This is a genomic window from Flavobacterium gyeonganense, from assembly GCF_029625295.1.
GTDB classification, from domain to species: Bacteria; Bacteroidota; Bacteroidia; order Flavobacteriales; family Flavobacteriaceae; genus Flavobacterium; species Flavobacterium gyeonganense.
In genome coordinates this window covers 1,787,813-1,845,483 of sequence record NZ_CP121112.1, presented here as the reverse complement: position 1 = coordinate 1,845,483, position 57,671 = coordinate 1,787,813, and the positions used below count along the sequence as shown (strand labels likewise).

Annotated in this window: 40 protein-coding genes and 5 pseudogenes (2 of these 45 running past the window's edge); 36 read left to right on the top strand and 9 right to left on the bottom strand. The window is 35.2% G+C overall.

Translation table 11 applies throughout. The features are described from left to right. Window positions 1–272 carry the beginning of a T9SS type B sorting domain-containing protein gene (locus P5P89_RS08020; protein WP_278011466.1) on the bottom strand. The gene continues 3,784 nt to the left of window position 1, outside the view, so the window shows 272 of its 4,056 coding nt (coding positions 1–272); the start codon lies at window positions 270–272; the stop codon falls past the left edge of the window. A gap of 175 nt (window positions 273–447) precedes the next feature. On the opposite strand from P5P89_RS08020, the gene P5P89_RS08015 reads away from it, so the two are divergent. The 3 genes from P5P89_RS08015 to P5P89_RS08005 all read left to right on the top strand — a co-directional run bounded on the left by P5P89_RS08015 (window position 448) and on the right by P5P89_RS08005 (window position 2,507). Further along, the gene (locus P5P89_RS08015) at window positions 448–1,380 is read left to right on the top strand and encodes a 1-phosphofructokinase family hexose kinase (protein ID WP_278011465.1); all 933 of its coding nucleotides are present in this window, start codon (window positions 448–450) and stop codon (window positions 1,378–1,380) included. A 97-nt stretch (window positions 1,381–1,477) separates the two neighbouring features. Then, window positions 1,478–1,957 (top strand): DinB family protein, encoded by a 480-nt coding sequence (locus P5P89_RS08010; RefSeq protein WP_278011464.1) that lies wholly within the window; start codon window positions 1,478–1,480, stop codon window positions 1,955–1,957. A 49-nt stretch (window positions 1,958–2,006) separates the two neighbouring features. Further along, window positions 2,007–2,507, top strand: a complete 501-nt coding sequence (locus tag P5P89_RS08005) for a DinB family protein (RefSeq protein WP_278011463.1) — start codon at window positions 2,007–2,009, stop codon at window positions 2,505–2,507. A gap of 46 nt (window positions 2,508–2,553) precedes the next feature. Here P5P89_RS08005 and P5P89_RS08000 read toward each other — a convergent pair. After that, window positions 2,554–3,509, bottom strand: a pseudogene (locus tag P5P89_RS08000) (helix-turn-helix transcriptional regulator). A 113-nt stretch (window positions 3,510–3,622) separates the two neighbouring features. Between P5P89_RS08000 and P5P89_RS07995 the strand changes: the two are divergent. Genes P5P89_RS07995 through P5P89_RS07985 form a run of 3 tightly spaced genes read left to right on the top strand, consistent with a single transcriptional unit; the run spans window position 3,623 to window position 5,945 of the window. Then, a complete protein-coding gene (locus P5P89_RS07995; protein ID WP_278011462.1) occupies window positions 3,623–4,366 on the top strand; it encodes a prolipoprotein diacylglyceryl transferase in 744 nt (247 codons plus the stop codon). Beyond that, window positions 4,356–5,747, top strand: coding sequence for a radical SAM protein (locus tag P5P89_RS07990; RefSeq protein WP_278011461.1), 1,392 nt, complete (start codon window positions 4,356–4,358; stop codon window positions 5,745–5,747). The genes P5P89_RS07995 and P5P89_RS07990 overlap by 11 nt, the downstream gene beginning before the upstream one ends. Window positions 5,748–5,750: 3 nt before the next feature. Further along, window positions 5,751–5,945 (top strand): hypothetical protein, encoded by a 195-nt coding sequence (locus tag P5P89_RS07985; RefSeq protein WP_278011460.1) that lies wholly within the window; start codon window positions 5,751–5,753, stop codon window positions 5,943–5,945. 79 nt (window positions 5,946–6,024) lie between these two features. Here the strand turns inward: P5P89_RS07985 and lepA are convergent, their stop codons facing one another. From lepA to P5P89_RS07970, 3 genes are all read right to left on the bottom strand, one after another. Next, the gene (gene lepA, locus P5P89_RS07980; RefSeq protein ID WP_278011459.1) at window positions 6,025–7,821 is read right to left on the bottom strand and encodes a translation elongation factor 4; all 1,797 of its coding nucleotides are present in this window, start codon (window positions 7,819–7,821) and stop codon (window positions 6,025–6,027) included. 162 nt (window positions 7,822–7,983) lie between these two features. Beyond that, window positions 7,984–8,721, bottom strand: coding sequence for an NUDIX hydrolase (locus tag P5P89_RS07975; protein ID WP_278011458.1), 738 nt, complete (start codon window positions 8,719–8,721; stop codon window positions 7,984–7,986). A gap of 21 nt (window positions 8,722–8,742) precedes the next feature. Continuing rightward, window positions 8,743–9,459, bottom strand: a complete 717-nt coding sequence (locus P5P89_RS07970; protein WP_278011457.1) for an NUDIX hydrolase — start codon at window positions 9,457–9,459, stop codon at window positions 8,743–8,745. Between the two features lie 565 nt (window positions 9,460–10,024). Between P5P89_RS07970 and P5P89_RS07965 the strand changes: the two genes are divergently transcribed. The 13 genes and pseudogenes from P5P89_RS07965 (at window position 10,025) to P5P89_RS07905 (ending at window position 34,652) form a co-directional block, all read left to right on the top strand. Further along, window positions 10,025–13,156 (top strand): SusC/RagA family TonB-linked outer membrane protein, encoded by a 3,132-nt coding sequence (locus P5P89_RS07965; RefSeq protein ID WP_278011456.1) that lies wholly within the window; start codon window positions 10,025–10,027, stop codon window positions 13,154–13,156. An 11-nt stretch (window positions 13,157–13,167) separates the two neighbouring features. Next, on the top strand, window positions 13,168–14,742 hold the full coding sequence (locus tag P5P89_RS07960) for a RagB/SusD family nutrient uptake outer membrane protein (protein WP_278011455.1): 1,575 nt from the start codon (window positions 13,168–13,170) through the stop codon (window positions 14,740–14,742). Window positions 14,743–14,763: 21 nt separating this feature from the next. After that, complete coding sequence (locus tag P5P89_RS07955) at window positions 14,764–16,173, top strand: hypothetical protein (protein ID WP_278011454.1); 1,410 nt, start codon at window positions 14,764–14,766, stop codon at window positions 16,171–16,173. 225 nt (window positions 16,174–16,398) lie between these two features. Beyond that, window positions 16,399–18,874, top strand: a pseudogene (locus tag P5P89_RS07950) (glycoside hydrolase family 2 TIM barrel-domain containing protein). A 133-nt stretch (window positions 18,875–19,007) separates the two neighbouring features. Then, entirely contained in the window at window positions 19,008–21,407 is a 2,400-nt protein-coding gene (locus P5P89_RS07945; RefSeq protein ID WP_278011453.1) for a glycoside hydrolase family 31 protein, read from the top strand. 298 nt (window positions 21,408–21,705) lie between these two features. Further along, on the top strand, window positions 21,706–23,712 hold the full coding sequence (locus tag P5P89_RS07940) for a glycoside hydrolase family 97 protein (RefSeq protein WP_278011452.1): 2,007 nt from the start codon (window positions 21,706–21,708) through the stop codon (window positions 23,710–23,712). Window positions 23,713–23,851: 139 nt separating this feature from the next. Further along, window positions 23,852–25,423, top strand: a complete 1,572-nt coding sequence (locus P5P89_RS07935) for a GH39 family glycosyl hydrolase (protein ID WP_278011451.1) — start codon at window positions 23,852–23,854, stop codon at window positions 25,421–25,423. A 90-nt stretch (window positions 25,424–25,513) separates the two neighbouring features. Then, window positions 25,514–27,751, top strand: a complete 2,238-nt coding sequence (locus P5P89_RS07930; protein WP_278011450.1) for a glycoside hydrolase family 3 C-terminal domain-containing protein — start codon at window positions 25,514–25,516, stop codon at window positions 27,749–27,751. 10 nt (window positions 27,752–27,761) lie between these two features. After that, complete coding sequence (locus P5P89_RS07925) at window positions 27,762–28,982, top strand: glycoside hydrolase family 5 protein (RefSeq protein WP_278011449.1); 1,221 nt, start codon at window positions 27,762–27,764, stop codon at window positions 28,980–28,982. Between the two features lie 114 nt (window positions 28,983–29,096). Then, a complete protein-coding gene (locus tag P5P89_RS07920) occupies window positions 29,097–31,043 on the top strand; it encodes a sialate O-acetylesterase (protein WP_278011448.1) in 1,947 nt (648 codons plus the stop codon). Window positions 31,044–31,322: 279 nt separating this feature from the next. Beyond that, entirely contained in the window at window positions 31,323–33,695 is a 2,373-nt protein-coding gene (locus P5P89_RS07915; RefSeq protein ID WP_278011447.1) for a glycoside hydrolase family 95 protein, read from the top strand. Between the two features lie 131 nt (window positions 33,696–33,826). Beyond that, window positions 33,827–34,288, top strand: a complete 462-nt coding sequence (locus P5P89_RS07910; protein ID WP_278011446.1) for a Panacea domain-containing protein — start codon at window positions 33,827–33,829, stop codon at window positions 34,286–34,288. A gap of 1 nt (window position 34,289) precedes the next feature. Continuing rightward, the gene (locus tag P5P89_RS07905; RefSeq protein ID WP_278011445.1) at window positions 34,290–34,652 is read left to right on the top strand and encodes a hypothetical protein; all 363 of its coding nucleotides are present in this window, start codon (window positions 34,290–34,292) and stop codon (window positions 34,650–34,652) included. A 5-nt stretch (window positions 34,653–34,657) separates the two neighbouring features. On the opposite strand, the gene P5P89_RS07900 is transcribed toward P5P89_RS07905, so the two are convergent. Then, window positions 34,658–35,188: a CvpA family protein gene (locus tag P5P89_RS07900; protein WP_278011444.1), complete on the bottom strand. Its 531-nt coding sequence runs from the start codon at window positions 35,186–35,188 to the stop codon at window positions 34,658–34,660. Window positions 35,189–35,351: 163 nt separating this feature from the next. On the opposite strand from P5P89_RS07900, the gene P5P89_RS07895 reads away from it, so the two are divergent. The 3 genes from P5P89_RS07895 (at window position 35,352) to P5P89_RS07885 (ending at window position 37,352) form a co-directional block, all read left to right on the top strand. Beyond that, window positions 35,352–35,708: a hypothetical protein gene (locus tag P5P89_RS07895; protein WP_278011443.1), complete on the top strand. Its 357-nt coding sequence runs from the start codon at window positions 35,352–35,354 to the stop codon at window positions 35,706–35,708. Window positions 35,709–35,839: 131 nt separating this feature from the next. Then, on the top strand, window positions 35,840–36,859 hold the full coding sequence (locus P5P89_RS07890) for a phenylalanine--tRNA ligase subunit alpha (protein WP_278011442.1): 1,020 nt from the start codon (window positions 35,840–35,842) through the stop codon (window positions 36,857–36,859). 85 nt (window positions 36,860–36,944) lie between these two features. Further along, a complete protein-coding gene (locus tag P5P89_RS07885) occupies window positions 36,945–37,352 on the top strand; it encodes a hypothetical protein (RefSeq protein ID WP_278011441.1) in 408 nt (135 codons plus the stop codon). Between the two features lie 196 nt (window positions 37,353–37,548). Here the strand turns inward: P5P89_RS07885 and P5P89_RS07880 are convergent. Further along, a pseudogene (locus tag P5P89_RS07880) lies at window positions 37,549–38,117 on the bottom strand (5-formyltetrahydrofolate cyclo-ligase). Further along, complete coding sequence (locus P5P89_RS07875) at window positions 38,104–39,084, bottom strand: succinylglutamate desuccinylase/aspartoacylase family protein (RefSeq protein WP_278011440.1); 981 nt, start codon at window positions 39,082–39,084, stop codon at window positions 38,104–38,106. The pseudogene P5P89_RS07880 and the gene P5P89_RS07875 overlap by 14 nt, the downstream one beginning before the upstream one ends. Before the next feature lie 143 nt (window positions 39,085–39,227). Between P5P89_RS07875 and uvrC the strand changes: the two are divergent. The 12 genes and pseudogenes from uvrC to P5P89_RS07815 all read left to right on the top strand — a co-directional run bounded on the left by uvrC (window position 39,228) and on the right by P5P89_RS07815 (window position 56,413). Beyond that, window positions 39,228–41,020, top strand: a pseudogene (uvrC, locus tag P5P89_RS07870) (excinuclease ABC subunit UvrC). Window positions 41,021–41,102: 82 nt separating this feature from the next. Then, complete coding sequence (locus P5P89_RS07865; protein ID WP_278011439.1) at window positions 41,103–43,379, top strand: patatin-like phospholipase family protein; 2,277 nt, start codon at window positions 41,103–41,105, stop codon at window positions 43,377–43,379. Between the two features lie 214 nt (window positions 43,380–43,593). Further along, on the top strand, window positions 43,594–44,751 hold the full coding sequence (locus P5P89_RS07860) for a homogentisate 1,2-dioxygenase (protein ID WP_278011438.1): 1,158 nt from the start codon (window positions 43,594–43,596) through the stop codon (window positions 44,749–44,751). 194 nt (window positions 44,752–44,945) lie between these two features. Continuing rightward, window positions 44,946–46,106, top strand: coding sequence for a 4-hydroxyphenylpyruvate dioxygenase (hppD, locus tag P5P89_RS07855; protein WP_278011437.1), 1,161 nt, complete (start codon window positions 44,946–44,948; stop codon window positions 46,104–46,106). A 296-nt stretch (window positions 46,107–46,402) separates the two neighbouring features. Further along, window positions 46,403–47,172 (top strand): annotated as a pseudogene (locus tag P5P89_RS07850) (DUF3108 domain-containing protein). Then, window positions 47,172–48,113, top strand: a complete 942-nt coding sequence (locus P5P89_RS07845) for a tryptophan 2,3-dioxygenase family protein (RefSeq protein WP_278011436.1) — start codon at window positions 47,172–47,174, stop codon at window positions 48,111–48,113. Before P5P89_RS07850 ends, P5P89_RS07845 begins: the two are co-directional and overlap by 1 nt. Before the next feature lie 22 nt (window positions 48,114–48,135). Then, window positions 48,136–49,356, top strand: coding sequence for a peptidoglycan DD-metalloendopeptidase family protein (locus tag P5P89_RS07840; protein ID WP_278011435.1), 1,221 nt, complete (start codon window positions 48,136–48,138; stop codon window positions 49,354–49,356). A 13-nt stretch (window positions 49,357–49,369) separates the two neighbouring features. After that, a complete protein-coding gene (locus tag P5P89_RS07835) occupies window positions 49,370–49,990 on the top strand; it encodes a hypothetical protein (protein ID WP_278011434.1) in 621 nt (206 codons plus the stop codon). Window positions 49,991–50,112: 122 nt separating this feature from the next. After that, window positions 50,113–51,756, top strand: a complete 1,644-nt coding sequence (pgi, locus tag P5P89_RS07830) for a glucose-6-phosphate isomerase (RefSeq protein ID WP_278011433.1) — start codon at window positions 50,113–50,115, stop codon at window positions 51,754–51,756. A gap of 308 nt (window positions 51,757–52,064) precedes the next feature. Next, window positions 52,065–55,313, top strand: a complete 3,249-nt coding sequence (locus P5P89_RS07825) for a TonB-dependent receptor (RefSeq protein WP_479724215.1) — start codon at window positions 52,065–52,067, stop codon at window positions 55,311–55,313. 102 nt (window positions 55,314–55,415) lie between these two features. Continuing rightward, complete coding sequence (locus P5P89_RS07820; RefSeq protein WP_278011431.1) at window positions 55,416–55,838, top strand: hypothetical protein; 423 nt, start codon at window positions 55,416–55,418, stop codon at window positions 55,836–55,838. A gap of 89 nt (window positions 55,839–55,927) precedes the next feature. Further along, window positions 55,928–56,413, top strand: a complete 486-nt coding sequence (locus tag P5P89_RS07815) for a septal ring lytic transglycosylase RlpA family protein (RefSeq protein WP_278011430.1) — start codon at window positions 55,928–55,930, stop codon at window positions 56,411–56,413. Window positions 56,414–56,427: 14 nt separating this feature from the next. Here the strand turns inward: P5P89_RS07815 and P5P89_RS07810 are convergent, their stop codons facing one another. Then, entirely contained in the window at window positions 56,428–56,883 is a 456-nt protein-coding gene (locus P5P89_RS07810; protein ID WP_278011429.1) for a DinB family protein, read from the bottom strand. Window positions 56,884–56,958: 75 nt separating this feature from the next. Between P5P89_RS07810 and P5P89_RS07805 the strand changes: the two genes are divergently transcribed. Both P5P89_RS07805 and P5P89_RS07800 read left to right on the top strand, forming a co-directional pair. Continuing rightward, a complete protein-coding gene (locus P5P89_RS07805; RefSeq protein WP_278011428.1) occupies window positions 56,959–57,315 on the top strand; it encodes an arsenate reductase family protein in 357 nt (118 codons plus the stop codon). A 228-nt stretch (window positions 57,316–57,543) separates the two neighbouring features. Further along, on the top strand, window positions 57,544–57,671 hold the 5' end (the start) of the coding sequence (locus P5P89_RS07800; RefSeq protein WP_278011427.1) for a YicC/YloC family endoribonuclease. Its footprint extends 733 nt past the window's final position; the window shows 128 of its 861 coding nt (coding positions 1–128); it begins with the start codon at window positions 57,544–57,546; the stop codon falls past the right edge of the window.

Genomic DNA, 57,671 nt, shown 5'->3' with positions numbered 1-57,671 from the left:
TTCAAGCCCGTATAAGATCCTTCAGTATGTTTGGCAATCCCATTCCGAATAATAATTCCATGTGTAATGGGAAAATTAGGATTGGTATTGGTGAATTTTCCAATCCCCACCCGAGATGAAAATTTGAAGTTGCTTTCACTGGCACAGGCATTCTGCATTAACTCTTGTCTAACCAGTTCCGGTATAGCCAAGGTTGTAGTGTCGACTATAATTCCTTGTGATGAAGATATAGCCGAATAAAATAATAAAAATAGAAGTAGAGTAAATCTCATGATTCATAATTTTATTAGTTGTGCTACTTAAAGTTACGAAATTATTTCTTTTTAAACATATGACTGTCAGTATTTTATGATTTATTTTTGTATTTTACGGAAAATGTTTTCCACTTTTAATTTTGCTAAATTCCAAAGAAGTTTTAATTTATACTCTTATTCTAATATTGTAAACATGAAATCATTTGATATAGTTACCCTTACAGTAAATCCTTCAGTAGATAAAAGCACCCATTTTTCAGGTTTGGTTGCTGAGCAGAAAATAAGGTGCAAAGAGCCTCAGTTTGATGCTGGAGGCGGCGGAATAAATGTTTCTAAAGCAATTTCCCGTCTTCGCGGAAGTTCACTGGCAGTTTTTACATCAGGCGGACCGGTTGGAGAGATGCTGAAAGATTTAGTAGCTAAAGAAAAAGTTGATTTTGAAACAATTGAAACTGAAACAGCAACAAGAGAAAACTTCATTGCAGTTGATGATAATACCAATTCACAATATCGTTTTGGGTTTACAGGAGATGTTCTGTCCGATTCAGAAGTTGAAAAGCTTTTAGGAACGATTTCGAAGATGAAACCAAAATACCTTGTAGTAAGCGGTAGCCTGAATGAAGGTCTGTCTTCGGATTTTTATCAGAAAGTAGCCGAAATTGCGAAGGAAACAAACTCAAAATTAATTGTTGATACTTCCGGTGAAGCATTGAAAAAAGTATTAGAAACCGGTGTTTATTTAATTAAGCCTAATGTTGGTGAATTAGCAAAACTGGTTGGCGTTGAACGTTTGGAAACCGAACAAGTTGACGAAGCAGCCAAAGAAATCATTGCTAAAGGAGGTGCTGAAATTATTGTGGTTTCACTTGGTCCGCAAGGTGCGATATTGGTAACTAAAGATCAATGCGAATTTGTGCCGGCACCTAATGTTGCCAAAAAAAGTACTGTTGGGGCAGGAGATAGCATGGTAGGCGGAATAGTTTGGGCATTGTCGCTGAATAAAAGCCTGAAAGAAGTTATTCGTTGGGGAGTAGCCTGCGGATCTGCCGCAACCATGAACGAAGGAACACAATTATTTAAATTTGAAGATGCCAATCGTTTGTTTGAATGGCTGAAAAACAAATGATTCAAAAATAAATAAAATTTATTTTTTTCCTGCTGACAAACTGTTGTCACCGGCCCTCAATAATTTTGAAGTATCAACAAATTAAAACTTTAAAATCATGAAAACATTAGAAGCACAAGTAATTACTTCAGAAGATTTATTGAAACACTGGCAGGGACACAGAGCATTAACACGTCGTTTAATTGAGATTTTCCCTGAAAAGGATTTTTTCGAATTCTCAATTGGCGGAATGCGTCCGTTTGCAAAATTAGCCGATGAACTTTTGGCAATTGCTGCTCCGGGACTTAAAGCAATTGTAAACCGTGATAGCCAGCCTTATACTGAAGGAGAGGAGAAACTGATTTTCAAAGCGCAATATCTTGAAAAATGGGATGAAGCTACAGCAGAAATCAATAAATACTGGGAGCAATTATCTGTAGAAGATTTCAACGAGACTTTTAAACTTTTCGGGCAGTATGAATTTCCGATTATTCAGAATATCTTGTACTTTATAGATAATGAGATTCATCACCGCGGCCAGGCTTATGTTTATTTAAGAGCTTTAAATATCGAACCGCCATTTTTTTGGGAAAGATAATTGTAGAAAAATTCTGTAACTTTATTGAATAAATCTAAAATTAATGGCTATGAGTTTAAAGAAAATAATGTCCAATTATGCAGATTATAATTTATGGGTAAACCACCAATTCGTAAACTGGCTTTCGCCGAAATCTGATGAATTGCTGTATGCAGAAGTATCTTCAAGTTTTTCAACAATTATAAAAACACTTGATCATATCTGGTCTACAGAAGAATATTGGTTTTCTGTTATTTCTGAAACTGATTTATCAGAAAAGAAACCCGAAAGCGAATTGTCAAAAGAAGAAATCTTTGAAGGCTTATTAAATTCATCTCTAAAATTGAAACATTTAATCAATTCATTGCCGGAAGAAGATTTAATGAAAGAAGTTAAAATCGTTAATCCATGGTTTGAATGTGAACTGCCCGTTTCGGATTATTTGCTCCAGGTTATCAATCACGGCACTTATCACAGAGGCCAGATTGTAACGATGGGGCGAAATCTTGGAATTACAGATGCTTCAAACACCGATTATAATTTTTATAATGTCGTAAAACAGCAGTATTAAAAATTAAAAACCCCTAATGCAACTTTGTTTCTTTAGGGGTTTTTTGTTATGACAGGGTTTTGGTAATGGTGTTTAATAGTTTAATAATATTCGTTTTAAGCTGTTCTGGCTCTAATATAGACGCATAATCACCAAACATAATAAAAAACCTCGGAAAAGCATTTTCTATATCACGTGACATAAATGTCATTTCGATTTTTCCGTCAACTTCTTTTTCCGAGACAAAACCGTGATACTTTCGTTCTGTTTCCAGATAGCGGGCAATTTTTTTATCAATTAAAATTCGGACTTTGGTTGTCGGAATGGTTTCGTTTTTATTCAGATAAGTATCCAGAGAATCGTGTTCGATGGTAAAATCTAAGTCGGTTTTTTTATCGCCTGAATTCGATCTGTACGGAATTGCCTGTAATCCTTTCTAAGATGGCAGTAGCCTAGGAAATACCAGTTATTGTGATCGTGAAAAACGCCAACAGGTTCAAGATTTCGTTCCGTTTTTTCATCTTTATCAAAAGTTTTATACGAAAGCAAAATCTGTTTTTTCTCTGCAATTCCTTCAAAAAGAACCGCTAAAGTATTGGGAGAATTATCGTTAAACAAAGGTTCCGCGTTTTGCATCACCACCCGGGATTCAATATTCGAAAGATAGTCTTTGTCGTTGCTTCGCAAAACCGATTTCAGTTTATACATCGCCGATGCATAATGTGTTCCCAAAGACGGATCGGTAAATTTCTGCATCAGTTTTTCGGCAGCAATAAAACTGCTTACTTCTTCACGCGTAAACATTACCGGAGGCAATCTGTAACCGTCCATTAAAGCATAACCCACCCCGGCTTCACTATAAATAGGAACTCCCGAAGCTTCAAGGGTTCTAATATCCCGGTAAATGGTTCTTAGGCTACATTCAAAACGATCTGCCAGTTCCTGTGCCTTTACAATTTTCTTGGATTGCAATTGAATGAGGATGGCGACAATTCGGTCAAATCGTTTTGGGGTTTCGTCCATTATTTAAATCTTTTTTTCAAAGATAGTATTTATCACAAAGAGTTAAAAACAATAAATTTTCGCATCTTTACAGAATTGTATTATTAAATCAAAACCCCGAATAATAATTGTAAATGAAGATTCCGTTTGAGCCCGTATGGTTTGGTTATGAAATTAATATTCATTTAGTTTTAGAATATTTAGCCTTTTTTATCGGGTATCGGTATTATGCTTTTTTAAGGAAAAGAAATGTCGACAGGATCATCACAATCAATCGGTTATCGATTATTTTAGGAGCAGCTATTGGGGCTTTTTTGGGTTCCCGAATAGTGGGGTTTTTAGAAAATCCTGTTTTTATTTCAGATTTTAAATCGATTATAGATCTGTTTAATACAAAAACAATTATGGGAGGTCTCTTTGGCGGACTTTTAGGCGTAGAAATCGCTAAAAAAATTATTGGTGAAAAAGAATCTTCCGGAGATCTGTTTACGTTTCCAATTTTACTGGGAATTTTTATCGGGAGAATTGGATGCTTTTTATCCGGAACAAATGAATTCACATATGGAGAAGCTACTTCTTTTTTCCTGGGAATGAATCTTGGGGATAACATAAAGCGGCATCCAATTGCTTTGTATGAATTGGTTTTTTTAGCTGTTCTGTTTTGTTTTCTGAAGAAACTCCAAAGCAAAAATCTACCAAACGGCTTGTTATTTCAGTATTTTATGATTTCTTATTTTGCATTCCGGTTTTGTATAGAATTTATAAAACCCAATCATTTTTTCGTTGCAGGAATAAGCTCCATTCAGATTTTATGTTTAATTTGTCTATTATATTATCACAAAACAATTTTAAATCTATTCGTAAAAAATGCCAGTTAGAAAGTATACTTATTATGATTTTACCTTAAGCCTTTGTCCCGAATGCTTAAAGCGTATTGATGCAAAAATTGTTTTTGAGAATGAGCATGTTTACATGCTTAAAAGATGTCCGGAACACGGAAGTTCAAAGGTATTAATTGCGGATGATATTCAATATTATAAAAATATCCGAAACTACAATAAGCCATCAGAGATGCCTTATACCTTTAATACCAAAACCCATTATGGCTGTCCGTATGATTGCGGTTTATGCCCGGATCACGAACAGCATTCCTGTCTGACTGTTGTTGAGGTTACAGACCGATGTAATCTGACATGTCCGACTTGTTATGCAGGCTCGTCACCTTCATACGGAAGACACAGAACCCTGGAAGAAATAAAAAGAATGCTGGATACGGTTGTTAAAAATGAAAAGGAACCTGATGTTGTGCAGATTAGTGGCGGCGAACCTACAATTCACCCTCAGTTTTTTGAGATTTTAGATTATGCAAAATCCCTTCCGATAAAACATTTAATGTTGAATACCAATGGAATTAAAATTGCCAAAGACAAGCAATTTACCAGACAGCTGAAAACCTATTCACCTGATTTTGAAATTTATTTACAGTTTGATTCTTTTGAAGACAGTGTATTGCAGGAGTTACGCGGTGCCGATTTAAGCGAGATAAGAAAACAAGCTTTAGAGAATCTGAACGAAGTAAATTTATCAACAACATTGGTGGTTACGCTTCAGAAAGGGCTAAATGATAATGAAATTGGAAAAATAATTGAATTTGCATTAAAACAAAAATGCATCAGAGGGGTTACTTTTCAGCCAACACAAATCGCCGGAAGACTTGAAAATTTTGATCCGGAAAAAGACAGGATGACATTAACCGAGGTCAGAAGGAAAATTTTGGAACAAACTTCCATTTTTAATTCAGATGATTTGCTGCCCGTGCCCTGCAATCCTGATGCTTTGGTAATGGGATATGCCTTAAAATTAGAGGATGAGGTATTTCCGCTTACACGTTACATCAATCCAAATGACTTGTTAGACAATAGTAAAAATACCATCATTTACGAACAGGATGAAGTGCTTCGCGGAAAAATGATAGAATTATTCAGTACAGGAAATTCAGTAGAAGTCGCAGAAGAAAACCTGAAATCAATTCTCTGCTGTCTGCCCAATATTGATGCACCCAATTTGGGTTATGATAACTTGTTTCGCATCATCATTATGCAATTTATAGATGCTTATAATTTTGATGTCAGAGCGATTAAAAAATCATGTGTGCATATTGTAAATAAGGATAATAAAATAATCCCTTTTGAAACCATGAATTTGTTTTACAGAGACGAAAAAATAGAAAGATTAGAAGAACTTAGAAGTACTATATAAATTATGATAGCATTAGAAGTAGGCAATTTAGACGGATTGATTATATTTTTCGTTGCCATTATGTTTGGGCCGCCGGTTGTATTTACAATTATTGGGTTCCTTGTAAAAAGAAACAATCCAAAAACCGCAAAAGTGTTGTTTATCTTGGGTGCGGTTTATTTATTGATCGGATTAGGAATTTGTGGCGGGTTTCTTTAGTGAAAAAGGAAAACCCAATAACTTTTAGGTCATTGGGTTATATATAATTACTAAGGACTAGTTACTAAGAACTTAATATTTAATCATTCAATTTCAAAACAGCCATAAACGCCTCTTGCGGAATCTCAACGTTTCCAACCTGTCTCATACGTTTTTTACCTTTTTTCTGTTTTTCAAGCAGTTTACGCTTACGCGAAATATCTCCACCGTAACATTTTGCGGTAACGTCTTTACGAAGTGCTTTAATCGTTTCACGAGCGATAATTTTTGCTCCAATCGCAGCCTGAATCGGAATGTCGAATTGCTGTCTTGGGATAAGCTCACGCAATTTCTCGGTCATTTTTTTACCGATGTTATATGCGTTGTCTTCGTGAATCAGGGCTGAAAGTGCATCCACCGTTTGAGCATTCAAAAGAACATCCAGTTTTACCAATTTCGAAGTTCGCATTCCGATAGGAGAGTAATCGAAAGAAGCATACCCTTTAGAAACTGTTTTCAAACGATCGTAAAAATCGAATACAATTTCTGCCAAAGGCATATCAAAATTCAACTCAACTCTTTCAGTTGTTAAATACGTTTGATTCGTGATTAAACCACGTTTTTCGATACACAAACTCATTACGTTTCCTACGAAATCAGCTTTTGTAATGATGGTAGCTTTAATATAAGGTTCTTCAACTCTGTCCAGTTTTGAAGGTTCCGGTAAATCTGAAGGATTGTTTACTACTAATGCCGTCTCCGGATGTTTTTTGGTGTAAGCCAAATACGAAACGTTAGGAACGGTAGTAATAACCGTCATATCGAATTCGCGCTCTAAACGTTCCTGAATGATTTCCATGTGAAGCATTCCTAAGAATCCGCAACGGAAACCAAATCCTAAAGCCGCAGAGCTTTCAGGAGCAAATACCAGCGAAGCATCGTTAAGCTGTAATTTTTCCATTGAAGAGCGTAAATCTTCGTAATCTTCTGTATCAACAGGATAAATTCCGGCAAATACCATTGGTTTTACGTCTTCAAAACCGGTAATCATATTGGTTGTCGGCACTTTTGCATCCGTAATCGTATCACCCACTTTTACTTCGCGTGCTTCTTTAATTCCAGAAATCAAATAACCAACATCTCCTGCAGAAACTACATTTTTAGGAACCTGATTTAATTTTAAAGTTCCAATTTCGTCAGCAAAATATTCATTGTCCGTAGCCATGAATTTAATTTTCTGCCCTTTTTTGATTTCACCGTTTACAACTCTGAAGATCACCTCGATTCCACGAAACGGATTATAAACCGAGTCAAAAATTAAAGCCTGTAATGGCTCTTCCGGATTTCCTTTTGGAGCAGGGATTTTTTCAATAATCGCAGCCAGGATATTTTCAACACCAAAACCTGTTTTTCCGGAAGCGTGAATAATATCTTCTAATTTACAACCAAGTAAATCGATAATATCATCACTAACTTCTTCAGGATTAGCACTTGGTAAATCTACTTTATTTAAAACCGGAATAATTTCCAGGTCATTTTCTAAAGCCAGATATAAGTTTGAAATCGTTTGTGCCTGAATACTTTGTGCAGCATCCACAATCAAAAGTGCCCCTTCACAAGCCGCAATAGATCGTGAAACTTCGTATGAAAAGTCAACGTGACCCGGAGTATCAATTAAGTTTAAGATATATTCTTCTCCCTTGTATTTATATTCCATTTGAATGGCATGACTTTTTATGGTGATGCCACGTTCACGTTCCAGATCCATGTTGTCAAGCAATTGTGCTTTTTCTTCACGGGCTGTAACGGTTTGTGTAGCGCCCAGTAATCGGTCTGCCAGTGTACTTTTACCGTGGTCAATATGTGCAATAATGCAAAAGTTACGTATCTTCTTCATTTTATATTCAGTTCTCTAAACGAGTTTTTAGTAATTTTTGGGTATGAATCTGCCCTGCTGTAAATACTTTAGAGCGTGTTATTAAGGCGCAAATATAGCGCAAAGTTTTGGATTCTGGAATGTAGTTGCCCGATAGTTAGTTTTTGAAAATCATTTTAAGTCTTAAAACTCAAAATTGAACCCTTTTTCGGTCAGTTTTTTGTAGATTTCCGGATCAAATTTGTACAGTTTTGCGGCTCTATGGGACACATCCTGCTGTTTTTCATCTAAGGCGACGAGCAATTTCATGTGCAGAATTTTTCTTCGGAAATTGGATTTGTCAAGTTCGATTCCCAATATTTCTTCATAGAGATGCATTAGTTGTAATAAAGTAAATTTTTCGGGTAGAAGATTGAACCCGATTGGGGCCTGACGCACTCTGTTACGAAGTTGCATTAAGCTGAATTGCAGGATTTCATTGTGGTCAAAAATCAGGTCAGGCAGTTCGTTAATCTTGTACCACGTAGCTTCCATCAGGGTAAGTCCAGCCTTTACATTATAATCTTCACGGTTCACAAGTGTATAATAACCAATGGTTACAACCCTTCTTCCCGGCACACGATTTGGATCTGTAAACGCTTTTAACTGCTCCAGATAAATATTGTCAAGACTTGTTAGTTCATACAAAATTCTTTGTGCTGCATCGTCAGAGCTCTCTTCTTTTTTGAGCCAGCCTCCAAGAAGTCCCCATTTTCCCATACTTTCTCCTTCAGCATGATGTGCCAAAAGTACTTCGAGGTTCCCCTTGTTGAATCCAAATATCACGCAGTCAATCGTTACTCCGTCGATTACGGGATTTTGAATATCGGAAGGTTCCCCTACATAAGTTTTAGAAGCTTTCTTTGAGTGTAAAAATGCCATTTGTTGCTTTTATAAGGCTGTTTAAAATTCAAAATTAAATCCTTTTTCAGTAAGTTTTGTATAAATCTCCGAATCAAATTTGTATAGTTTGGCTGCCCTGTGCGAAACATCCTGTTGTTTTTCATCCAATGCAACAAGTAATTTCATATGAAGAATTTTTCGTCTGAAATTTGATTTGTCCATTTCGATTCCCAATATTTCTTCATACAAATGCATCAATTGCAACAATGTAAATTTTTCCGGTAAAAGATTAAATCCAATTGGTGCCTGACGAACCCTTTCGCGCAGCTGTTTTAGACTATAAGTCAGTATTTCACTATGATCATAAATCAGATCGGGAATTTGGTTAATCTTATACCACTTTGCATCCGATGCCGTAAAACCGGGCTGAATATTATAATTTTCTCTTTTGATTAAGGCATAATACCCAATTGTAATAACACGTCTGAGAGGAAATCGATCCGGATTTCCAAATGCTTTCAACTGTTCGAGATAGATGTGGTCTAACGCCGTAAGTTCATTCAATAGCCGGTGTGCAGCATCATCTATGCTCTCTTTTTTATTAATCCATCCTCCGGGCAGTCCCCATTTTCCTTTACTAATACCTTCTCCGTGCTGAATTAAAAGAACTTCCAGACTTCCCTGATCAAAACCAAATATGACGCAATCAATCGTAATGGCATTCATCACTGAAGGATCATTTTTTACGAAAATGCCATTATTCAAATTGTCGATCATCTGTTAAAATTTTGACAAATTAAATAAATAAAAATAACACTCTGTGCTTAAAGAGTTATATATTTTTCAATATCGTGGTGTTAGTATGTGAATTTTGAGAATAATGCATGATAATACTGATAAATAACTAAAATAATTACTTTTTTGAATAATTAAATTAATATTTATAAATAATAGTCAATAGAATTTTATGGTTTTAAATGATTTATATGTAAAAATGGGTTGGTTATTATTTTAATTACAAAAAAATAAAGGTAATTTTTTGTTAATATATAAAAATTCCCTACACTTGTAGTCAAATTAACCATAAGATAAGTGTGTTTTGACCATAAGCTAATATGGCGTATCAAAAAAACTTACTTAGGAAGTTCTCGAATGATTTATGTGTATTTCATTAAAAAGTTTCACAAAAGTATATTTCATAAAAATTCAACCTCATATACAGATAGAAATTTAGTAAGTGGAGAATGTTAGCAGCTGATAAAAAAATGTGACAAATATTTTAATGCGTGTTAATTAGATTAAAAACAACTAACAACAAACTTTAACCAAATTATTAATGATTATGAAAAGCAATTATTGTATTAAACCAACGATGCTCCAGTTTTATCTGATGCTGTTGCTTAGCGTGTTTACGATGCAGCCGGGTTTTGCACAAGAGCAATCCCAATTTGTAAGCGGAAATGTAAAATCGGCAGATGACGGAATGGGAATTCCCGGAGCAACGGTAGCAATTGAAGGAACCAAAAGAGCAACTTCAACAGATTTTGACGGGAATTTCAGAATTGAGGCAAAAACTGGTGATGTAATAGCCATAAGCTTTATGGGGTTCAAGACTCAGCGCTTAACTGTCGGTGCACAAAAGACAATTAATGTAACCCTGCAAACAGAATCGGCTGAACTTAAGGAGGTAGTCGTTATTGGATACGGGACACAAAAAAGAACAACAGTAACAAGTGCTATTACGCAGGTAAATGGTGAAAATCTGGCAAAAACCAATACAATCAATGCACTTCAGGGACTTCAGGGACAGGCAGCAGGACTTCAGATTACTTCTACTTCAGGGCAGCCTGGGGAGAAATTGAATGTAGTTATAAGAGGTTTAGGTACTACTGGAGGAAGCAACCCGCTTTACGTAGTTGATGGTATTCTTACGGGTGATATCACGTATTTGAGCAATTCTGATATTGAATCTATTTCTGTTCTGAAAGATGCTGCTTCATCAGCCATTTATGGTTCGCAAGCCGCAAACGGAGTTGTTTTGGTAACAACCAAAAAAGGAAAGAGAGGTTCTCCGGGGAAAATTACTTTTGATCAGTATTATGGAGTTCAGTCAGTAGCCAGAAAAGTGGACTTGTTAGATGCGAGAGAATATGCGGTTATTATAAATGAAGCGGCAGTAAACTCTGGTAAAAATCCTTACTTCACTAATGATGAGATAAATGCATTAGGAAAAGGTACGAACTGGATGGATAAAATGCTGACGGATAATGCAGCTACTAAAAACTTTTCATTCGGTGCTTCAGGAGGTTCTGAGACTTCTGTTTATTCTACCTCATTGTCTTATTTAGGACAGGAAGGAATTGTTGGAGGAAAGGATTTATCGAACTATGAACGTTACAATTTCAGATTCAATTCAGAACATAAACTCTATAAAGATGTACTTACTCTGGGTCAGAATCTAAGTTTTGCTTACGTTGACAAAAATGGTGTTGGTGTTGGAAATCAGTATAATAATTCCTTAAGAAGTGCTTTTCAGGTAAATCCATTATTACCAATGTATGACGCTGCAGGTAATTATTATGATACTACAAAAGACAGCCAACCATGGCTTGCCGGTATTGCAAATCCTTATGCATTAATGGATTATACCAATCAAAATGAAAGTAATAATCAAAAATTACTCGGTAATGTTTATCTACAGGTTGAACCCATAAAAAATTTAACATTTAAGACGACTTTAGGTCTTGATTACTATGTGTCTGAAGGACATTCTTATACTCCTGTTTATAGATTGTCTATTTATGCAAACACTGCTTTTGATAAAGTGAATCAAAACATGAGCAAAAACAGAAGCATTACCTGGGATAATTTACTCGGATATAAATTCGATTTAGCCGGGAATCATCATTTTGAAGCCATAGCGGGAACCTCATATATTAACTATGCAGGAACTTCTGTAGAAGCAAATAATGCAGATTCTGTTTTTAACGATTTAGAGCATGCCTGGATTGATAATACTACTAATAAAGAAGGAGCTAAAATAACCATTAAGGGTAAAAAAGAAGAAAACTTATTAATGTCTTATTTTGGGAGACTGAATTATAATTTTAAAGAAACCTATTTGTTGAACGCAACGTTAAGAGCAGATGGATCTTCAAAATTTTCTCCCGGAAACCAGTGGAGTTATTTTCCATCAGTATCTGCTGGTTGGGTAATGTCTAATGAAGCTTTTTTGAAAGATTCACAGGCTCTTAATTTTCTAAAATTAAGAGCAAGCTGGGGTCAGGTTGGAAATCAGGCTGTTGGTAACTTCCAATATTTAGCTGTAATGAAATCTAACAATACAAACTATATTTTCGGAGATAAAGAAGGAACTCTTACACCTGGGGCTTATCCGGAAAGATATTCAAATCCTGATTTACATTGGGAGACTTCTGAACAAATAAATCTTGGTTTGGATGCCCGATTTTTAAACAATGCTTTAGGTGTCACTTTTGATATTTATCAAAAAACAAATAAAGACTGGCTGATTCTGGCACCAGTTTTGGCAACTGCCGGGGCTAATCCTCCTTTTATAAATGGCGGAGATGTGGTTAACAAAGGGGTTGAGTTAAGCCTTAATTATCAAAACAAAATTGGTGATTTTAATTATAGTGTTAGTGCAAACGGTGCTTACAATAAAAACACGGTTGGTCAGATACCCAATGTTGATGGTATTATCCACGGATTGAATAATGAACTTTATGACAATTCAGGTGAATTTTACAGAGCACAAAACGGATTCCCATTGGGTTATTTCTGGGGATATAAAACCGGAGGTGTTTTTCAGAATCAGGAACAAATTAATAATTATAAATCGGCAAATGGCGTAGTGTTACAGCCTACAGCAGCTCCCGGAGATATCATCTATGTAAATACAAACGGCGATGATAAAATAGACGCTTCAGATAAAACAAGTATCGGAAATCCTAATCCTGATTTTACATTTGGGTTCTCTTTATCAGCAAATTATAAAGCTTTTGACTTTTCATTGATGGCAAATGGTGTGGCAGGAAACCAGATAGTACAATCTTACAGAAACCAATCCGGAGCTTATGGAAATTATACTTCAAGAATATTAAGCCGCTGGCATGGCGAAGGGTCTTCGAATACAATACCAAGGGTAACAGAAGACAATAGAAACTTTACACAATTTTCAGACTTATACGTGCAGGACGGTGATTTCTTAAGAATCAATACCGTTACATTAGGGTTTGATTTAGCTAAAATGAATCATTCCAAATCATTTTTTGCAAGTCAGTTCAGGATTTACTTTTCTGTATTAAACCTTTACACTTTTACGAAATATGACGGTATGGATCCTGAAATTGGATTTGGTTCTTCAAATGATGACCAAAAGTTTTCATCAGGCGTTGATGTTGGATATTATCCAAGACCTAGGACATACATGTTGGGATTAAATGTTAAACTTTAATAAATACGATAATGAAAAATACCTATTTATATATTTTCTGTTTGAGTTTATTGTCTTTGGGTTCCTGTGAATTAGAAACAGAACCTTTAACACAACAAACGGATATTAATTTTTATAAAACAACAGAGGATGCTTACAGTGCATTAGTAGGTTGTTATGATGGTCTGCAGGTAGCAACAGGAGCTTCGGGACTCGGTATTCCTGTAATGAGCGAGGTAATGTCTGATGATTGTTTTGGAGGAACCGGTGCCTCCGATGGTTACAATTATGCATTGGTAGATGAATTTGATAAGAGCCGTTCCCCATCTGATATAGATTTGTTTAACGAAAACTGGAAAAGTTATTATAAGGCGTTATATCGTTGCAATGTTTTCCTGATGAAAATGGATCAGATTGACTGGAAAGGGGACACTGCTTTAAGAAATACTTACGAATCTGAAACCAAATTTATCAGAGCTTATATCTATTTTGAAATGATACGTTTGTGGGGAAATATACCTCTATTGACAGCTCCTACCACAGAAAATGTTCCTCAGGCATCACCCGAAGATGTTTATAAATTAATTGCAGAAGATTTAGTATTTGCAGCAAATAATTTGCCAACAGCGGCATACAATTCTGTACCCAATGGAAGAATCACTAAATGGGCAGCAAAATCTTTACTAGGCCGTGTTTATTTATATTATACAGGATATTACGGAAAAACAGATTTAGTTGGTGTAGTAACAAAGGCTCAGGCTTTAGCACATTTAGAAGATGTAATTTCAGGTAGCGGACATGGGTTAGTAGATGATTTTTCTACTCTATGGCCGGCTGCTTCGGTTGAAAAATATGCAGGTGAAAGTAATAAAGAATTCATATTTTCTATAAAATATACTTATACAAGTGATTATAACGGTAATACGGATGGGAATCATTGGCTTGTATTGTTCGGCATGAGAGAATTTTCATCTTATCCATATGCACATGGATGGGGAGTAACAGTAAATTCAAAATTATGGAGTGCTTATGATGCTAATGATACAAGACGTGCGGCAACAATAATTGGTATTGATGAAGAAAATATAGCATTTAATAAAATAAACAGTCAAAGAGAATATACTGGCTATTACAATAAAAAATATTGTCCAATGATTGATAAGGATGGAAAAGAACTTCCTATCGTTTTAGGAAGCCAGTTTTGGGATATTAGCCAGTTTCAGGATTACGTAGTATTGAGATATGCTGATGTTTTATTAATGGCAGCTGAATTAGGAAGCGGAAGCGCCCAGTCATATTTTGATCAGGTGAGACAAAGGGCATACAAATCTAATTTTACTCCTCTTGCGGTTACTCAGGATAATATAATGAATGAAAGACATTTAGAATTTGCTCTAGAAGGAGTCAGATATTGGGATTTATTACGTCAGGGAATTGGTAAAGCATCATCTACTATTGCTGAAACAACGACCTTATTAAGCGGTGGTGTTGCTACTACAAAAACAATATCGGCAGCTAAAATTCAGGAAACAAAAGGATTACAGCAAATTCCTAATACACAGATCACCTTGTCAGGAAATGTTTTAAAACAAAATACCGGCTGGTAATTTTAACTAAAAACTAAAGAAATGAAAAATATTAAAATAATAATTACAACATTTTTGACACTGGTATTCCTAATGTCATCTTGTTCACCAGATACCTATTCACTGGATGCTGTGACTGATAAGTCGGATATTGATTTTGAAATAAAACAGGATTTTGCAGTAGATCCGGGAGGGAATACAGTGATACTTACAAATAAAACGCCGGGAGTTGTATTAACATGGGATTATGGTACAGGTAAATCAAATAAAGCTACTGAAACGGTAAAATATGCTTTTAAAGGAAACTATACTATTAAAATCAAGGCAGTAACCGGCGGAGGTATTGTAGAGTTAGATCCTTATACTGTTACGGTTACTCAGGATAACTTAAGCTATGTAGATGATCCTCTTTGGAATCTACTTACTGGCGGCGTTGGAAAATCAAAAACCTGGGTATTAGATTTAAATGCAGATGGTATTTCTAAATATTTTATTGGACCAATGTACTATTACGGTACCGATAATGCATGGTTTGAAGGTGGTGATAAAGGATGTTACGGTACAGATTGTTGGAGTTGGCTTCCGGAATGGAAAGGTAATCAATGGATTGCCGCTAAAGGGGATTACGGTACTATGACTTTTAGTTTGGATGGTGGGCCATTTTTAACAACAAATCATTTAATGAGTCCAAAATATGGTCAGGAATCAGGAACCTACTTTTTAGATGCTAATGCTAAAACTTTAACGACTTCAAACGCTACCATATTACACCCTAATGAAAATGAAAACTGTGTAGATAACTGGCAATCAATGAAAATTATGTCATTAACTGAAAATACATTACAAGTTGGTGTTTTACGAAAAACTAGTTGTGAAAGTGCTGCAACATTTGTTTTTAATTTTATATCAAAAGAGTACAGTGATAACTGGGTGCCAAAAGATGTTCCGGATCCGAACCCAGCAATTGACCTAAATGGGGGAACAGTTGATGATTTATTAGCGACTACAACTACAACCACTAAAACATGGACATTAAGCAAAGACAGCCCTTTTAACTGGACAGATCTAACAGGAGCATTTTTAAATCCATGGAATACTGTGGGGGATTATCCGGGTTGGGCAGGATATACAGCAGCAGATCAGGCCAGCGTTATTAAAAACAAAATAAGTTTCTCAGACAATGGTACGATAAAAACTGTAGATAGTAATGGTGTAGAAAAATCAGGTACCTATACAACAAGTACTGACGGAACTAATATCATAACTTTTAGCGGTATTTCTCCTTCATTTCCAATTGGAAATTCATCGTCAACAGTTTCTACTACAGCAGATAATAAATGGAAAATCGTGAAAACTGCAAAAACAGGAAATGTAGTTACTGATATCTGGTTTGGTAAAAGAGATCCAAATAAGAGTGAATATATGGTTTTCCACTTTGTTTTGAGTAATTAATTTAAACCACTTTTTATAATTAAGTCATCTCTAAATACAATCTTATTTTAATATTTTATTTAAAAAGAGTGTGTTTAGGGATGTCTTACTATTTTTTGACAAAATTAAATCAGTTTAAGACTAAAAAATACAACAATACAGACATCAAAAATAATAATTTGCATTTCGGTAATTAGTTGATAATTATGGGTTAAATTTATTTCTACTAATCATTATAAAAGAAACATGAAAAATTTGAATTTTTTAAAAACACTTCTCATTTTAGGACTTTTTGCAATTTTCAGCTGCAACGAAAAAAGTTCTGATTTTAATAATCGAAAAGTTTCTTTTAATTCAGATTGGAGTTTTCACCTTAATGACAGTCTTGTAGATAAAGACACTATCGGAACTTCAACAAAATGGAGAACCTTAGACGTTCCTCACGATTGGAGCATTGAAGGGAAATTTGATGAAAAAAGTCCGGCCGGATATGGCGGAGGATCACTAAGCGGGGGTTTAGGCTGGTACAAAAAGACATTCAAAGTAGCTGCAGAAGACAGCACAAAAATAACTTCAATCACTTTTGATGGCGTTTACAGAAACAGTGAAGTTTGGGTAAACGGACATTATCTAGGAAAACGTCCGAACGGATACATTGGTTTTCAATATGAGATTACTCCTTACTTAAATTACGGAGATAAAAGCAACGAAATAATTGTTAAGGTTGACAATTCAAAACAACCCAATTCACGCTGGTATTCAGGTTCAGGAATTTTCAGAAATGTCTGGATCGAAACTACAGATAAACTACATGTTGGCCAATGGGGAACTTACATAACAACTCCAAAAGTTACAGCAGAAAAAGCTTCAGTAAATATTGAAACAACAATTCAAAATCAATATACTGAAAATAAAAAAGCCGTTATAACTACAACTATTTTTAAAGAAGACAAAAAAATAACATCCGTTACTCAGGATATAACAATCAATGCGAACGGAAATCAGACATTAAAGCAATCAGCCGATGTTGAAAATCCGATTTTATGGTCAGATGAAAAACCAGAACTGTATACGGCAGTTACGGAAATTTCGCTTGACGATAAAATCATCGATCGATACAAAACGACTTTCGGAATCAGAGATTTTAAATTCGATCTGAACAAAGGTTTTATTTTGAATGGAAAACAAGTCAAAATAAAAGGAGTTTGTATGCATCATGATTTAGGTTCGTTAGGTTCTGCAATCAACACGCGTGCAATCGAACGCCAGTTAGAAATCTTGAAAGAAATGGGGGTAAACGGAATCAGAACCTCTCACAATCCGCCTGCTCCAGAACTTTTACAGCTTTGCGACAAAATGGGTTTCATTGTCATGGATGAAGCTTTTGATATGTGGAAACAAAACAAAACGAAATACGATTATGCTAACGATTGGGACAAATGGCACAAACAAGATCTAATCGATCAGTTGTTACGCGACCGAAATCATGCTAGTATTTTTATGTGGAGTATTGGTAATGAAATTCCAGAGCAGTGGAACGAAACAGGTACTGAAATTGCAAAAGAATTAGCAGCAATTACACGTCAATATGATAAAACACGACCAATTACTGCGGGAATGAATCCACCAGTAAATATGAATATTGATGCAGTGACTTTGCAGTTTGAGAAAAAGAATGTTTCGATTAATCCGCTTGCTGGATCTGGAGTTTTAGATTTAATTGGATACAATTATGCGCATCAGACATTCGAACATCATCTAAAGAACTTCCCAAATACACCTTTTATCGCAACCGAAACAACTTCAGGTTTACAGACAAGAGGATATTATGATGCGGTTTCTGATACCATCAAAAAATGGCCGGTTAGTTGGGATAAAAAATTTGTAGGGGGAAATCCTGGAAATACGGTTTCGGCTTACGATCAGGTGCAGACACCTTGGGGATCTACGCACGAAGCAACTTGGAAAGTCATTAAAAAACATGATTTCTTGGCTGGAATGTACGTTTGGACAGGTTTCGATTATATCGGAGAACCAACTCCGTACGAATGGCCATCAGTAAGTTCGTATTTTGGAATTGTAGATTTAGCTGGTTTCCCGAAAGATGTTTATTATATGTACCAAAGTGAATGGACAGACAAAACCGTTCTTCACATTTTCCCGCATTGGAACTGGAAAGCAGGACAAACTGTTGATGTTTGGGCATATTACAATAAAGCTGATGAGGTGGAACTTTTTGTAAACGGAAAATCTGTTGGAAAAAGAAGTAAAAAAAGGGGATGATTTACACGTAATGTGGAGAATTCCTTTTGAAACAGGAACCCTAAAGGCCATTTCTCGTAAAGACGGAAAAGTAGTTTTAGAAAAAGAGATCAAAACGGCTGGGAATCCTTCACAATTAAAACTGACAGCAGACAGAAGTACAATCAAAGCAGACAAAAATGATTTGTCTTTTGTAACCGTAGATATTTTAGATGCTAATGGAACGATAGCGCCAAATGCCAATAACGAAATCAACTTCTCTTTAAAAGGAAACGGAAAAATCGTAGGCGTTTGCAGTGGAGATCCAGTTAGTCACGAATCGTATAAAGGAAATAAACATACGGCTTTGGCTGGAAAATGCTTGGTTATTGTACAATCTGGAGATAAATCAGGAAGATTGGAATTAACCGCAAGTGCAAACGGATTGAAACAATCCACAATTGTAATTACAACCGAATAATAAGTTGCGCTATCCTAACAGGTTTCCAAAACCTGTTAGGTATCAATATATTTAATTAAGATATTAAAAAAAATAAATACCTAACAGGTTTTGGAAACCTGTTAGGATAAACTAACATCTAGATTATTAACCAATGAAAAACACAAAACTAACCGCATTATTTTCTGCTGTTATATTTGGATTTTTAGCTGTTCCAAATGCTAATGCTCAAATCCAAAATGCAGACGTATTAAATGCACCAATAGATATCAGTAAAGATTTTCAGAACTATCTGAATACTTTTTATTTCGCAGACGAATTGGCTTCTTTTGATCCTGCAACAGGAAAAGGAACGATCAAATATTTGAGATACAATTATAAAACGCGTCAGGCTTTCAATAACATGATGATGAAACCAGATGTGGAAAAAGCAAACGAATTTCCAACAACAGAATATGCAGAATCTCCTGTTTTGCCATTCGAAATTCAGTTTGTTTCAGATCGAACAGTTAGAATCAAAACCACTTCAGGACCGCAATTTCATCCTCAAAAAGAATCTTTAATGCTGGTTGACGGCGTTGCGCCAAACCACCCAGAATTATGGAAATATGCTAAAATCGAAGGCGGTCACAGTTATGCTAGCAAACATGGAAGAGTTGAAATCTTGACAAAACCGTGGCACGTAAAAATCTACGATGAAAAAGGAAAATTACTGACAAGCACACTTCACGATACAGACTTTAAAAACACATATACGCCGACACTTCCATTTTCTTACGTTCGCAGAAACAGCGATTATTCCAGAAGTATGGGCGCGGCGTTCAGTTTAGAACCAGATGAAAAAATATTTGGCTGTGGTGAATCATTCACACAATTCAACAAACGCGGTTCAAAAGTAGTTTTATGGACGGATGACGCTAACGGAATCCAAAATGAAACCATGTACAAACCAATTCCGTTTTACATGAGCAGCCGTGGTTACGGAGTTTTCATGCATCATTCAACACCAATTACGGTTGACTTTGGAAAATATTTCTCAAGTGCCAACGAAATGTATATTGGCGATGACGAAGCCGATTTGTTTTTCTTTATCGGAGAACCAAAAGATATCTTAGATCAATACACGAATTTGACTGGAAAAGCAGCAATGCCGCCACTTTGGTCATTCGGTTTCTGGATGAGCCGTATTACTTATTTCTCTGAAAAAGAAGGACGTGAAGTTGCCAGAGATTTACGTAAATACAAAATCCCAACCGATGTTATTCACTTCGATACAGGCTGGTTTGATGTAGATTGGAGAAACAACTACGAGTTTGCAAAATCTCGTTTCCCAGACGCGACAAAAATGATGTCTGATTTAAAGAAAGATGGTTTCCAGGTTTGTCTATGGCAATTGCCTTATTTCACACCAAAGAATACCTTGTTTCCTGAAATTATGGATAAAAACTTAGCCGTAAGAGATAGAAAAGGAAACCTTCCGTATGAAGATGCTGTTTTAGATTTCTCAAACCCAGAAACAATTTCTTGGTACCAAGGAAAATTGAAAAAATTATTTGATGAAGGCGTAGCAGTTTTCAAAGTAGATTTTGGAGAAGCAGCTCCGCCTGACGGAATTTACCATTCTGGAAGAACAGGTTTTTACGAGCATAATCTATACCCATTACGTTACAATAAAGCGGTTGCAGAAATCACTCAGAAAGAAAAAGGATATACTTTAATCTGGGCAAGAAGTACTTGGGCAGGATCACAGCGTTATCCTTTGCATTGGGGAGGAGATTCTGAAACTACCAACGGCGCGATGTCGGCAGAATTACGTGGCGGACTTTCTTTAGGTCTTAGCGGATTCAGCTTTTGGAGTCATGACGTTGGAGGTTTTGCAACTAAATCTCCTGAGAATATTTACAGAAGATGGACACCATTCGGAATGCTGACTTCACACGTAAGAAGCCACGGAGAACCGCCTCGTGAACCTTGGTTGTACAGCAAAGATTTCTTGGAAGGATTTAGAAAAGCAGATAATATGCGTTACGAATTAATGCCATATATCTACGCTCAAGCAAAAGAAAGTTCTCAAAAAGGTTTGCCAATGATGCGTGCTTTATTTGTAGAATATCCAAATGATCCGGGAGCTTGGTTAGTAGATAATCAATATTTATTTGGTTCAAGTATGTTGGTGGCACCACTTTTTGAAGAAGTTGAAGAAAGAGATGTTTACCTTCCAGAAGGAACTTGGATTGATTACCAAACTAAAAAAGTATACCAATCAGGATGGCATAAAATCAAAGCGGGCGAAGTGCCAATCGTAGTTTTAATTAAAGATGGAACTGCAATTCCACATATTGGTTTAGCGCAGTCTACAAAAGATATGGATTGGAGCAAATTGACCTTAAAAGTGTATGCAAGCGATAAAACCACTTCGGCAACAGCCAAAGTATTTTTGCCAGAAGGTGATGCAGTACAAGAAATAAAAGTGAACAAAACTGGAAACAATTTTGATGTAGCTGCAAATCCATTAAACGGAAAAACCACTTTTAAAACCGAGTGGATTAAATAAAAAAGTTAAACACAAATTACACGAATTACCACGAATTAAATTGGTGATAATTGGTGTAATTCGTGGCAAAAAATAAAATATTTAAACACATAGAAACATAGGTTTTTGTTTGTAAATAAAAGGAGTTGGAAAGAAACTAGTTTCTCACACATAGAAACTATGTTTGTTTAAACAAGTGAAACGCTTTTTTTAAGTTTCTAATAAGCTATGATTCTATGTGTTTAAAAAATATAGCCACAGTTTTAAAATCCATATAATCCTTTTAATCTGTGGCAAGAAAAATATAATACCAAAAAACATGAAAAACTATCTAATTCTCCCAGCCGTATTGTTTTCGATAGCAATAGGCTACAGTCAAAAAACGAAAAGCGCTTACGAATTGGCATCGCCAAACGGAAAGAATAAAATCAAATTTGAGCTGGTAAAAAATGCTCCAAAGTATGCAGTTTCTCACGGAAAAACCGAAGTGATTTCTCCGTCTGATATGGGATTTGTATTGAAAGGAAATGAAGATTTAAGTTCAAACTTTGAAATAAAAGGAGCCAAAACTTCTACGTTTGATGAAACTTGGGAACAAGTTTGGGGAGAGAAGAAAAATATTAGAAATCACTACAATCAATTGGTAGTCGATTTACAGCAAAAAACAGGCAACAAAAGGAAATTACAAATTCAGTTTCGTGCTTTCGATGACGGAGTCGCTTTTAGATATGTTTATCCAAAACAAAATGTAAAAGACAGTATTTTCATTACAGATGAAAAAACGACTTTCAACTTAAAAGAAGACGGAAAAGCATGGTGGATTCCAGCAAACAGAGAAAATCGTGACGAATATCTTTTCAAAGATGCGCCGGTAAGTACTTTGGATACCGTTTTAACTCCGTTAACAATTGAAAGCAAAAGCGGATTAGCTTTAAGTTTCCACGAAGCAAACTTGATCGATTTTGCAAGTATGACTTTGGTTAACAATATAGGAACAGAATTAAAATCGGATTTAGTGCCTTGGCATGACGGTGTGAAAGTTCGCGTAAAAGATACTTTCACTTCTTCTTGGAGAACGCTTCAAATTGGAGAAAATCCGGGAGAATTGATTACTTCTTATTTGGTTTTAAACTTAAACGAACCGAACAAATTAAAGAATACCGCAAGTTATTTCAAGCCTTATAAATACTTAGGAATTTGGTGGGGAATGCACATCGGGAAATATACTTTCTGGGAAAGTGATAAACAAGGAGCAACAACCAAACACGCCGAAGAATATATTGATTTTACAGCAAAAGAAGGTTTCAACCATTTATTAATCGAAGGATGGAACAAAGGCTGGACTCCGGGTTGGTACGAAAACCGTATGCACATGTTCAGCTTTACAAAAAACGCAGACAATTTCGACTTAGAAAAAGTAGTGGAATATGGAAAGAAAAAGAACATTGAATTAATCGGATACCACGAAACAGGTTCCAACTTAATTAACTACTTAAAAGAAGTTGACGAAGGTTTTGCTTTATATAAAAAACTAGGAATCCATACCGTAAAAATCGGTCACGTAGGTTCTAAATTGAATATGAAAGAAATGCACTTTGGGCAGTTTGGAGTAAACTATTTCAGATATATTTTAGAAAAAGCTGCACAATATGATTTAGCGGTTTTATACCACGAATCGATAAAAGATACGGGAGAAAGAAGAACTTTTCCAAATATGGTTTCGAGAGAAGCAGCACGCGGACAAGAATATAACGCTTGGAGCGAAGGAAATCCGCCGAACCATTTAAGTATTATTCCGTTTACAAGATTACTTTCTGGTCCAATGGATTTTACACCAGGAATTTTTGATGTTGAGGTCAAACAAGGTTATCCCGGAAAAAGAATTCAGGGAACAGTTGGACAGCAATTAGCATTGTACGTTACGATTTATTCTCCAATTCAAATGCTGGCCGATCTTCCAGAAAATTACGAAGGAAAACCAGCGTTGCAATTCTTAAAAGATGTACCAACAGATTGGGAAGATACTAAAATCTTAGAAGGAAAGATTGGTGAATATATCACAACTGCAAGAAAAGACAGAAACAGCGCTGACTGGTATTTAGGAACCTTGACCAATGAAAAACCTAGAAATGTAGAAGTTTCATTATCATTCTTAGATCCAAGTGCAACTTACGAAGCGCAGATTTATGTTGATGCCGAAGGAACAGATCAAACGCATAATCCAGAAGCGGTAGCAATTTCGAAAAAAACTGTAAAAGCTTCAGATAAATTACAATTGAAATTAGGCGGAGCTGGCGGTGGGGCAGTGAGATTTAAAAAAATATAACTATTTAGATTTAATATCCTAACAGGTTTCCAAAACCTGTTAGGTATCAATATCATATTCAATTAAAGAAGCTTTTAGATTAGGTAAAATAAATACCTAACAGGTTTTGAAAACCTGTTAGGATAAAAAACATTTTCAGATGAAAAGAATTTTAATACTCTTGGTTTTAATTCATTCAATCCAAATCATTGGACAAAACAATAATGCTGAAAATCGAACCATAAAAGTAGATTTCAATAAAACTGCTGGAAAATTAAACACCATGTTTAAAGAATGCATTGGTGCCGGAAGAGCAAACGAAGGTTTGAGAGCCGACTGGCAGCAACAATTGGCATTGGTTAAAAAAGAATGCGATTTTAAATACATCCGTTTTCATGGTTTATTGTCAGATGATATGGCCGTTTACCGTGAAGACAACAAAGGAAATCCAGAATACAATTATCAATACGTAGACGTTCTGTTTGATTACATTGTAAGTCTGAAAATGAAACCTTTTGTTGAATTAGGTTTTATGCCTAATGCGTTAGCAAGCGGAAAAGAAACTATTTTTTGGTGGAAGGGAAACGTAACACCTCCAAAAGATTATAAAAAATGGGAAGATTTAATTAAAAATCTAACCGCACATTTTACAGAACGTTACGGAGCAGAAGAAGTAAAAACATGGTATTTTGAAGTTTGGAATGAACCAAATTTAACACCAGGTTTCTGGACAGGAACACAGCAAGAGTATTTTAAATTATACGATTATGCAGCCCGCGGCATAAAAGCTGTAAATCCTGCATATAAAGTCGGCGGACCAGCAACAGCAGGCGCAGGCTGGGTTCCGGAAACAATTGCTTTTTGTGCTAAAAATAATGTTCCATTAGATTTTATTTCGACACATACCTATGGTGTAAACCAAGGATATTTGGACGAATTCGGGACTTCTGGAACAGTTTTGAGCCCAGACGTAAATAGTGTCAACGGAGATGTTATTAATTCGCGTAAGCAGATTGCAGAATCGGCAAAACCAAATCTTGAATTGCATTATACCGAATGGAGTTCCTCTTATACGCCATCAGATCCAATTCACGACAGTTATCATTCGGCAGCATATATTCTGCAAAAACTAAAACAAGTTGGAAATGCAGCAAACTCCATGTCATATTGGGTTTTTACTGATATTTTTGAAGAAGCTGGTCCAAGATTTACCCCTTTTCACGGTGGTTTCGGATTGTTGAATACGCAGGGAATTAAAAAACCAGCTTATTTCTCGTATTATTTAATGAATAAATTAGGAGAAATAGAACTTCAAAACAGCGATAAAGCTTCGTGGACTTCCAAAAATGCAAAAGGCGATGTACAAGTTTTATTATGGGATTTTACGAATACGCATCCAGGCGATAAAGTTTGGAACCAAACTTATTACATTCAGGATCTTCCATCAAAAGAAAAAGGAAAAGTAAAAGTGGAGATTGATGGGATACAGAAAGGAAAATATCTATTAGAAATATATAAAGTTGGTTATAAAGTAAATGACGCTTACGCAGATTATCTGTCGATGAATAAACCAAGTCAGCTAACCCGTGAACAAGTAAAATCCATAAAAGATAAAAATAATGGAGCGCCAATTTCAACAGAAAAAATCACAATTGATGCAAAAGGAACATTCAGCAGAGAATTCAAAATCAATGAAAATGATGTTGTAATGCTGAATTTAATCAAACAATAATTAAAACCACAAACATAAAAGTAATATTAACTGTATTTAAAGATTCTGAGTCAGGAATCAAATCTTTAAATAAAAAGAACCTAACTATCTATGAAAAACAAAATGATATACCTTTCTGCAGCTTTGGTTTTTGCATTTTTTACTTCTTGTAAAAATGAGACACAAACTTCAGCTTCAAATTCCAGCCAGACTGAAGAATATGTTGGGAAAGAAATCAGTACAGATCATGATGCAGAAATCGATAAACTGATTTCGCAGATGACATTAGAAGAAAAAATAGGAATGCTTCACGGGAACAGTATGTTTGCCAATGCAGGTGTAAAACGTCTGGGAATTCCAGAATTAAAAATGGCTGATGGTCCGTTGGGAGTTCGCGAAGAAATTTCAAGAGACAATTGGGCTCCGGCAGGATGGACAAACGATTTTGCAACGTATTATCCGGCAGGAGGTGCTTTAGCAGCAACTTGGAATGCAGAAATGGCACATACTTTTGGAACTAGTTTAGGAGAAGAATTACGCGCAAGAGACAAAGATATGCTCCTTTCGCCAGCGATCAATATGGTAAGAACACCGCTTGGAGGAAGAACATACGAATACATGTCGGAAGATCCGTTTTTGAATAAAAAAATCGCTGTGCCTTTGGTTGTTGGTTTACAGGAAAAAGATGTAATGGCTTGTGTAAAACATTATGCAGCAAACAATCAAGAGACGAATCGTGATTTTGTTGATGTTCAGATTGACGAGAGAACACTTCGCGAAATCTACCTTCCGGCTTTTGAGGCAACGGTAAAAGAAGGAAAAGCGTACAGCATTATGGGCGCTTACAATAAATTTAGAGGTGAATATTTATGTGAGAACGATTATATGCTGAACAAAATTCTTCGCGACGAATGGGGATTCAAAGGTATTGTAGTTTCTGACTGGGCCGCGGTGCATTCAACAGCAAAATCTTTGAAAAATGGTTTAGATATTGAAATGGGAACGCCAAAACCGTTCAACAAATTTTTCTTAGCCGATAAATTAATTGCTGCGGTTAAATCTGGAGAAGTTTCAGAAAAAGAAATTGATCTTCACGTAAAACGTATTTTACGTGGTTTATTTCATATAAAAGCAATGGGTGGCGGGACGCGTGCAAAAGGAAGTATCGCAACCGAAGCACATTACAAAGACGCTTATGATATTGCTGCCGAAGCAATTGTTTTATTGAAAAATGAAAATAATGCGCTTCCGCTAAAATTAGACGGAGTAAAATCAATCGCCGTTATCGGAAATAATGCGACTAAGAAAAATGCTCTTGGTGGATTTGGTGCTGGAGTAAAAACAAAAAGAGAAGTTACGCCTCTGGAAGGTCTTAAAAACAGATTGCCTTCATCAGTAAAAATCAATTATGCTGAAGGATATTTAGAGCGTTACGATGAGAAAAATAAAGGGAACTTAGGAAATATTACTTCTACAGGACCAGTTACAATTGATAAATTAGACGATGCAAAAGTTAAGGAAGCCGTAGAAGCTGCTAAAAACTCAGATGTTGCGATCATTTTTGCGGGTTCGAACCGTGATTACGAAACAGAAGCTTCAGACAGAAGAGATTTACACTTGCCTTTTGGACAAGAAGAATTGATCAAAAAAGTATTGGCTGTAAATCCAAAAACAATTGTGGTGATGATTGCCGGTGCTCCATTTGATATTAATGAAGTCAGCCAAAAATCTTCTGCTTTAGTGTGGAGCTGGTTTAATGGTTCTGAAGGCGGAAATGCTTTGGCTGATGTGATTTTAGGAAAAGTAAATCCGTCAGGAAAATTACCTTGGACAATGCCTAAACAATTAAAAGATTCTCCTGCGCACGCTACAAACAGTTTCCCTGGAGACAAAGCGGTAAATTATGCTGAAGGAATTTTAATTGGATACCGTTGGTTTGACACTAAAAACGTAGCGCCATTATATCCTTTCGGTTACGGATTATCATACACGATATTTGCGCTTGATAATGCAAAAGCAAATAAAGATTCGTACGCTCAAAACGATGTAATTGAAGTTACAGTTGACGTTAAAAACACTGGAAAAATAGACGGAAAAGAAGTAGTTCAATTATATACTTCAAAATCTGATTCTAAAATCACTCGTGCAGCGCAAGAATTAAAAGGTTTCAAAAAAGCAGATGTAAAAGCTGGAAGTTCAGAAAAAGTGACGATCAAAGTGCCAGTAAAAGAATTGGCTTACTACGATGTCGCTGCTAAAAAATGGACAGTGGAACCTGGAAAATATACCATTAAAGTTGGAACTTCTTCAAGAGATATTAAAAAAGAAATTGTTATAACAATCAAATAAAATGAGAAACATGGTAAAAAGTTGTTTTCTGAGTGTTTTTTTATGTTTTTCTTTCTTAAGTATTTGGGCTTGCAGTTCGGATACACAGGAAGAGAAAGTGCCCATTGAGATTGGTTTATATCCAAGTTATAATACCAATCCAATTGCAGCAGATGCCTCTGGAATGGGAAGTTCGGCAGTTCAATTGGCAGCAAAAATCAAATTGGGCTGGAATATCGGAAATACTTTAGAAGCAACGGGAGGTGAAACTGCTTGGGGAAATCCAAAAGTAACAAAAGCCTTAATCGACGCTGTAAAAGCAAACGGATTTAATGCGATAAGAATTCCGTGTTCATGGAATCAAAATCTAGAAAATGCAGCTACAGCAAAAATCAAAACCGATTGGTTGAACCGCGTGAAAGAAGTGATTCAATATTGTGTAGATAATGATATGTATGTTTTGGTGAATATTCACTGGGACGGCGGCTGGTTAGAAAACAATATTACCGAGGCCAAAAAAGAAGAAAACAATGCCAAACAAAAAGCTTTTTGGGAACAAATAGCAACGCACTTAAGAGGCTTTGACGAACATTTGCTTTTTGCAAGTGCCAACGAACCAGCGGTAGAAGACGCTGCTCAAATGGCGGTTTTAAATTCATATCACCAAACTTTTATCGATGCTGTTCGCTCCACAGGAGGGAAAAATGCGTACAGAACTTTGGTAGTTCAAGGTCCGACAACCGATATCGAAAAAACAAACAAATTAATGACTACATTGCCAACCGATAAAGTCGCAAGCCGAATGATGGTTGAGGTGCATTATTATTCACCTTGGAATTTCGGAGGTTTGACTAAAGACGAAACTTGGGGTAAAATGTTTTATTATTGGGGAGCGGGCTTTCATTCCACAACCGATACTGATAGAAATGCAACTTGGGGAGAAGAAGCCGATTTAGAAAAGAACTTCAAATTAATGAAAACCCAATTTGTAGACAAAGGAATTCCAGTTCTTTTGGGCGAATTTGGAGCAATCAGAAGAACGACGTTGACGGGAGATGCTTTAACTTTACATTTGAACTCCAGAGCTTATTATTTAAAAACGGTCGTAAAAACAGCCAAAGCAAACGGATTATTACCTTTTTATTGGGATGAAGGAAGTATAGGAAATAATGGTTTCGGAATTTTTAACAGAGCAGACAATACTGTTTTTGATACCAAAGCTTTAGCCGCTTTAAAAGAAGGATTACTGTAAAAAATCTTTTTGAAAACAACATAAGTGATATAAGGTATTTTAAGTTTTTGATTTTCATCTACTTAAATTTACTTATATCACTTATCTGGTTTAAATCATTTAATAAATAGAAAAATGAAAAAGTTAAATGTTTTTATTTTATTGATAATTAGTATTTTGTCTAATGCTAATGTGAAAATGCCTTTAATATTCTCTGACGGAATGGTGCTTCAAAGAGACAAACAAATTCCAGTTTGGGGTTTTGCCGATGCAAATGAAAATATTGAAATCCATTTCAACAAACAAATCAAGAAAACGACAGCCGATAAAAACGGAAAATGGACAGTAAATTTAAATGCTGAAAAAGCAGGCGGACCATTTGAATTGATCATTATTGGAAAAAATAAAATCACCATCAAAAATGTTTTGGTTGGCGAAGTTTGGATTTGCAGCGGACAATCGAATATGGAATTTCAGGTTTTTAAAACCATGAACGCCGAAAAAGAAATTGCAGATGCTAATTATCCAATGATTCGTCATTTTGGTGTCGCACAAGATTTAAGCGGTACTCCGAAAGACGATTTAAAGCAAGGAAAATGGGAAGTCGCCAACAAAGAAAATGTCGGTAACTTTACAGCCGTTGGTTATTATTTCGCCAGAAAATTATATTCAGAACTAAAAATCCCAATCGGAATCATTAATACTTCCTGGGGTGGAACCAACGTTGAAACATGGACAAGCCGTGAAGCATTTTTAAATAGTCCTGATTTTAAAGCAATGATTACCGATCTGCCGGTTATGGACGTAGATTCAATTTCAAAGTTGTATGCCGTAAAAATGAAAGAAAGGGTCGAAAAAATTCAGGGTACACCTGTAAATGCAGATAATGAAGTTTCTTTTAAAGAAACAACATTCGATGATTCGAATTGGGGCGAATTAAATACACCAGACCTATGGGAAAACCAGCCTTTGGGAAATTTAGACGGTGTCGTCTGGATGCGAAAAACGATAACGCTTTCAGCAGAAGATCTTAAAAATAAAGCCGTTTTAAGTCTTTCAAAAATTGACGATGAGGATATCACCTATGTAAATGGAATAGAGGTCGGAAAAAATACTGTTTATGATACTAAAAGAGTGTATACAATTCCTTCCAATATTTTAAGAGAAGGAACAAACGTAATCTCAATAAGAATAGTCGATACCGGAGGAGGTGGCGGAATTTATGGAGAATCTTCCGATTTAAAAATAACTCTCGGGACTAAAATTATTCCGCTTGACGGAAAATGGAAATTTAAAGTGATTGCCGTAAAAACAGCTCTGTCGCCAAATAGTTATCCGTCATTATTATACAACGCGATGGTAAATCCGTTGGTTCCGTATGCTATTCAGGGTGTTTTATGGTATCAGGGCGAAGCGAATGTTTGGAGAGCCAAACAATACAAAAAAGCATTTCCATTAATGATCAACGATTGGAGAACCAAATTCAAACAAGGAAATTTCCCTTTTTATTTCGTTCAACTATCGACTTTTGACGAATTTGGAGGAAACAGTCAAAAAGGAAGCCGTTGGGCAGAACTTCGCGAAGCACAATCTGAAACTTTAAAATTGCCAAACACCGGAATGGCTGTAACAACCGATATTGGAAACGCAAAAGACATTCACCCAACCAACAAACAAGATATTGGTTTGCGTTTGGCGGCCATTGCGATGAACGATATTTACGGTAAAAAACAGGTTCATAGCGGACCAACTTATAAATCCGAGGAAATAAAAGGTAACCAAATTATACTCACTTTCGACAACATCGGCAGCGGATTATCAACGCCAAACAACAATGAATTAAAAGGATTCGAAATTGCCGGTGCAGACAAAGTTTTTCATTCCGCGAAAGCGATAATCAAAGACAATAAAGTAATCGTTTCAAGCGAAAATGTAAAAAATCCAGTTGCCGTGCATTACGGTTGGGCAGATGACGATACGAATATCAATTTATTCAACAAAGAAAAATTTCCTGCATCTCCATTCAGAACCGATAATTGGGAAATGATTACAGTAAATGAAAAATATCAGGTGAGTAAATAGCGGTACAATATCCGGCAAGAGTCTGAATCTTTCTTTTTGCCGGATAGCCTTACGGCTTGGCAGTTGCTTCAAAAGAAGGTCAATGAACTCTGATGAAATGATTGTTTAAATGAAGAAAAACCTCACGTAGCACCTGTATTCTCAATAACTGGTAGGATTGAAGGGCTACTTACTGCAAAAAGGTATTATATTGCACATCCAATCTGAATGGACAATACATTAAGTTAAATCAAAAAACCTGTAAATGAATTCCAATTTCATTAAAAAAATAATCGTAGGATGTGGAGTCTTCTTTTTTTCCAGAATGCAACAGCACAATCCAATCATGTTTTATGGTACAATAAGCCTGCCGAATATTTTGAAGAAAGCCTCGTTTTAGGAAACGGAAAAATGGGTGCGACCGTTTTTGGCGGAGTCAATTCAGATAAAATTTATCTGAACGACATCACGCTTTGGTCGGGTGAACCCGTAAATGCCAATATGAATCCTGAAGCTTATAAAAATGTACCTGCTATAAGGGCAGCATTAAAGAATGAAGACTATAAGTTAGCGGATGAGTTAAATAAAAAATTAGAAGGATCTTATTCTCAGTCTTTTTCGCCACTTGGGACAATGCATATTTCGCATTTTAAAGAAGGTACTAAAGCCACTAATTACTACAGGGAATTAGATATAAATGATGCAGTTTCAAAAGTAAATTATGAAATTGATAATGTAAAATATACTCGTGAATATTTTGTTTCAGCCCCTGATCAAATCATGGTTATTAAAATAACATCTGATAAAAAGAACAAACTGAATTTTTTAATAGATTTTGAAAGCTTATTGAAATTTAAAACGGATGCTAGTAGTAATCAATTAAAAATTAATGGTTATGCCCCTTATCATGCAGAACCAAGTTATGTTGAAAGTGCTAATCCAATCCTTTTTGATGAAAATAGAGGGACTCGTTTTACAAGTTTGGTTCAGATTAAAAATACGGGTGGTTCTGTTATTACTTCAGATAATAAAATTGGCGTAAAAAATGCAACAGAAGCTTTGATTTTTGTTTCTATAGCTACAAGTTTTAATGGTTTTGATAAAAATCCTAGAACAGAAGGATTAGATGATAAGGCAATTGCAGCTGAAAATATGGCGAAAGCTATTTCTAAATCATATACGTCATTAAAAAAAGCTCATATTCTAGATTACCAAAAATTATTCAAAAGAGTTAGTTTGGATTTAGGAAAAACCACTGCTCCTAATTTGCCTACAGACGAGCGTTTATTACGTTATTCAAATGGTGAAGAAGATAAAAATTTAGAGACTCTTTATTTTCAATATGGACGATATTTACTTATAAGTAGTTCCAGGACATTAGGTGCACCCGCTAATTTGCAAGGTGTTTGGAATCCTTACATGCGTCCGCCCTGGAGCAGTAATTATACCACAAACATCAATGTTCAGGAGAATTACTGGCTGGCAGAAAATACAAATCTTTCTGAGCTACACCAGCCTCTTTTGAGTTTTATAAAAAACATTTCTGAAACTGGCAAAATAACAGCAAAAACTTTTTATGGAGTGAATGGCTGGGCGGTGGCTCATAATTCTGATATCTGGGCAATGAGTAATCCTGTTGGAAATTTTGGTGGCGGAGATCCTAACTGGGCTTGTTGGAATATGGGAGGTGCCTGGTTGAGTACGCATATTTGGGAACACTATTTGTTTTCTCAGGATTTAAATTACCTTAAAAATGAAGGTTATGATTTAATGCGGGGAGCAGCACAATTTTGTTTAGAATGGTTGGTTGAAGATAAGAATGGTAATTTAGTTACTTCTCCGTCTACTTCTCCCGAAAACATGTATATTACTCCAAGTGGTTATGTGGGTGCGACTTTGTATGGTGGTAGTGCAGATTTAGCCATGATTAGACAGTGTTTCTCTAATGCAATTGAAGGTTCTAAAGTTTTAAATACTGATGCTGAATTTAGAATGAAACTTGAAAAGGCACTTTCAAAATTATATCCTTACCAAATTGGTAAAGCTGGAAATTTACAAGAATGGTATTTTGACTGGAAAGACCAAGAACCGAAACATCGTCACCAATCTCATTTATTTGGATTGTTTCCCGGGAATCATATTTCGCCTTTAACAACACCTGAGTTGGCCAATGCTGCCAGAACAACTTTAGAGATAAAAGGGGATGAAACTACAGGTTGGTCAAAAGGATGGCGTATTAATCTTTGGGCCAGACTTTTAGACGGAAACAGAGCTTATAAAATGTACCGTGAATTACTACGTTACGTTGATCCTGATGGGAAGAAAACAGAAAAGCCAAGAAGAGGTGGAACGTACCCGAATTTATTCGACGCACATCCGCCATTTCAAATTGATGGGAATTTTGGAGGTGCTGCAGCAGTAGCCGAAATGCTAGTTCAGTCTGATGAAAACGAAATCCGATTACTTCCTGCTCTTCCGGACGCCTGGGAAACCGGTTCTGTAAAAGGGCTTTGTGCCCGAGGAGGATTTGAAATCGAAATGGAATGGAGTAACAAAGCAGTAAAAAAAGTAACAGTTTTTTCTAAAAATGGAGGAAAAACAACTTTAATCAGCGGTGATAAAAAACAAATTGTCGTATTGAAAAAAGGACAGAAAGCAGCGATAAACTGGTAATATAAAATGAGAGATAGCTAAGTTAGTTATCTCTATTTTGTTTTAATAACTCTTCTGATTAACAAAACAATAGAACCCATAATTGTAAAGCAACCTAATTTTGACTAACTTTGAAAATATATTTTATAATTATGGCTTACAATCCAACAACAGTGGCTAATTATTTCATAGAGAAGTATTCTAAAAACGGAGATCTCACGCCTATGAAAATTATCAAGCTTACCTATATTGCATATGGCTGGTATCTGGCATTGACAGATAAACAGCAAAAGCTTATTGATGAAAACCCGATTGCCTGGGATTTTGGCCCTGTTTTTCCTTCTTTGTATTACAGTATTAAACAATACAAGAAAGAAAAAATCACTGAAAAAATACCGAATGCTACCAAAAATGAAAGAATATCAAATGAAGATGAACAGTTTTTAGATAAGATTTGGGAGGTATACGGAAGGTTTGACGGAGTATATTTAAGTGCTTTGACCCATATTGATGGAACGCCATGGCAAAAAGTATATCGAAAGGATTTGAATGCTGTTATTTCTGATGACGATATTTTTGAACATTATAAAAAGTTAAAACCAATTTCTAACTAAGATGTCGTTACTCAATTTAAGCCAGATTTCTATTGAAAATAGTGCGCCAGTCAGTCCTATAGATATCGATAATGCCCGTATACAAAATCAAATCCTTGAAGAGAGGCTGGGAAATGCAAAAGTAGGGCGGTTCATTGAAGATACGATTTTACGAAGATATCTTACTTATATTTTCTCTTTTATTATTTTCCTGTGGTTGGCAGCAGTTGTCTCAATTTTGTATTTCAATCACAATCTTCTGAATCTGAATCTTTCAGAAAATGTACTGATAACTTTATTGACAACTACGTCTGTAAATGTAATTGGAATGATGTTGATTATTTTGAAAAATCTGTTTCCTCAGTCAATCAATCAAGCCGAATAATAGCATTATTCTTTTTCTACAGACTTTTCAGCGTTTACTTTTTTCAGTCTTTCATATCCTTTTTCAATTGAAGGATAGACAAAAGCCGCTACTTTTTTAATCGGATTGTAAAAAATATAGTTGTCTAAAGTTTCTTTCTTAGCGAAAGTGTGATTAAAATTGATTTTTTCAAACAGCGCAATAAAAATACTTACGATCAAAACGGTTTTCAAAACCCTGAACACGCCTCCACCCAACTTGTTGATCCATCCCAAATAAGCAAAATCAGCTATTCCGGTTAAAATTTTGGCTAAGAAATAAACGCCTATTACCACCAAAATAAAAGTCAGTATAAAGGCAGTAGCCTGAACGGTGTTTGGATTCCAGGAAACATATTTTACAATGATGTTTTTTAGAAAAGAAGAGAATTTAATCGCTATATAAATTCCTAGTAGTAAAGAAATAAAAGAAGCAACTTCTACAAAGAGGCCATTTTTGATGCCTTTATATAAACTGAAGGCCAAAAGCGCCCCTAAAATTATATCGAAAAAACTCATGTTTGTATTGTTTTATTGAGGCGCAAATATAAAAGAATTTATCAGGGATATGTTCTCAAATTTCAACTCCGTATCTTTGCAGCAATAATTTTAGAGTTTAAAACAGAATCAGATTTGAAACAATCTGAAATATGCAGTCTAGAATCACAAATCACAAATCATAATGTCAAGGGATACACAACTAAAAGAGCGCTGGGAAAAGCTCGTCGATATATTGTCCAATCAGTTTTCGCAGGGAGAAGATTTAGATTTGGATGCCATAATTTACCTTATTGGAGTTCAGGAACTTGGTAAAGTGCACCGGGAATTCAAAAAAGATGAAAAACTCAACTTGATGCACATCGCTATTTGCCGATTGTTAGAGCCCTACGGGTTTTATGAATTCGAATATTTTGACGAAGAGGGTTGGCCGCATTACAAAGTAAAAGAACAACTGCCGGCATTAAAAGCCGGAGAACAATCGGTTTTAATGAAAGAAGCGATTGTGAATTATTTTCTGGAACGAGAACTTATTGATTAAAAACAGATGTTGGAGAGAAGATTTTAGATTTTGGTCTGAAAATATAACAGAACTTTAGAAATACTTCTAACTTCTCACACCTAATATCTGACTTTTTTCCTTAAATTTGTACCCTCAATTGAAGAATGGAAATGATAGACAAGATAAAAGAACATATCGAGGAAGCTAAAGCCTTTAACGAGAAAAACAAAGAATCTTTAGAGAAGTTCCGTGTTAAATATTTAGGAAGTAAAGGTTTGTTGAAAGAACTTTTTACTGAATTCAAAAATATACCAAATGACCAGAAAAAAGATTTTGGTCAGGTAATCAATACTTTAAAGGCGGTTGCTGAAGAAAAAGTAAAAGCGATTCAGGAAGAATTGGAAAGCAAAGAAGAGGTAAAAGGCTTTTTTGGAGACTTAACCCGTTCGCCTGAACCCGTTATTATTGGTTCACGTCATCCTATTTCGATTGTTAAAAATCAAATTATAGATATTTTTGCCAATATCGGTTTCAACGTTTCTGAAGGTCCGGAAATCGAAGATGACTGGCATAATTTTACTGCACTGAACTTACCGGAATACCATCCGGCGCGCGATATGCAGGATACATTTTTCATTCAGACCAATCCTGATGTGCTGTTGCGTACGCATACATCCTCTGTTCAGGTGCGTTATATGGAAAATCACAAACCGCCAATTCGTACTATTTCTCCGGGACGTGTGTTTCGCAACGAAGCCATTTCGTCACGTTCGCATTGTATTTTCCATCAGGTAGAAGGTTTGTACATTGACAAAGATGTTTCTTTTGCCGATTTAAAACAGACCTTGCTTTATTTTACTAAAGAAATGTTCGGAAAATCTAAGATTCGTTTGCGTCCGTCCTATTTTCCGTTTACAGAACCAAGTGCCGAAATTGATATTTACTGGGGCTTGAAAACCGAAACTGATTACCGTATCACTAAAGGAACAGGCTGGTTAGAAATTGGAGGCTGCGGAATGGTAGATCCAAATGTTCTTAAAAACTGTGATATCAACCCTGATGAATTCAATGGTTTTGCTTTCGGAATGGGAGTAGAGCGTATTGCGATGCTTTTATATCAAATTGGTGATATCCGTATGTTTTACGAAAATGATGTTCGCTTCTTAGAGCAATTCAAAGCAAATATTTAATTTTTTATAAGTTCGAAGTCCTTAGTCCTTAGTGTTTTTTTGCTAGGGACTAAGGACTATGTACTTTGGACTATTTACTAAAACAATGAAAAAAGACATAATAATCCCCGAAGTTGAAAACGTATTCTTAGCTGCCGTTCAGGAATGGAGCGACGATTTTATGGAAAAAGTGTGGTACGCTTATCTGGTAAACGACAGCGACTTTAATTTAGACAGTGTAATGGTTGTTTCAAAAGCATTTGGAACAATTGAAGGAGAAATGAAAAAAACGTCTATTTTACGTCATGCGTTTGTTGAAGTTCCAGCGGTTTCTGTTGTAAAAATCGAAATGATCGAAAAGAGCCTTTTGGTTTTAAACAACGAATTTATGGTCACTTTCTTCATCGGAAACACATTGTACGACAAGAAATTCATCTTCAAATCCAATTTAATCAACGAAAACAATACGGAAGAAGTGCCGATTCTTTTTGTTGAAGGAATTATGGTAAAGTAACTTTAAAAAGCTCGATTATTGTAATTATTAAACTCGTCAGTTCGAGTGTTTTTTGAGCAGAGAAACGAATCAAAAAATGTATCGAGAACCCTTATGAAACCAAGACTTCTCGATACATTTTTGGCCAATAAAATGGATTTTCCAAAACAAAACTTGGAGCCAAAAACACTCGAAGTGACGTCGTGTTTAGTTAGTTTCAAAACCGATAAACCTTCTCAGGCGTCACACAATAATCCAGTTTTACATCCGATTCAAAAACATCATCAATCTGCCCTACAGCTTCAAAAAAAGAAAGTCCAATTTTGATCGTTTCAGATTTGCATTCGGCTAAAAACTTATCATAAAAACCTTTGCCGTAGCCAATACGGTTTCCAAAAACATCAAAAGCCAAAAGCGGTACAAAAACAACATCAATAGTTTGTGAAGGAACAGGTAAGCCATTGACAGGTTCCGGAATATTATATTCGTTTTTTGGATTTTGGTATTGTCAGTGAGTAAAAAGTGCGACATGATCCGGGTTTCAAAATCACTTTTAGAAATCACAATTTCTTTGTCTTTTCCAGAAAGTAAATGCAGAATGAACTCAGTATTTACTTCTTTCTGTTCTTCAATCGGAAGAAAAACATGATAATACGTTTTGTCCCAAATAGGTAAGGAGATCAATTGATTGCTTATTTCAAGGCTTTTTTCTTCAATAAGTTCCTCAGTAAGTTCTTTTCGGAGGTTTTTATAGTGTTTACGAAGTTCTTTTTTAGTCGTCGGCATTGTCGTCTACATTTTTAGAAATATGATAAATAGCATCGCCTTCATAAACAATTGGCGAATGATTGGCGTTGATAACAAAGCCGTCATGCGGTGCTTTTACTTTTTGCTCAAATTTACCAAAAGGGTCTGTAATAATGGCTAAAATAGTTCCTTTCGTAACAAATCGGCTTACCATATTATAATCGTGTAATAACCCGGATTGTTTTGCTCTCAGCCAGACTGAATTTTTAATATAAATAGAAGGAAAATCGGCTTTTTCGACTACATGTTTGGGATCGAGCATGTTTAAATAATCAAGCAGGCGTTTGGTACCTTTTATACCTTCATTGGCCACAGGATTATTGATGTCTAATGATTTTCCGCCTTCGAAAAGCAGTATTTTTACATTCGCTTTTTCTGATGTATTTCTAAAAGAACCATTGATGTTTTTCGAATACAAAGTAAACGGAGCATTAAAAACATCTGCCAGAAGTTTTAATTCGGGATTGTGCTCTGTAATTCTTATTTGAGGAGCGTTAAACCGGCTTGCACCTCCGGCATGAAAATCAACCGCATAATCAATAATAGGCAATATCTGATTGGTGATATGAAAAGCGAAACGACTGGCAAGCGACCCTTTTTTGCTTCCCGGAAATACACGGTTCAGATCACGTCCATCAGGGAATTCCCTTGATTTATTGACAAAACCGTAAATATTGATAATCGGAATGCAAATAATCGTGCCTCTTGTGGGGCGGTTTATTTTTTTACTGATAATCTGGCGTACAATTTCGACTCCATTTATTTCATCGCCATGAATTCCGGCAGAAAATAAAACTACCGGTCCATCAATTTTAGACCTTCGAACAATAATCGGTATATTAAGTTTGGTTGTAGTATGTAATCTGGCGATTTCTACATTGATCGTTTTGTTTTCTCCGGGCAAAATCGATTCGCCAAAAAGAACCATTGGGGCATTGTTTTTCATGTCGGATTTTAAACAGGCTCTAAATATAGAAATTATTCTTTTGATTTCGTAAATTTGAAAAGATTTCAGTGTTAAGCTTTCCAGGACACACCGGAATGTTATCCTGACAATTATATTTTAATATTCTCCAGAAATAAAAAAGCATGCCAGTACCGTCTTTAGAACTCCAAATTCATACCCTGCCGGACAATCCCGGTGTCTATCAGTATTATGATAAAGACGGAAAGATTTTATATGTTGGAAAAGCAAAAAACCTAAAAAAAGAGTTTCTTCGTATTTTAATAAAATTCACGATACAAGGAAAACCAATGTGCTGGTGCGCAAAATTGTCTCCATTAAACATATAGTTGTCCCTACTGAAACCGATGCACTTTTATTAGAAAACAACCTCATTAAAAGTCTGCAGCCACGTTATAATGTATTGCTTCGTGACGACAAAAGCTACCCTTGGATTTGTATCAAAAAAGAGCCTTTTTCCAGAATATTCCTGACCAGAAGAATGATAAAAGACGGATCTGAATATTTTGGCCCTTATACTAACTTTAAAATGGTTTATACAATTTTAGATTTAATCAAAGAATTGTATCCGCTAAGAACCTGCAATTATGATTTGAGCGAATCGAACATCAATTCGGGAAAATTCAAGGTTTGCCTCGAATATCACATTGGCAATTGCAAAGGACCTTGTGAAGGCTTAGAACCTTTGGAAGAATATCAGAGACAAGTCAACGCCATACGCGAAATCCTGAAAGGGAATTTTAAAGAAAGTTTAAAAGATTTCAGGAGGCTGATGAACACTTACGCGCAGAATTTGCAATTTGAAGAAGCGCAGAAAATAAAGGAAAAGATAGAAATTCTCGAAAGCTACCAATCCAGATCAACCATCATCAATCCGAAGATTACCAATATCGATGTTTTCTCGATTGTATCTGACGAAAGTGCGGCTTATGTCAACTTTTTGCAGATTTCGCACGGATCGATTATTCGTTCACATACTTTAGAAATCAAGAAAAAGCTGGATGAAAGCGATGAGGAATTATTAGAACTGGCCATTGTAGAATTGCGGGAACGTTTTCAGTTATTATCAAAAGAAATTATTATTCCTTTTGAACTGGATTTAGGCGAAAATATAAAAGTAACCGTTCCGCAACTTGGTGACAAAAAGCAGATTTTAGATTTATCGATTCGGAATGCCAAATTCTACCGAATTGAACAATTGAAACAATTGCAGATCGTAGATCCTGACAGACATGTAAACCGAATTATGGCACAGATGCAAAAAGACCTGCGTCTTCCTTCTGAACCTCGACATATCGAATGTTTTGATAACTCAAATATTCAGGGAACAAATCCAGTAGCGGCCTGTGTGGTTTTTAAAGACGGAAAACCAAGCAAGAAAGATTATCGCCATTTTAACGTGAAAACCGTTGTAGGCCCAGACGATTTTGCCTCTATGACCGAAATAGTGTATCGCCGTTACAAACGATTACTGGACGAAAACGAACCGCTTCCGCAGCTGATTATTATTGACGGAGGTAAAGGACAATTATCGGCTGCCCTGAAAAGTATAGATGAATTAGGCCTGCGCGGTAAAATTGCTATTATCGGAATTGCAAAACGTCTGGAAGAATTGTTTTATCCAGGTGATTCGATTCCGTTATATCTGGATAAAAAATCCGAGACATTAAAGGTTATTCAGCAGTTGCGAAACGAAGCACACCGGTTCGGAATCACTTTTCACCGTGATAAACGAAGCAAAGCAGCTCTTAATTCGTCTGTTGAAAGTATTCCCGGAATTGGTGAAAAAACAATGCTTGCGTTAATTCAGCATTTCAAAAGTGTTAAAAGATTGAAATTGGCGACAGAAAAAGAAATTTCAGCTGTGATAGGGGTATCAAAAGCCAAAAAAATTGTCGAATTTTACAAAACCAATTAGCAAATTTTATGCGCCTAATCCAGCTGTCCATTTCTAACACTCGGTCAAAAAACTTTTTTCTATTGCAAAAAAAGGAGCTTCTATGGTCGCTCTTTTTTTACAGGAAAAAATAGCTTTTTGTCTGTCGCGGTTTTCCATTTCCATCTGGGGCGGGGCATCAGTGCTTTTAATGCTAGTATCACTTCATCCACAAAATTCATTTTCCCAGGATAAAAAACAGGACAGTATTAAAAGGCCAAAAATTGGGTTGGTATTGAGTGGTGGCGGGGCTAAAGGATTTGCCCATATCGGGGTTTTAAAAGTGCTTGAAGAAGCCGGATTAAAAATAGATTACATTGGCGGAACCAGTATGGGTTCCATAATAGGAGGGCTTTATGCAACAGGATATAATGCAGCACAAATTGATTCTATTTTTAGACGAACTAATTTTGACGAACTCATTAATGATTATATACCAAGAGCTTCCAAAAATTTCTATGGTAAACGAAATGATGAATTATATGCTATTGTTTTGCCTTTTAGTAATTTAAGGATTGGAATTCCCGAAGCACTTTCTAAAGGAATGTATAATTATAATTTACTAAGCAGTCTGACCCGGAATGTACGTCATGTACGTGATTTTAATCAACTGCCAACTCCGTTTTTATGTATCGGAACAGATATAGAAACAGGTGAGGAAGTACTCCTGAACAAAGGGAACCTGGCTCAGGCAATGGTGGCAAGTGCCGCTTTTCCGTCTTTATTTTCTCCTGTTGAAGTAGATGGGAAATTACTGGTTGACGGAGGTGTTGTGAACAACTATCCTATTAAGGAGGTTCGTGATTTAGGAGCAGATATTATCATAGGAGTTGATGTACAGGATGATTTGCTAAACAGAAAAGGCCTGAAAAATGCAACTCGTATTCTGGTTCAGATTACAAATATGCAGTCAATTGAAAAAATGAAGGCCAAAAGGGCAGATACAGATATTTATATTAAACCTGATATTCGTGATTTTGGGGTTATTTCATTTGACAGAGGCGGAGAAATTATCAGAAGAGGGGAAGATGCCACATTTGAAGTATATGAAAAAATTAAAGCTCTGGCAGACGGGCAAAAATTTTATAGAAAACCCAAATTAAAAATAGGTTCTGATACTCTTGAAATAGAAAAAATAAACAATACAAAACTTACGGATTATACAAAAGAATATTTAACAAGCAAGCTTCGCTTTAAACCAGGAAGTACCATAACATATGAAGATCTTCGCGTAGGAATAAATAACATAGATGCAACACACAACTTTAGTGCTATTTCTTATTCCCTGGAGCCAAACGGAAATAAAGATGATTTGAATCTCGTACTGAAAGAGAATCCAACACATACTTATTTAAAACTGGGACTTCATTATGACGGACTTTATAAAAGTGCTGTTCTGCTAAACCTTACTCATAGAAAGACGTTTTTAAAAAACGATAATACTTCACTGGATATCATTTTGGGCGATAATTTCAGGTACGATTTCAATTATTATGTCGAAAACGGTTTTAATATCAGTTTTGGTTTCAACTCCAGGCTTAATCAGTTTAACCGGAATGTAACAGAAAGTATTAGTAATCAGTTGGCAGGAAATCAGGATAATCTGATTAATGTTGATTTTTTAGATATCTCACACCAGGCTTATTTTCAAACTATTTTCGTGCAAAAATTTCTTATGGGCGGTGGACTTGAATATAAGTTCCTGAAAATAAAATCCCCAACACTGGATACTAATAAAACCATTGATGAAAGTAATTATTTTAGTGTTTTTGGTTATTTAAAATACGATTCTTTTGATAATAAAAGTTTCCCAAAAACAGGATGGTATTTTTCAGGTGACGTTCAGACTTATCTTGCATCATCGAATTATACACATCAATTCTATCCTTTTTCTACGGCAAAAGCCGAAATCGGAATAGCCAGAACAGTTTTTAACAGAGCTACAATAAAGTTTCAGTCGGATGCCGGACTTGCTTTTGGGAATGACAGCGTACCGTTCTTCGATTATATACTGGGTGGATATGGTTATAATAAAGTAAATAATTTTAATTATTTTTATGGTTATGACTTCCTGAGTATTGCCGGTGATAGTTATATAAAAGCTGGTATAACGTTCGATTATGAAATATTCAGAAAAAATCACCTTAATTTTTCTGCCAATTATGCCAATCTGGGAGATGATCTTTTTAGCACTGTTGACTGGATTGATATGCCCAAATATTCGGGTTATGCAATAGGATATGGCCTGGAAACCATGATCGGTCCAATAGAAGTTAAGTATTCATGGTCGCCGGAAAATGCTAAAGGATATACCTGGTTTAATATTGGATTTTCGTTTTAATTTGTAATTTAGCTCAATAAAAATTACGATATTTGTTGTAATGAAAACAAAATGGACAGGTTTATTAGAGTATCTTCAATTCCTCATCAAGAGAAATCCTGAGTAAGCTATCGAATTGAGACAATTTGGGTCATCTAAAAATGATCACATTATCTGTTCACTCAATTCTAATTTTTCGAATTATCTAATTTATAAATTATCTAATTGAAAAGCCATGCCATTATACCATAAACTCGGAAATTTTCCGCAAAAGCGACACACCCAGTTTGAAAAACCAAACGGAGGTTTTTATTACGAACAACTATTTGGAACCGAAGGTTTTCACGGCCATTCATCATTGTCTTATCATATACACAGGCCTACGCAGGTTAAAGCAATTTTAAATTCCTATTCCGTTGAGCCTAAAATTGCAATCGGAAAAAATATAAAATCACTACTTTTTAAAGGTTTTGAGTTAAAACCAGAGAATGATTTTCTGGACAGTCGAAAACCCATGCTGGTCAACAAAGACTGTATTATTGGTCTTGCTGCCCCAAAAGAATCGCTTCGGGATTATTTCTACAAAAACGCCGATGCAGACGAAATGATTTTTATTCACAAAGGAAAAGGAAAGCTTCGCACCATGTTAGGGAATATTCCGTTTCAATATGGCGATTACTTAATTATTCCGCGTGGGATCATTTATCAAATTGATTTCGAGTCAGTAGAAAACCGACTATTTTACGTAGAATCGTATGCTCCATTTTATACCCCAAAACGTTATAAAAACCAATCCGGCCAGCATTTAGAACATTCTCCATTTTGTGAACGTGATTTTATTTTGCCTAGCGAATTGGAAACGCATGACGAAAAAGGCGATTTTTTAATTAAAATCAAAAAGGAAGGAATGATTCACGAAGTGGTTTATGCCACACATCCGTTTGACGTTGTAGGCTGGGACGGCTATAATTTTCCATACGGATTCTCCATTCATAATTTCGAACCTATAACGGGACGTGTGCACCAGCCGCCTCCGGTACATCAAACTTTTGAAACAGCTGCTTTTGTAGTTTGTTCATTCTGCCCAAGACTTTACGATTATCATCCGAAAGCCATTCCGGCACCATACAATCACAGCAATATAGATTCAGACGAAGTACTCTATTATGTAGATGGCGATTTCATGAGCCGTAATAATATCGAACAGGGGCATATTACTTTACATCCAAAAGGAATTCCACATGGTCCGGCTCCTGGAGCTATGGAACGCAGCATTGGTCACAAAGAAACGCAGGAATTAGCCGTTATGGTTGATACTTTCAGGCCGCTTATGGTTACTGAGGAAGCTATGAAATTAGATGATGGTCAGTATTATAAATCGTGGGCGGAGTAGTCATTGCGAGGAACGAAGCAATCTCATTTACAATATAATCTTAAGGAGCTATTCCTGCTATCCGTTGTAATCTTTTATTTTTTAAAGAAAAAAACAAAAGGATTTCCACTTCTTCAGGGCTAAAAATCAAAATTCAGAACAATAATTTCGGTTCATCAAATAAATGATTAATCGATTAAATAAAAATAAACATCATGAGTAAACAAGTAAAATCAGTAGAATACGGATTAGAGAAAATATTCGAAGGTGCTCAGGACTTTCTTCCATTATTAGGAACAGATTATGTGGAATTCTATGTTGGGAACGCCAAGCAATCGGCCCACTATTACAAAACAGCTTTTGGTTATCAGTCACTGGCTTACGCCGGATTAGAAACGGGAGTAAAAGACAGGGCGTCTTATGTTTTGAAGCAGGACAAAATCAGGATTGTTTTGACCACACCTCTTACTGCAGATTCTCCAATAAATGAACATTTAAAAAAACATGGAGACGGTGTAAAAGTGGCGGCACTTTGGGTTGAAGATGCTACAAAATCGTACGAAGAAACTATGAAACGCGGTGCACGTTCTTTTATGGAACCAACGGTTGAAGAAGATGAATTTGGTCAGGTAATTCGTTCCGGAATTTATACATACGGAGAGACCGTTCATATTTTCGTTGAAAGAAAAAACTATAATGGCGTTTTCCTTCCAGGTTATAAAGAATGGAAATCAGACTACAATCCAGAACAAACTGGATTAAAATATATCGATCACATGGTTGGAAATGTTGGCTGGAACGAAATGAATATCTGGGTAAAATTCTACGAAGAGGTGATGGGATTCGTAAATTTCCTGTCTTTTGACGACAAGCAAATTACCACAGAATATTCGGCATTGATGAGTAAAGTAATGTCAAACGGAAATGGAAGAATTAAATTTCCAATCAATGAACCGGCTGAAGGAAAGAAAAAATCTCAGATCGAAGAATATTTAGATTTCTATGGCGGATCCGGAATACAGCATATTGCTATTGCAACAGATGATATTATTAAAACAGTATCACAATTAAGAGCTCGTGGTGTTGAATTTTTATCAGCTCCTCCACATACTTATTATGAGGCCATCCCAGAAAGATTGGGTGTTCACATGGATATGATGAAAGAAGATATTAATGAAATTGAAAAATTAGCTATCATGGTAGATGCTGATGAAGATGGTTATTTATTACAGATATTTACCAAGCCAGTTCAGGACAGACCGACACTTTTTTTCGAAATTATACAAAGAATGGGGGCTAAAGGCTTTGGTGCAGGCAACTTTAAAGCCTTGTTTGAATCAATAGAAAGAGAGCAAGCGTTAAGAGGTACATTGTAAATTTATATTTTTTTTACATTATGTAAAAAAATCCCCTATAAATTGATGATTTTAATGCAAATGTTTTGTTAAACTGCCTTTTTGCTATTTATTATTTAAACTTTGTATCTATCTTTGCACTCGCAAATCAGGAAGGGGTGGTTTCCTTCCTAAATTGATATAAATTTTCATAATTTATAGTTTTTTGGTTAGTTAATAGCATAAAAACTCAGTCATTCTTTTGACTGAGTTTTTTTGTTTTGGTATATTTGGAATAAAATTTGCGTTTATGGCTGGTAAACAGTAAATATCTTATTATGAAAAAACTAATTCTATTCATATTTATACTCACCACACTAAGTTTTGATACCTACAAAGAAGATGCTTTTGATGTGGGGGAATATTTCAAATTCAGGATCCACTACGGAATTGTTAATGCAGGTTATGCTACTTTAGAAGTTAAGGAAGCTGTTGTAAACAACAAAAAAGTTTTTCACGCAGTGGGTAAAGGATACACAACCGGAATGTCAAAATTTTTTTCAAAGTAGAAGATTTATATGAAAGCTATTTCGATAAAGAAAATGGTGACCCTTACCGATATATCCGAAAAATAAACGAAGGAGGTTACACGAAAAATCAGGAAGGTTTTTTCATGCAGTCACAAAATCGTGTTTTGGTAAAAGATTATAAACGTAAAACCGAAAAAACGATTGTTGTTAATGATAATGTGCAGGATATAATTTCGGCTTTTTATTACCTGCGTAATCATCCTAATATTGACAAACTAAAATCGGGTGAGTCCATTACAATTGATATGTTTTTTGATGAAGAGATCACAAAATTTAAGTTAAAATATATAGGTCGTCAGGATATTACAACTAAATTTGGCAGCGTTTCTACTATGGTTTTTAAACCTTTAGTACAGACAGGCCGGGTTTTCAAAGAAAAAGAAAGTGTAACGCTTTGGATAACAGATGATAACAATAAAGTTCCGGTTAGAATAAAAGCAGATTTAGCAGTTGGATCACTTAAGGCTGATATTGACGAATACAAAGGATTAAAATATCCATTTAAAGTAAAAAAATAATGAATACCACGGATAATTCTGAATCAATCCTAAAAGAAATTGATCTTAAATATAAAGCCATAAATCAAAAAACAGATGTCCAGCTTGAAGGGTTGCTTTGGTCTAAACCAATCACCTATTGGGATTATATTCAGACTGATGCACTTTTAAACCTGCAGATACAGCGTACTACGCTTCCTGATGAAATGGTTTTTATCATGTATCACCAGGTCAACGAATTGATTTTTAAAATGATTCTGTGGGAAATTGACCAGATTGCTGATACAGAAAATATTCAGGTTGGTTTTTTTAGCGAAAGACTTTCCAGAATTACCCGTTATTTTGATATGCTGACCAACTCTTTCAGTATTATGGAAAATGGAATGGAGGTAGAGCAATATATGAAATTCAGAAATACCCTGACCCCTGCAAGTGGTTTCCAGAGTGCCCAGTATAGAATGATAGAATTCGCTTCAACTGATGTTATCAATTTAACCGATAGAAGATACAAAGCTAATTTTGATGAAAACACAGATTTAGAAACCTCTTTTGAACATTTATACTGGCAGGCAGCAGGGAAAGATTATCAGACAGGCGAGAAATCATATTTGCTTCAGGAATTTGAAAAAAAATATAAAGGACAGTTCCTGCGCCAAATGGCAGAGTTTAAAACGAAGAATATCTGGCAGAAATTTACCCAGTTACCAATTCAAGATCAGCAAAATACTGAGTTGATTAAGGCAATGCGTCATTATGATCATACGGTAAATATTACCTGGGTAATGCAGCATTTAAATACAGCCATAAAATATATTTTAGAAAGCGGAAAAGGAAACGGAGAAGCTACAGGTGGAAGCGACTGGCAAAAATATATGCATCCAAAATACCAAAGACGCATCTTTTTTCCTAAATTGTGGACCGAAGAAGAATTGTCCAATTGGGGGAATGAGCCGACGGCTTAGTTTTCCAGAAAAAAATAAAAGTTTGAAAAAAGCATTCGTAATTATAATACTCTTATTTTCAATAATTTCTTGTAATAAAAAAGAAGAAAAAGTTGCAACTAAAATTACTAAACCAAAAACTAAAAAGGTAGAATTTGGATTTAATTACAATGATTTTAATGTGGTTCACGATACTGTAAAAAAGGGTGATTCTTTTGGATCCATAATTCAGCGTCAAAATATTGGCTCAAAACAGGTTTATAATATTGTTGAACAGGTGAAAGATTCTTTTAATGTAAGAACCATTCGCTACAATAAACCTTACACTATTCTTCGTTCAAAAAACAAAACCAATAAACTGCAGTTTTTTATTTATCAGCCGGATGCCCTTACCTATTATGTTATTGATTTTAGGGACACGGTTGCAAATGCTTATAAAAAAGTAAAACCAGTTACGTTTAAACGTAAAATAATTGGCGGGGTTTTAAAAAGCTCTTTATCTGAAACATTGGGAAATAATAGTGTTGAAGCCGCCCTTGCCAGCCGAATCACTAAAGTGTTTTCATGGTCAATTGATTTCTTTAAACTTAAAAAAGGGGATCGTTACGGTTTGATTTTTACAGAACGGTTCATCAATGGTAAAACCTACGACGGTGTAGAAGATCTACAGGCTGCTTTTTTTGAATACAAAGGAAAAATCGTTTATGCTTTTCCTTTTGAAAAAGATACGCTGTCCGGAAAAATTGAATATTATGATGATGAAGGAAAAACACTGAAAAACTTCTTCCTAAAAACACCTATTAAATTTAGCCGGATTACTTCCAGATTTACGATGAACAGGTTTCATCCGGTACAGCACAGATGGAAAGCTCACAAAGGAACCGATTATGCAGCTCCAAGAGGAACTCCAATTTCTACAACAGCATCAGGAGTGGTAGAGCAAACGGGTTATACTGCCGGTAACGGAAACTTTGTAAAAGTAAAACACAACGGGACTTATTCGACCCAATATTTACACATGTCTAAAATTTTGGTACGCCGCGGACAGCGTGTAACACAGGGGCAAACTATTGGTCTAGTTGGAAGCACTGGTTTGGCTTCTGGTCCTCATGTTTGTTACCGTTTCTGGAAAAACGGAATTCAGGTAGATGCACTTCGATTAAATCTTCCAACAGGGGAATCTTTAACAGGAAATGATAAAACCCGTTTCTTAAAACAAATGGAACCTTTAAAGAGAGAATTGGATAGTATTGGTAATTTGTAGTATTTCGTAAAACATGAAAAATAAACGCATTAAAGAAACTCTTGATGAGACTTTTTCAGATTTAAAACTATTTTACAGAGATACTAATTTGACTGACAACTTTATTGAAAAATACAAAGTTGGGCAAATAATTAAAGAAAAAGGCTTTACCGATATGACTTCTATTGGCGGCGGACTTTCAGGAAATTTGAGGTATTTAATTGCCAGTGCCAATGCAAAAGATATTTCAAAATTTAATCCTGATTCTTCGAAAATTGGCCATTTTCTTTTGGATGAGATTGCATTTTTTAAAGTTTTGGATATCCAAAAAATCGGGAATAAAACACAGGTCTTTCTGCTTAATATTCCGGATAATTCACTTTCGCTTTTTAAAAATTCAACTTCCAATATTGAAGAAGAAATAACGGAAAAAGCCAGACAAAAATTTAGTTCTAAAATCAATGCTCCTTTAATTCCGGAATTGGAGACAGAAAGCTGGAAGGAGAGGACAAAATCGCCTATTGGGATAGATGATCAGGGCGAAATGTTTTTCGAGGATGCCACCATAAAAGTGGAAGAACCAAAGAGGATTGAGATCAACAAGGATAAAAAGATAATTGAAATCAATAAAAAGCCATGGTGGAAGATTTGGTAACATGAAAAGCTACTGGCAATTTTTTTATAAATCGTTTTCGTAACTAATTGCCCTGTAAAGAAATATTAAATAGTTATTTCAGTATTTTTGTATTTCTAAAAAAACTACAATCTTATTAAAAAATGGCTTTAAACACAACAAATCCAACAGGAACTGATGCGTGGAAAAATCTACAGAACCACTTTAACGCAATTCAGCAAACTACAATACAGGAATTATTTCAAAAAGATAGTGCACGTGCAGAAAAATTCAGCTTACAATGGAATGATTTTTTAGTTGATTATTCTAAAAACAATATTAGTGGAGAAACTATTTCGCTTTTGTTGGAATTGGCGAATTCAATTGGATTAAAAAGTGCAATTGCTGATTATTTTGGAGGAGAAATCATCAATCAGACAGAAAACAGAGCAGTTTTGCATACTGCTTTGCGTGCACCGGAATCTGCTGTTATAAAAGTGGACAAAGAAAATGTAATTCCGGAAGTTTACGAAGTAAAAAATAAAATTAAAAGCTTTACAAACGAAGTAATTTCGGGAGTCAGAAAAGGATATACCGGAAAAGCGTTTACAGATATTGTAAATATTGGTATCGGAGGTTCTGATCTTGGCCCTGTAATGGCTGTGGAAGCGTTGCAATTTTATAAAAATCACTTAAATGTACATTTCGTTTCTAATGTAGATGGCGATCATGTTAATGAAGTAATCAAAAAATTAAATCCTGAAACTACTTTGTTTTTGATTGTTTCTAAAACGTTTACGACTCAGGAAACCTTATCGAACTCAGAAACGATAAAAGAGTGGTTTTTAAAATCGGCTTCTCAGGAAGATATCGCTAAACATTTCGTGGCAGTTTCAACTAATATTCAAAAAGTAACTGAATTCGGAATTAATCCTGACAACGTTTTTCCAATGTGGGACTGGGTTGGAGGAAGATTCTCATTATGGAGTGCAGTTGGTTTGAGTATCGCTTTAGCGATTGGTTTTGATAATTATAATGATTTACTGAAAGGAGCGAACGAAATGGATGAACATTTCAAATCGGCTGAATTTGATCAAAACATTCCGGTAATTTTGGCTTTATTAAGCGTTTGGTACAATAACTTTTATGGTGCCGAAAGTGAGGCTTTGATTCCGTACACACAGTATTTACAAAAATTAGCACCATACCTGCAGCAGGCAACCATGGAAAGTAATGGAAAAAGAGTCGGCCGTGATGGAAAACCAGTTAATTATCAAACGGGAACTATTATCTGGGGAGAGCCGGGAACAAATTCGCAGCATGCCTTCTTTCAGTTAATTCACCAGGGAACAAAATTGATTCCGACAGACTTCATCGGATTCATAAAGCCTTTATACGGAAACGAAGATCATCATGATAAACTGATGTCTAACTTTTTTGCACAAACAGAAGCCTTATTGAATGGTAAAACAGCGGAACAAGTTCAGGCAGAATTTGACAAACAAGGTCTTTCTGCAGAAAAAGCTTCTTACTTGCTGCCATTTAAAGTTTTTACAGGAAACAAACCAACAAATACAATCCTGATTGAAAAGCTGACTCCTAAAAGCTTAGGTTCGTTGATTGCTGTATATGAACATAAGATTTTTGTACAAGGGGTAATTTGGAATATCTTTAGTTTTGATCAATGGGGAGTAGAATTAGGAAAACAACTGGCGAATTCTATTTTAGATGAAATAAATACAAAGGCAGTAAAAACCCACGATAGTTCGACTTCATTTTTGCTTAATCATTTTTTAAACAAAAAATAACCTTATCATCTGTTTGAAAATACAAACGCCTTAATTAAAAAATTAAGGCGTTTTTTTGTTAAGTAATTTTAACAATTCTTACAAAATATACTGGTTTTTATATGCTTATGCGCATTCATTATTGATTATTATTATTCTTTTAATAAAAAAATTAAACATTAAATGGAAATATTGTATTTTATTTACCATTTAAAGATAAAATCGTTTTAATGTTCAATACAATGCATAAAACTTGTCATTCTTAACTTTTTGATAACATTATCTGATTAATTTGTTATAATTTTGCCAAAAACAATAAACTAAAACAGATGAAAAAATTGTCAAAGTTTCTCTTAATGCTTTTAGCATTTATTTATGCAGGAGATATTTATGCGCAAGGTAACACTACTTCTTCTATTAACGGAGTCGTAAATGATTCTCAAAACAAATCGCTTCCCGGAGCTACTATTCTAGCAGTTCATGAAGCTTCAGGTAGCCGTTATTCAACAACTACGGATTTTGATGGTCATTTTAGGATTTCAAACATGCGTGTAGGTGGTCCTTATAAAATTGAAGTTACTTTTGTTGGTTTTAAAACCTATACTGAAACCGATGTTTATCTCCAGTTAGGAGATTCTAAAAGTCTGAAAGTTAATTTGAAAGACGAGGCTAATGAACTTAGTGAAGTAGTTGTGGTTGGAAGAAAAGACCCTATGTTTAACTCTAAAAAAACAGGTTCTCAAACTATTATTGATCACGATAAAATTAATGAATTACCTTCATTATCAAGAAATATTGCTGATTTTGCAAGACTTACGCCTCAGGCTCAATTACGTGGTGATGATCAAATTTCTATAGGTGGTCAAAATAACAGATTCAATGCAATTTATATTGATGGAGCTGTAAATAATGACGTTTTCGGATTAGCAGCGAGTGGAACAAATGGAGGACAAACTGGTGTTAGTCCGATTTCATTAGATGCAATTGAGCAATTTCAGGTAAGTGTTTCTCCTTATGATGTTAAATTATCGGGATTTGCAGGAGGTGCTATTAGTGCAATTACGCGTTCAGGTACAAATAATTTCGACGGTTCTGCTTACTTTTTGTACAGAGATCAATCTTTAGCGGGAAAAACGCCAACACGCTCTGGAAGTACTATTGAGAGAACCAGATTGTCTGATTTCAGTGCGAAAACATATGGTGTTAGGGCTGGGGGAGCAATTTTAAAGGATAAGTTGTTCTACTTCATTAATTATGAAAAACAAGAAAATGATACACCTCAACCTTTTGATATTGCAAATTACACAGGAAATACAAAAGCAGCAGGACTAGAAAGTTTAAGTAAACATTTAATAGATACATATAAGTATAATCCTGGGTCATATCAAAATAATAAAGCTTCATTAATAAGTGATAAATTGATTGCTAAAATTGACTGGAATATTAATGATAATAATAAATTATCGATTAAAAATAGTTATGTAAAATCTACAAACTTTTCTCCATTCCGTTCTTCAAGCACTGCAATTAATTTCTTAAATGGTGCTCAAAGTTTTGAATCTATTACAAATTCAGCATCGTTAGAATTAAATACCAGATTCAATAATAAATTTTCTAATAATTTAGTTGTTGGGTTCACAACTGTGAATGATGACAGAGATGCATCCGGTGATCCATTTCCAACTGTAACTATTAGAGATGGTTCTGGAACTATTTATTTTGGGTCTGAAGCAAGTTCAACCGCAAATTTGCTAAATCAAAGAGTACTAACAATCACAGACAACTTTGAAATTAATGTTGGAAAACATAATATTTTAATTGGTACTCACAATGAATTATCTTATGCTAAAAACGTGTTTATCAATAGAAATTTCGGTGCATATGATTATAATAGCTTAAGTGATTTTACTACAGGTGTTAAGGCATACCGTTACCGTTTAGGATATTCATTATTTGGTGGTTCAGGAGATGATTCTAAAGGAGCTGCTGAATTTAATATGAATCAATTTGGTTTATATGTTCAGGATAATATTAGAGTAACAGACAATTTCAGACTAAATATTGGTGTTCGAGCTGATATGCCGGTATGGGAAGATGGACTTGTTAATGATGATTTTAACAACAGAACTATTAAATTATTAGAAGATAAAGGAAGAGATCTAAAGGGAGCGAAGGTAGGACAAGGAATTAAAAACACAGTACATTTCTCTCCTAGAATTGGTTTTAACTACGATGTTGATGGTGAGAAAATAACTCAGGTCAGAGGAGGTATTGGGGTATTTACTTCAAGAGTGCCATTAGTATGGCCAGGAGGAGCATACAATAATAATGGTGTTTCTCAAAACACAATTCAAATAAATAACTCTGCTAGTACACCTACACCAAATTTCAATCCTAACACCAGTATTGATAGCCAATTATATTCTAACGGTGTTGCTCTAGGGCCATTACCAGGAGATGCTAAATTCGGTGGAAATATTGATTTATTTGCAAAAGATTTTAAGCTTCCGCAAGTTTTGAAAACGAGTCTGGCTTTCGATCGAAAATTAGGATCTGGCTGGGTTATATCAGCTGAAGCAATTTGGAATGAAAATCTTAATTCAATTCAATACCAAAACTTAAACATTGCTGACCCTACAACCAATTTAACAGGTGCAGATAACAGACCAAGATATAATGGAAATGTTCGTATTGATAACACTTACCAAGGGATTTATTTAGGATCTAATAAAAAAGCAGGAAGTTCATGGAACACGAATTTTACTGTAGCTAAAAACTTTACATCAGATTTTATTGATGCAAATATTTCAGCTACTTATGCTTATGGAGAGTCATATGTTTGGATGGATGCAACAAGTTCTCAAAACAGTTCTCAATGGCAATACATAGAAACAGTTAACGGTTCAAATGCAATTTCTGGTGTGTCTAGATCAGATTTTGATCAGGGATCAAGAGTACTTGCTAATTCTTCTTTAAAATTCAAGTGGAATAAATCAATTAAAACTACCATTGGTTTCTATTACGAAGGTACTCAGGGAACACCTTTCAGCTATGTTTATGATGACACAGGTAACTTATTACGTGATACTTTCCAGCCTTCAGCTTTAATTTATGTACCTCGCAACAAAAATGAAATAGTTTTCACACCTACTGCAACAATGACGGCTGATCAACAATGGGAAGCGTTTAATAATTTTATTTCAAATGATAAATATTTGAGCAGCAGAAGAGGTAAATATGCAGAACGTAACGGAGACCGTTTAGACTGGAGTCATGTTGTTGATGTAAAAATTGCTCAGGAATTTTCAATAAATGTTAATAAGAAAAGCCATAAACTAGAGTTTACAGCTGATATCTTTAACTTTACAAACTTGTTAAATAAAAACTGGGGAAGAAGATATTTTATGAATAACGATCAGGTATTGCTTGTTAAGCATGCTGGATTCTTGCCAGATGGTACTACGCCAACATTCAATTTTAATCCAAATGTTACAAGTAACATTAATCAAATAGATGATGTAGGTTTACAATCTTCAAGATGGCAAATGCAAGTTGGAGCAAGATACTCTTTCAACTAAATAAGAACCAAAATAAATAATTAAAACGGCATTGACTTTATAAGTCATTGCCGTTTTTTTTCGCCTTTTTTGTTATATTTGTTTTAAACAAAATATTAATCTATGTACCCTTTTATTCAAAAACTCCACTCCGGCTGGGCTTATTTGGCATTACTACTTTTATTAATTGCAGTTGTAAATGCCATTCTCGGATTCACTTCAAAAAAAGATTTTACTGCCAAAGACCGAAAAATTGCCCTGTTCGCTTTAATAGGAACACATACACAATTGTTAATTGGTTTGATTCTTTATTTTGTATCTCCGTTAGGAAAAGATGCTTTTGGTCAAATGTCTAACGCCGCACTTCGATTAACATCATTAGAGCACCCATTAATCAATTTAATTGCGATTGTTCTAATCACAATAGGATGGTCAAAACATAAAAAACTGATTAATAGTGAAGCAAAATTTAAAACATTTGCTATTTTTTACGGTTTAGGGTTAGTGCTTATTTTAAGCAGAATTCCATGGAACTTATGGTTCTAAAAATACCAAAATAAGCCCTCCTTACAGGGCTTTTTTTATCTCGGCATATTATTTGTACAAGTCCCCCCAAGTCTGAAAAAAAATAAATTATGAGGAATAAAAAAAATATTTTGCTCACTCTCGTTTCGGTGACTTTATTAAGTTGCTTTACCTATGTTATGAGTCAGAGTAAACCGATTGAAACCAAGGTTTCTCAGGATACTTTAAAAACAGATAAATTAAAAATAGTCCCTTTAAACGATTCTGTTTTTAGCGTTGAAGGCCTGAAATTGAAAGTTTATAAAAAATCAGCTCATGCTTCTTATTACCACGATCGTTTTAACGGAAAAAGAACAGCAAGCGGAGCACGTTTCAACAATAATAAATATACAGCTGCCCACAAAAAATTACCTTTCGGAACAAAAGTAAAAGTTACAAATGAAGCCAATGGCAAATTTGTAATTGTTGAAATTACAGACCGAGGACCATTTGTTAAAACCAGAGAAATAGATTTGTCTAAAAGAGCTTTTATGGAGATTGCCAAAAACAAAGGAGCAGGCGCCATGAATGTTACAATTGAAACTATTGAAAAATAAAAAATCCGAAAGTTCTAAACCAACTTTCGGATACTCATTATTATTCCGGTGTGTGTGCCTTCATGGTAATTATTGAATGAGAGAGCATCTTCAACATTTCGAAGTGTAAATCCCATACTTGTAGTGTATTCAGTATAATTTGTGAAAATTTTATCTGCATAATCTTTTTCAGCCTGATGTAATGTCTCTGAAAGTAATCTTCTGATTTCATCGACTTCAGCTTGCGAAACGTCGCCTTCCGGTTTGGTGTCTTTTCTGTATTTAGCAATAAACTCATCAGAGACTATTGAAGCCAGACCCGATAATTTATAAACTAAAGCTTGTTGGGCAGCTATACAGTGTGCAATATTCCAAATAAGGTTGTTTTTAAAACCTTGCGGAATTTTATTTAATTGTTCTAATGAGTGATTGTCCAGGACTTTCAGAAGAATTTCCCTGCTTGTTTTTTGTACTTCGAATACTGGATTCATAAATTTATTTTTTAATAAAATTATACAATTTTAAGTTGCAATGAATTTTCTTTGTATTCAAAATAAATTAAAATTATGAACAAAATATACTACTTAGCTTCTTGTGATACGTGTCGAAAAATTATCAAAAATTTGCCAAAAGATAATGATCTGGTTTTTCATGATATTAAACAAAATCCGATTACTGAAGCAGAACTTGAAGAAATGTACCAGCTTTCCGGAAGCTACGAAGCGTTATTTAGCAAAAAAGCGCAATTGTACAAGTCAATGGATTTAAAAAGCAAAGCCTTGACTGAAGCTGATTTTAAAAAATACATCCTCGAACATTATACTTTTTTAAGCCGTCCTGTTTTTATAATTAATGACAAAATTTATATCGGTAACAGCCAGCAGAATATTTTGCAGGTTATGAAAGTCCTGGAAGAAAAGTAAACCGGGGAATTCCTCAGGATTCAGGTTTGCGTTAGGGATAAAAGTGGAAATCCTTTTTTGGGCTTTTTTCTGCCCGAAAAAGATTACTCCGTCAATTCGCTTTCGCTCGGGTGTAACGGATAGCCCGGCCTTTAGGCAACGCCCACATATTTAAAAACTCAGACGCCATAAAACTAGAAATCTTCCCTGTTAAGTTTTTTAGTATCTTTGCGCCTTTATACTCAATATATGATACAATCGATGACGGGTTTTGGTAAAGCTTCTTTGCAATTGCCAACTAAAAAAATTACTGTAGAAGTAAAATCTTTAAATAGTAAAGGTTTAGACCTGAATGTGAGAATGCCTTCTGTTTACCG

Coding starts and splice junctions, on each gene's coding strand:
- P5P89_RS08010 (WP_278011464.1), top strand. CDS start 1,478: ATGAAAACATTAGAAGCACAAGTAATTACTTCAGAAGATTTATTGAAA.
- P5P89_RS07820 (WP_278011431.1), top strand. CDS start 55,416: ATGTACCCTTTTATTCAAAAACTCCACTCCGGCTGGGCTTATTTGGCA.
- P5P89_RS07835 (WP_278011434.1), top strand. CDS start 49,370: ATGAAAAATAAACGCATTAAAGAAACTCTTGATGAGACTTTTTCAGAT.
- P5P89_RS08015 (WP_278011465.1), top strand. CDS start 448: ATGAAATCATTTGATATAGTTACCCTTACAGTAAATCCTTCAGTAGAT.
- P5P89_RS08005 (WP_278011463.1), top strand. CDS start 2,007: ATGAGTTTAAAGAAAATAATGTCCAATTATGCAGATTATAATTTATGG.
- P5P89_RS07925 (WP_278011449.1), top strand. CDS start 27,762: ATGGTAAAAAGTTGTTTTCTGAGTGTTTTTTTATGTTTTTCTTTCTTA.
- P5P89_RS07860 (WP_278011438.1), top strand. CDS start 43,594: ATGCCATTATACCATAAACTCGGAAATTTTCCGCAAAAGCGACACACC.
- hppD (WP_278011437.1), top strand. CDS start 44,946: ATGAGTAAACAAGTAAAATCAGTAGAATACGGATTAGAGAAAATATTC.
- P5P89_RS07975 (WP_278011458.1), bottom strand. CDS start 8,721: ATGGCATTTTTACACTCAAAGAAAGCTTCTAAAACTTATGTAGGGGAA.
- P5P89_RS07905 (WP_278011445.1), top strand. CDS start 34,290: ATGTCGTTACTCAATTTAAGCCAGATTTCTATTGAAAATAGTGCGCCA.
- P5P89_RS07995 (WP_278011462.1), top strand. CDS start 3,623: ATGAAGATTCCGTTTGAGCCCGTATGGTTTGGTTATGAAATTAATATT.
- P5P89_RS07930 (WP_278011450.1), top strand. CDS start 25,514: ATGAAAAACAAAATGATATACCTTTCTGCAGCTTTGGTTTTTGCATTT.
- P5P89_RS07940 (WP_278011452.1), top strand. CDS start 21,706: ATGAAAAACTATCTAATTCTCCCAGCCGTATTGTTTTCGATAGCAATA.
- P5P89_RS07960 (WP_278011455.1), top strand. CDS start 13,168: ATGAAAAATACCTATTTATATATTTTCTGTTTGAGTTTATTGTCTTTG.
- P5P89_RS07825 (WP_479724215.1), top strand. CDS start 52,065: ATGAAAAAATTGTCAAAGTTTCTCTTAATGCTTTTAGCATTTATTTAT.
- P5P89_RS07910 (WP_278011446.1), top strand. CDS start 33,827: ATGGCTTACAATCCAACAACAGTGGCTAATTATTTCATAGAGAAGTAT.
- P5P89_RS07935 (WP_278011451.1), top strand. CDS start 23,852: ATGAAAAGAATTTTAATACTCTTGGTTTTAATTCATTCAATCCAAATC.
- P5P89_RS07845 (WP_278011436.1), top strand. CDS start 47,172: ATGAATACCACGGATAATTCTGAATCAATCCTAAAAGAAATTGATCTT.
- P5P89_RS07895 (WP_278011443.1), top strand. CDS start 35,352: ATGTCAAGGGATACACAACTAAAAGAGCGCTGGGAAAAGCTCGTCGAT.
- P5P89_RS07805 (WP_278011428.1), top strand. CDS start 56,959: ATGAACAAAATATACTACTTAGCTTCTTGTGATACGTGTCGAAAAATT.
- P5P89_RS07915 (WP_278011447.1), top strand. CDS start 31,323: ATGTGGAGTCTTCTTTTTTTCCAGAATGCAACAGCACAATCCAATCAT.
- P5P89_RS07970 (WP_278011457.1), bottom strand. CDS start 9,459: ATGATCGACAATTTGAATAATGGCATTTTCGTAAAAAATGATCCTTCA.
- P5P89_RS07955 (WP_278011454.1), top strand. CDS start 14,764: ATGAAAAATATTAAAATAATAATTACAACATTTTTGACACTGGTATTC.
- P5P89_RS07875 (WP_278011440.1), bottom strand. CDS start 39,084: ATGAAAAACAATGCCCCAATGGTTCTTTTTGGCGAATCGATTTTGCCC.
- P5P89_RS07900 (WP_278011444.1), bottom strand. CDS start 35,188: ATGAGTTTTTTCGATATAATTTTAGGGGCGCTTTTGGCCTTCAGTTTA.
- P5P89_RS07865 (WP_278011439.1), top strand. CDS start 41,103: ATGGTCGCTCTTTTTTTACAGGAAAAAATAGCTTTTTGTCTGTCGCGG.
- P5P89_RS07920 (WP_278011448.1), top strand. CDS start 29,097: ATGAAAAAGTTAAATGTTTTTATTTTATTGATAATTAGTATTTTGTCT.
- P5P89_RS07945 (WP_278011453.1), top strand. CDS start 19,008: ATGAAAAACACAAAACTAACCGCATTATTTTCTGCTGTTATATTTGGA.
- P5P89_RS07815 (WP_278011430.1), top strand. CDS start 55,928: ATGAGGAATAAAAAAAATATTTTGCTCACTCTCGTTTCGGTGACTTTA.
- lepA (WP_278011459.1), bottom strand. CDS start 7,821: ATGAAGAAGATACGTAACTTTTGCATTATTGCACATATTGACCACGGT.
- P5P89_RS07990 (WP_278011461.1), top strand. CDS start 4,356: ATGCCAGTTAGAAAGTATACTTATTATGATTTTACCTTAAGCCTTTGT.
- P5P89_RS07890 (WP_278011442.1), top strand. CDS start 35,840: ATGATAGACAAGATAAAAGAACATATCGAGGAAGCTAAAGCCTTTAAC.
- P5P89_RS07810 (WP_278011429.1), bottom strand. CDS start 56,883: ATGAATCCAGTATTCGAAGTACAAAAAACAAGCAGGGAAATTCTTCTG.
- P5P89_RS07965 (WP_278011456.1), top strand. CDS start 10,025: ATGAAAAGCAATTATTGTATTAAACCAACGATGCTCCAGTTTTATCTG.
- P5P89_RS07985 (WP_278011460.1), top strand. CDS start 5,751: ATGATAGCATTAGAAGTAGGCAATTTAGACGGATTGATTATATTTTTC.
- pgi (WP_278011433.1), top strand. CDS start 50,113: ATGGCTTTAAACACAACAAATCCAACAGGAACTGATGCGTGGAAAAAT.
- P5P89_RS07885 (WP_278011441.1), top strand. CDS start 36,945: ATGAAAAAAGACATAATAATCCCCGAAGTTGAAAACGTATTCTTAGCT.